The 54,656-nt window shown below is 58.1% G+C and carries 62 protein-coding genes, 1 tRNA gene and 2 pseudogenes (1 of these 65 running past the window's edge); 28 read left to right on the forward strand and 37 right to left on the reverse strand.

The annotated features are described in order from the left end of the window. Window positions 1-32: 32 nt before the first annotated feature. Together PH605_RS09835 and PH605_RS09840 are read left to right on the forward strand one after the other, a co-directional pair. Window positions 33-109, forward strand: a tRNA-Met gene (locus PH605_RS09835). Between the two features lie 282 nt (window positions 110-391). Beyond that, window positions 392-592 (forward strand): hypothetical protein, encoded by a 201-nt coding sequence (locus PH605_RS09840; protein ID WP_174039661.1) that lies wholly within the window; start codon window positions 392-394, stop codon window positions 590-592. 42 nt (window positions 593-634) lie between these two features. Here the strand turns inward: PH605_RS09840 and PH605_RS09845 are convergent, their stop codons facing one another. Further along, window positions 635-2,050: an MATE family efflux transporter gene (locus tag PH605_RS09845; protein WP_142845000.1), complete on the reverse strand. Its 1,416-nt coding sequence runs from the start codon at window positions 2,048-2,050 to the stop codon at window positions 635-637. A gap of 165 nt (window positions 2,051-2,215) precedes the next feature. Here PH605_RS09845 and PH605_RS09850 point away from each other — a divergent pair, with 165 nt between their 5' ends. Then, window positions 2,216-2,692, forward strand: a complete 477-nt coding sequence (locus PH605_RS09850) for a MarR family winged helix-turn-helix transcriptional regulator (protein WP_142844999.1) — start codon at window positions 2,216-2,218, stop codon at window positions 2,690-2,692. A 46-nt stretch (window positions 2,693-2,738) separates the two neighbouring features. Here the strand turns inward: PH605_RS09850 and PH605_RS09855 are convergent, their stop codons facing one another. From PH605_RS09855 to PH605_RS09870, 4 genes are all read right to left on the reverse strand, one after another. Beyond that, window positions 2,739-2,927, reverse strand: coding sequence for a hypothetical protein (locus PH605_RS09855; protein WP_078053745.1), 189 nt, complete (start codon window positions 2,925-2,927; stop codon window positions 2,739-2,741). A 65-nt stretch (window positions 2,928-2,992) separates the two neighbouring features. Beyond that, on the reverse strand, window positions 2,993-4,000 hold the full coding sequence (ftsZ, locus tag PH605_RS09860; protein WP_080857601.1) for a cell division protein FtsZ: 1,008 nt from the start codon (window positions 3,998-4,000) through the stop codon (window positions 2,993-2,995). A gap of 59 nt (window positions 4,001-4,059) precedes the next feature. Further along, entirely contained in the window at window positions 4,060-5,340 is a 1,281-nt protein-coding gene (fabF, locus tag PH605_RS09865) for a beta-ketoacyl-ACP synthase II (RefSeq protein ID WP_078053743.1), read from the reverse strand. 166 nt (window positions 5,341-5,506) lie between these two features. Continuing rightward, complete coding sequence (locus tag PH605_RS09870; protein ID WP_044460126.1) at window positions 5,507-6,094, reverse strand: TetR/AcrR family transcriptional regulator; 588 nt, start codon at window positions 6,092-6,094, stop codon at window positions 5,507-5,509. A gap of 98 nt (window positions 6,095-6,192) precedes the next feature. Between PH605_RS09870 and PH605_RS09875 the strand changes: the two genes are divergently transcribed. The 4 genes from PH605_RS09875 to PH605_RS09890 all read left to right on the forward strand — a co-directional run bounded on the left by PH605_RS09875 (window position 6,193) and on the right by PH605_RS09890 (window position 12,188). Then, the gene (locus PH605_RS09875) at window positions 6,193-7,302 is read left to right on the forward strand and encodes an efflux RND transporter periplasmic adaptor subunit (protein WP_135398151.1); all 1,110 of its coding nucleotides are present in this window, start codon (window positions 6,193-6,195) and stop codon (window positions 7,300-7,302) included. Then, window positions 7,302-10,415 (forward strand): efflux RND transporter permease subunit, encoded by a 3,114-nt coding sequence (locus tag PH605_RS09880; protein WP_142844998.1) that lies wholly within the window; start codon window positions 7,302-7,304, stop codon window positions 10,413-10,415. The genes PH605_RS09875 and PH605_RS09880 overlap by 1 nt, the downstream gene beginning before the upstream one ends. A gap of 141 nt (window positions 10,416-10,556) precedes the next feature. Continuing rightward, window positions 10,557-11,144 (forward strand): glutathione S-transferase family protein, encoded by a 588-nt coding sequence (locus PH605_RS09885; protein ID WP_142844997.1) that lies wholly within the window; start codon window positions 10,557-10,559, stop codon window positions 11,142-11,144. 231 nt (window positions 11,145-11,375) lie between these two features. Further along, on the forward strand, window positions 11,376-12,188 hold the full coding sequence (locus PH605_RS09890) for an oxidoreductase (protein ID WP_142844996.1): 813 nt from the start codon (window positions 11,376-11,378) through the stop codon (window positions 12,186-12,188). Window positions 12,189-12,364: 176 nt separating this feature from the next. Here the strand turns inward: PH605_RS09890 and PH605_RS09895 are convergent. Next, window positions 12,365-12,516 (reverse strand): annotated as a pseudogene (locus PH605_RS09895) (isoprenylcysteine carboxylmethyltransferase family protein); the annotation flags it as partial. A gap of 374 nt (window positions 12,517-12,890) precedes the next feature. Between PH605_RS09895 and PH605_RS09900 the strand changes: the two are divergent. The 9 genes from PH605_RS09900 to PH605_RS09940 all read left to right on the forward strand — a co-directional run bounded on the left by PH605_RS09900 (window position 12,891) and on the right by PH605_RS09940 (window position 19,683). Beyond that, entirely contained in the window at window positions 12,891-13,298 is a 408-nt protein-coding gene (locus tag PH605_RS09900; RefSeq protein ID WP_078051580.1) for a low affinity iron permease family protein, read from the forward strand. 104 nt (window positions 13,299-13,402) lie between these two features. Next, entirely contained in the window at window positions 13,403-14,020 is a 618-nt protein-coding gene (locus PH605_RS09905; protein WP_142844995.1) for a flavodoxin family protein, read from the forward strand. A gap of 267 nt (window positions 14,021-14,287) precedes the next feature. Next, window positions 14,288-14,605, forward strand: coding sequence for a PepSY domain-containing protein (locus PH605_RS09910; RefSeq protein WP_078051582.1), 318 nt, complete (start codon window positions 14,288-14,290; stop codon window positions 14,603-14,605). Between the two features lie 27 nt (window positions 14,606-14,632). Then, complete coding sequence (locus PH605_RS09915) at window positions 14,633-15,241, forward strand: general stress protein (protein ID WP_065656238.1); 609 nt, start codon at window positions 14,633-14,635, stop codon at window positions 15,239-15,241. Window positions 15,242-15,309: 68 nt separating this feature from the next. Beyond that, window positions 15,310-17,454, forward strand: coding sequence for a catalase C (gene catE / locus PH605_RS09920; protein WP_142844994.1), 2,145 nt, complete (start codon window positions 15,310-15,312; stop codon window positions 17,452-17,454). 42 nt (window positions 17,455-17,496) lie between these two features. Next, window positions 17,497-17,997: a YciE/YciF ferroxidase family protein gene (locus PH605_RS09925; RefSeq protein WP_003520646.1), complete on the forward strand. Its 501-nt coding sequence runs from the start codon at window positions 17,497-17,499 to the stop codon at window positions 17,995-17,997. 76 nt (window positions 17,998-18,073) lie between these two features. Next, the gene (locus tag PH605_RS09930; RefSeq protein ID WP_161987864.1) at window positions 18,074-18,733 is read left to right on the forward strand and encodes a DUF6766 family protein; all 660 of its coding nucleotides are present in this window, start codon (window positions 18,074-18,076) and stop codon (window positions 18,731-18,733) included. Between the two features lie 10 nt (window positions 18,734-18,743). Further along, a complete protein-coding gene (locus PH605_RS09935; RefSeq protein WP_161987863.1) occupies window positions 18,744-19,367 on the forward strand; it encodes a cysteine hydrolase family protein in 624 nt (207 codons plus the stop codon). A gap of 118 nt (window positions 19,368-19,485) precedes the next feature. After that, complete coding sequence (locus PH605_RS09940) at window positions 19,486-19,683, forward strand: hypothetical protein (RefSeq protein WP_078051584.1); 198 nt, start codon at window positions 19,486-19,488, stop codon at window positions 19,681-19,683. A 21-nt stretch (window positions 19,684-19,704) separates the two neighbouring features. Here the strand turns inward: PH605_RS09940 and PH605_RS09945 are convergent, their stop codons facing one another. Next, the gene (locus tag PH605_RS09945; RefSeq protein WP_142844993.1) at window positions 19,705-19,935 is read right to left on the reverse strand and encodes a hypothetical protein; all 231 of its coding nucleotides are present in this window, start codon (window positions 19,933-19,935) and stop codon (window positions 19,705-19,707) included. Window positions 19,936-20,415: 480 nt separating this feature from the next. On the opposite strand from PH605_RS09945, the gene PH605_RS09950 reads away from it, so the two are divergent. Continuing rightward, on the forward strand, window positions 20,416-20,940 hold the full coding sequence (locus PH605_RS09950; RefSeq protein ID WP_078051586.1) for a sigma-70 family RNA polymerase sigma factor: 525 nt from the start codon (window positions 20,416-20,418) through the stop codon (window positions 20,938-20,940). 475 nt (window positions 20,941-21,415) lie between these two features. Here PH605_RS09950 and PH605_RS09955 read toward each other — a convergent pair whose 3' ends face one another. From PH605_RS09955 to PH605_RS09965, 3 genes are all read right to left on the reverse strand, one after another. Next, the gene (locus PH605_RS09955) at window positions 21,416-21,643 is read right to left on the reverse strand and encodes a hypothetical protein (RefSeq protein WP_065656246.1); all 228 of its coding nucleotides are present in this window, start codon (window positions 21,641-21,643) and stop codon (window positions 21,416-21,418) included. 124 nt (window positions 21,644-21,767) lie between these two features. Further along, window positions 21,768-22,550, reverse strand: coding sequence for a Crp/Fnr family transcriptional regulator (locus tag PH605_RS09960; protein ID WP_142844991.1), 783 nt, complete (start codon window positions 22,548-22,550; stop codon window positions 21,768-21,770). A 15-nt stretch (window positions 22,551-22,565) separates the two neighbouring features. Beyond that, a complete protein-coding gene (locus PH605_RS09965) occupies window positions 22,566-22,925 on the reverse strand; it encodes a hypothetical protein (protein ID WP_003520657.1) in 360 nt (119 codons plus the stop codon). Between the two features lie 298 nt (window positions 22,926-23,223). Between PH605_RS09965 and PH605_RS09970 the strand changes: the two genes are divergently transcribed. Together PH605_RS09970 and PH605_RS09975 are read left to right on the forward strand one after the other, a co-directional pair. Beyond that, window positions 23,224-23,526, forward strand: a complete 303-nt coding sequence (locus tag PH605_RS09970) for a DUF982 domain-containing protein (RefSeq protein ID WP_161987862.1) — start codon at window positions 23,224-23,226, stop codon at window positions 23,524-23,526. Between the two features lie 33 nt (window positions 23,527-23,559). Then, window positions 23,560-23,787 carry a hypothetical protein gene (locus PH605_RS09975; protein ID WP_223215548.1) on the forward strand — a complete coding sequence of 76 codons (228 nt, stop codon included), beginning with the start codon at window positions 23,560-23,562 and terminating at the stop codon, window positions 23,785-23,787. 24 nt (window positions 23,788-23,811) lie between these two features. On the opposite strand, the gene PH605_RS09980 is transcribed toward PH605_RS09975, so the two are convergent. Together PH605_RS09980 and PH605_RS09985 are read right to left on the reverse strand one after the other, a co-directional pair. Continuing rightward, entirely contained in the window at window positions 23,812-24,147 is a 336-nt protein-coding gene (locus tag PH605_RS09980; RefSeq protein ID WP_065656251.1) for a hypothetical protein, read from the reverse strand. An 89-nt stretch (window positions 24,148-24,236) separates the two neighbouring features. Further along, window positions 24,237-24,893, reverse strand: coding sequence for a UdgX family uracil-DNA binding protein (locus PH605_RS09985; RefSeq protein WP_142844988.1), 657 nt, complete (start codon window positions 24,891-24,893; stop codon window positions 24,237-24,239). Window positions 24,894-25,155: 262 nt separating this feature from the next. On the opposite strand from PH605_RS09985, the gene PH605_RS09990 reads away from it, so the two are divergent. Continuing rightward, the gene (locus tag PH605_RS09990; RefSeq protein ID WP_142844987.1) at window positions 25,156-25,929 is read left to right on the forward strand and encodes a Crp/Fnr family transcriptional regulator; all 774 of its coding nucleotides are present in this window, start codon (window positions 25,156-25,158) and stop codon (window positions 25,927-25,929) included. Here the strand turns inward: PH605_RS09990 and PH605_RS09995 are convergent. After that, the gene (locus tag PH605_RS09995) at window positions 25,882-26,121 is read right to left on the reverse strand and encodes a DUF6894 family protein (protein WP_078051592.1); all 240 of its coding nucleotides are present in this window, start codon (window positions 26,119-26,121) and stop codon (window positions 25,882-25,884) included. The two genes, PH605_RS09990 and PH605_RS09995, sit on opposite strands and share 48 nt — an antisense overlap. Window positions 26,122-26,175: 54 nt before the next feature. After that, complete coding sequence (locus PH605_RS10000; RefSeq protein WP_223215547.1) at window positions 26,176-26,520, reverse strand: hypothetical protein; 345 nt, start codon at window positions 26,518-26,520, stop codon at window positions 26,176-26,178. Between PH605_RS10000 and PH605_RS10005 the strand changes: the two genes are divergently transcribed. The 3 genes from PH605_RS10005 to PH605_RS10015 are packed head-to-tail and all read left to right on the forward strand — an operon-like array spanning window position 26,513 to window position 27,258. Continuing rightward, window positions 26,513-26,716, forward strand: coding sequence for a hypothetical protein (locus tag PH605_RS10005; protein WP_035237037.1), 204 nt, complete (start codon window positions 26,513-26,515; stop codon window positions 26,714-26,716). The genes PH605_RS10000 and PH605_RS10005 overlap by 8 nt on opposite strands. Window positions 26,717-26,758: 42 nt before the next feature. Beyond that, window positions 26,759-26,947, forward strand: coding sequence for a hypothetical protein (locus PH605_RS10010; protein ID WP_078051594.1), 189 nt, complete (start codon window positions 26,759-26,761; stop codon window positions 26,945-26,947). A gap of 20 nt (window positions 26,948-26,967) precedes the next feature. Further along, window positions 26,968-27,258 (forward strand): DUF3175 domain-containing protein, encoded by a 291-nt coding sequence (locus PH605_RS10015; RefSeq protein WP_174044809.1) that lies wholly within the window; start codon window positions 26,968-26,970, stop codon window positions 27,256-27,258. Window positions 27,259-27,440: 182 nt separating this feature from the next. On the opposite strand, the gene PH605_RS10020 is transcribed toward PH605_RS10015, so the two are convergent. The 4 genes from PH605_RS10020 to PH605_RS10035 form a co-directional block, all read right to left on the reverse strand. After that, window positions 27,441-27,956, reverse strand: coding sequence for a DUF305 domain-containing protein (locus PH605_RS10020; RefSeq protein ID WP_080857094.1), 516 nt, complete (start codon window positions 27,954-27,956; stop codon window positions 27,441-27,443). 107 nt (window positions 27,957-28,063) lie between these two features. Continuing rightward, window positions 28,064-28,510 carry a CBS domain-containing protein gene (locus PH605_RS10025; RefSeq protein ID WP_142844986.1) on the reverse strand — a complete coding sequence of 149 codons (447 nt, stop codon included), beginning with the start codon at window positions 28,508-28,510 and terminating at the stop codon, window positions 28,064-28,066. 43 nt (window positions 28,511-28,553) lie between these two features. Continuing rightward, the gene (locus PH605_RS10030; protein WP_104679587.1) at window positions 28,554-28,868 is read right to left on the reverse strand and encodes a plasmid stabilization protein; all 315 of its coding nucleotides are present in this window, start codon (window positions 28,866-28,868) and stop codon (window positions 28,554-28,556) included. A gap of 159 nt (window positions 28,869-29,027) precedes the next feature. Further along, window positions 29,028-29,957 (reverse strand): LysR family transcriptional regulator, encoded by a 930-nt coding sequence (locus PH605_RS10035; protein WP_080856778.1) that lies wholly within the window; start codon window positions 29,955-29,957, stop codon window positions 29,028-29,030. A gap of 160 nt (window positions 29,958-30,117) precedes the next feature. On the opposite strand from PH605_RS10035, the gene PH605_RS10040 reads away from it, so the two are divergent. Continuing rightward, complete coding sequence (locus tag PH605_RS10040; RefSeq protein ID WP_142844985.1) at window positions 30,118-31,806, forward strand: GMC family oxidoreductase; 1,689 nt, start codon at window positions 30,118-30,120, stop codon at window positions 31,804-31,806. 25 nt (window positions 31,807-31,831) lie between these two features. After that, on the forward strand, window positions 31,832-34,345 hold the full coding sequence (locus tag PH605_RS10045; protein WP_142844984.1) for a CoA transferase: 2,514 nt from the start codon (window positions 31,832-31,834) through the stop codon (window positions 34,343-34,345). Between the two features lie 110 nt (window positions 34,346-34,455). Here PH605_RS10045 and PH605_RS10050 read toward each other — a convergent pair whose 3' ends face one another. Next, complete coding sequence (locus PH605_RS10050) at window positions 34,456-35,697, reverse strand: Zn-dependent hydrolase (RefSeq protein ID WP_142844983.1); 1,242 nt, start codon at window positions 35,695-35,697, stop codon at window positions 34,456-34,458. A gap of 13 nt (window positions 35,698-35,710) precedes the next feature. Next, window positions 35,711-36,553, reverse strand: coding sequence for a BtpA/SgcQ family protein (locus tag PH605_RS10055; protein WP_078051602.1), 843 nt, complete (start codon window positions 36,551-36,553; stop codon window positions 35,711-35,713). Between the two features lie 24 nt (window positions 36,554-36,577). On the opposite strand from PH605_RS10055, the gene PH605_RS10060 reads away from it, so the two are divergent. Continuing rightward, the gene (locus PH605_RS10060) at window positions 36,578-37,474 is read left to right on the forward strand and encodes a ribokinase (RefSeq protein ID WP_142844982.1); all 897 of its coding nucleotides are present in this window, start codon (window positions 36,578-36,580) and stop codon (window positions 37,472-37,474) included. Between the two features lie 9 nt (window positions 37,475-37,483). Here the strand turns inward: PH605_RS10060 and PH605_RS10065 are convergent, their stop codons facing one another. The 15 genes and pseudogenes from PH605_RS10065 to PH605_RS10135 all read right to left on the reverse strand — a co-directional run bounded on the left by PH605_RS10065 (window position 37,484) and on the right by PH605_RS10135 (window position 50,644). Further along, a complete protein-coding gene (locus PH605_RS10065; protein ID WP_065656265.1) occupies window positions 37,484-38,254 on the reverse strand; it encodes a glutamine amidotransferase in 771 nt (256 codons plus the stop codon). A 24-nt stretch (window positions 38,255-38,278) separates the two neighbouring features. After that, complete coding sequence (locus PH605_RS10070) at window positions 38,279-39,346, reverse strand: phosphotriesterase family protein (RefSeq protein ID WP_142844981.1); 1,068 nt, start codon at window positions 39,344-39,346, stop codon at window positions 38,279-38,281. Window positions 39,347-39,350: 4 nt separating this feature from the next. Further along, a complete protein-coding gene (locus PH605_RS10075) occupies window positions 39,351-40,355 on the reverse strand; it encodes an ABC transporter permease (protein WP_125145414.1) in 1,005 nt (334 codons plus the stop codon). After that, on the reverse strand, window positions 40,352-41,155 hold the full coding sequence (locus tag PH605_RS10080; protein ID WP_065656268.1) for an ATP-binding cassette domain-containing protein: 804 nt from the start codon (window positions 41,153-41,155) through the stop codon (window positions 40,352-40,354). Before PH605_RS10080 ends, PH605_RS10075 begins: the two co-directional genes overlap by 4 nt. Then, the gene (locus tag PH605_RS10085) at window positions 41,152-42,105 is read right to left on the reverse strand and encodes an ABC transporter substrate-binding protein (RefSeq protein ID WP_065656269.1); all 954 of its coding nucleotides are present in this window, start codon (window positions 42,103-42,105) and stop codon (window positions 41,152-41,154) included. The genes PH605_RS10080 and PH605_RS10085 overlap by 4 nt, the downstream gene beginning before the upstream one ends. 35 nt (window positions 42,106-42,140) lie before the next feature. Beyond that, window positions 42,141-43,166, reverse strand: a complete 1,026-nt coding sequence (locus PH605_RS10090) for a LacI family DNA-binding transcriptional regulator (RefSeq protein WP_078051606.1) — start codon at window positions 43,164-43,166, stop codon at window positions 42,141-42,143. Between the two features lie 192 nt (window positions 43,167-43,358). Then, window positions 43,359-44,513: an iron-containing alcohol dehydrogenase gene (locus PH605_RS10095; protein WP_142844980.1), complete on the reverse strand. Its 1,155-nt coding sequence runs from the start codon at window positions 44,511-44,513 to the stop codon at window positions 43,359-43,361. Window positions 44,514-44,525: 12 nt separating this feature from the next. Further along, window positions 44,526-44,833, reverse strand: a pseudogene (locus PH605_RS10100) (hypothetical protein); the annotation flags it as partial. Between the two features lie 114 nt (window positions 44,834-44,947). Further along, complete coding sequence (locus tag PH605_RS10105) at window positions 44,948-45,658, reverse strand: anti-sigma factor (protein WP_065656273.1); 711 nt, start codon at window positions 45,656-45,658, stop codon at window positions 44,948-44,950. Then, entirely contained in the window at window positions 45,655-46,197 is a 543-nt protein-coding gene (locus PH605_RS10110; protein WP_065656274.1) for a sigma-70 family RNA polymerase sigma factor, read from the reverse strand. The genes PH605_RS10105 and PH605_RS10110 overlap by 4 nt, the downstream gene beginning before the upstream one ends. A 140-nt stretch (window positions 46,198-46,337) precedes the next feature. Next, on the reverse strand, window positions 46,338-46,766 hold the full coding sequence (locus PH605_RS10115) for a DUF2177 family protein (RefSeq protein WP_142844979.1): 429 nt from the start codon (window positions 46,764-46,766) through the stop codon (window positions 46,338-46,340). A 68-nt stretch (window positions 46,767-46,834) separates the two neighbouring features. Further along, window positions 46,835-47,212, reverse strand: coding sequence for a DUF2147 domain-containing protein (locus PH605_RS10120; protein ID WP_125145416.1), 378 nt, complete (start codon window positions 47,210-47,212; stop codon window positions 46,835-46,837). Between the two features lie 27 nt (window positions 47,213-47,239). Next, entirely contained in the window at window positions 47,240-48,472 is a 1,233-nt protein-coding gene (locus PH605_RS10125) for an SAM-dependent methyltransferase (RefSeq protein WP_142844978.1), read from the reverse strand. After that, window positions 48,459-49,277 carry a DUF1365 domain-containing protein gene (locus tag PH605_RS10130; protein ID WP_142844977.1) on the reverse strand — a complete coding sequence of 273 codons (819 nt, stop codon included), beginning with the start codon at window positions 49,275-49,277 and terminating at the stop codon, window positions 48,459-48,461. The genes PH605_RS10125 and PH605_RS10130 overlap by 14 nt, the downstream gene beginning before the upstream one ends. Continuing rightward, window positions 49,274-50,644, reverse strand: a complete 1,371-nt coding sequence (locus PH605_RS10135) for an NAD(P)/FAD-dependent oxidoreductase (RefSeq protein WP_142844976.1) — start codon at window positions 50,642-50,644, stop codon at window positions 49,274-49,276. The genes PH605_RS10130 and PH605_RS10135 overlap by 4 nt, the downstream gene beginning before the upstream one ends. A 192-nt stretch (window positions 50,645-50,836) precedes the next feature. On the opposite strand from PH605_RS10135, the gene PH605_RS10140 reads away from it, so the two are divergent. Beyond that, window positions 50,837-51,625: a DUF1295 domain-containing protein gene (locus PH605_RS10140; protein WP_142844975.1), complete on the forward strand. Its 789-nt coding sequence runs from the start codon at window positions 50,837-50,839 to the stop codon at window positions 51,623-51,625. Beyond that, window positions 51,622-52,647, forward strand: coding sequence for an SAM-dependent methyltransferase (locus tag PH605_RS10145; protein WP_142844974.1), 1,026 nt, complete (start codon window positions 51,622-51,624; stop codon window positions 52,645-52,647). The genes PH605_RS10140 and PH605_RS10145 overlap by 4 nt, the downstream gene beginning before the upstream one ends. 208 nt (window positions 52,648-52,855) lie before the next feature. Here the strand turns inward: PH605_RS10145 and PH605_RS10150 are convergent, their stop codons facing one another. Beyond that, window positions 52,856-53,464, reverse strand: coding sequence for a DsbA family protein (locus PH605_RS10150; protein ID WP_142844973.1), 609 nt, complete (start codon window positions 53,462-53,464; stop codon window positions 52,856-52,858). Window positions 53,465-53,527: 63 nt separating this feature from the next. Continuing rightward, on the reverse strand, window positions 53,528-54,656 hold the 3' portion of the coding sequence (dsbD, locus tag PH605_RS10155) for a protein-disulfide reductase DsbD (RefSeq protein ID WP_142844972.1). Its footprint extends 692 nt past the window's final position; only the last 1,129 of its 1,821 coding nucleotides appear in the window; its start codon lies beyond the right edge, outside the window; it ends in the stop codon at window positions 53,528-53,530.

Consider the following 54,656-nt stretch of genomic DNA (forward strand, 5'->3'; position numbering starts at 1 on the left):
TGCGGCCTTTATGCTATAATAAAACAAGTCAACGCGGGGTGGAGCAGCCCGGTAGCTCGTCAGGCTCATAACCTGAAGGCCGCAGGTTCAAATCCTGCCCCCGCAACCAAAAATTACAAAGAAATTCAACATGAAAGCCCTCCCATTGTGGAGGGCTTTCGTGCGTTTTGGGGCTAGCACAACTCAAGCACAAATCCGGCCTCTCATTTGACTATTCCCCTATGCCGGTGATTCCATCCTCTTGAAACAACTGAAAAGGGAACGGAGGCAGGCGTGGCAAGTCATGAAATCCTCGGTGGGAAGGTCAACGTCTACCGGCGAGGGGGCCTCACCTGGCATTGCTCCGCCTCTCTCAAAGGCCAGCAGTATCGCACCAGCACCAAGGAAACGGGTGCTCGAGCAGGCCAAGTCCCTTGCCGAGGACTGGTATCTCGGTTTGCGCGGCAAGCTGGCGGGTTTGATCAAGACCGAGGCGACCTTTGCCATAGCAGCCAAGAAGTTTGAACGGGAATACGCCATCATCACCGAAGGCGAGCGCAGGCCACACATCTTAGGCAGCGTCCCAAACCCGATTGACGATATTGGCAGCTAAGGCTGCCCTGATGCGATGGCGATCTTCTGGCACTCGACGTCTCTACTCGGCAGTTTGAGCGTTCTCTTGCCTGCCAAGATGGAACATCCGGCGCGGAAGCACGGCGAGGGCCGTCAGTCCCCCGTATGCGATCGCCGCGGCCGCCACGATCTGGAAAAGGGAATTGAGACTTGCCTGAAACCAGATCACCGAAGCCCACCCGACGAAAGCTGCCAGGATCATCCTGACTGTTCCGGCAAGAACCGGGAGTAAAACACGCTTCAGTCCCTGGCTTGCAAAATAAAGCGCCAGTCCCAATCCAACTGCACCATAAGCCGGTGCGACAATTTGCAGATACTGGGAGCCTAGCTGCTGCACATCCGGGTCCGCCGTGAATAATCTCATCCAGGTCATGGGGAACAGAGTGGCCAGAATGCCGATTGTCTGCGTGAGGCCGAATGCGATACCTGCGCCAACCCAGGCGACCCGGCGGGCGCGTTCGATCTGACCCGCTCCGATATTAATCCCAACCATGGTGACGATAGCGGTTCCAAGACCGAAGATGATGGGGATTTGCAGATAATCTAACCGCGATGCGATGCCGAACCCCGCAATTGCGTCTGCGCCGAAGTGGCCGACGGCTGCCGTTACGAACGTAACCGTCAGATTGACCTGGATCGTGCCGACTGCGGAAGGCAGGCCGACACCCAGAATGTCCTTGAACAGTCGACCTTGCAGCGGAACGATTTTGAACTTTAGCGGGCTGCTTGAGGAGCGCAGGTATAGGGCAAGCACCAGTGCCGCGGTGAGATAATAAATGAAGACCGCAGCGCCTCCGCCTGCCACGCCGAGCTGCGGGAAGGGGCCCCAGCCGAAAATCAACGGCGGCGACAAGACGAGGAGAAGGAACGCGCCGGAGATGATGACGAGGGCAGGCACGTTCACGTTACCAGCGCCCCGCAGGGTTGCCGAAAGCAAAGCCGTGATCCAGATGGGAATAGAGCCTGCGAACACAATTCCTGAATAGAGGAGGGCGGCATTAAGGGTTTCTCCAGTCCCTCCCATTGAGCGGTAGAGCACAGGTCCAAGAAAGATTGCAGCGACTGAGAAAATAGCTCCGAATACTGTGGCCAGAACAATCGAATGCCAGACAAGCCCATCGGCATCAGCGTAGCGGTTGGCACCCAGCGCTCGGGCCACAGCCGAGGAAACTCCCCCTCCAATCCCGCCATTCGACATCATTTGCATCAGCATGAGGACCGGAAAGACGAGGGTCACGCCCGCTAAAGCCTCGGTCCCAAGGAAACTGACGAAGTATGTTTCCGCGACCCCAACAAAGGTCTGGACCACGAGAACGACGACCGTGGGCAATGCCAGCCGGAACAGTGTGGGCGTGATTGGTCCATGAAGAATTCCACGTGGTGTCTTCTGCGAAATTGTTGAGACATGAGAATTTGTGCTGTCAGGCATATCGGCCATGGCTGATCCTAAAAAGTTCTCCGAGGCTCTGCTCCGCTCCCAAGGCCATGGGCTCGCAACCGGTTCTCAGAATTTGAAAATAGATTGTTTTTGAAATCTAAATTATATAGAGTGCATTCGCAATCTAAAATAGCGCTTCCGAGCGTGAAACCGGAGCCCGTGCAGGTGTTCAAAACCCATGTTTCAGATCAAGGATCGATAAAAGCTGAAATGGTGGAAAACCCGCTTGTCGGGAATCTATGCTTTGCCGTGCAGCGGACAAACCGCATCATTTCCCGCCAGATCAACGATGCATTGCGCTCGACAGGACTAACGGCAGAGCAGATATTTCTTCTTGCAGCGATTGGTGAAGCAGGTTCCCCTCGAATATCGGAGGTTTCGCTACTTCTTGGCCTTGACCACTCAACCGTCGTTTCAAATCTAAAACCCTTGGTGAGGAAGAATTGGGTGACGATGTCCGTGGATGTCGATGATCGCAGGGCACGAAGGCTTCTGCTCACCGACAACGGGAGCGCTCGGCTTGCAATGGCATTTGAGCGTCTTCAGGAACTTGGAGACGCGCTGATGAAAAAGGTTGGCGGCACGCAGAATACTCTTGGCCTGTGCCGGATGCTTAGCGAGCTATCAACAGCGTGCGCTTGACATAGGCCGCGCGGGCGACCGGCAGATGAGTGCAAGGATACGGCCATCACCCCTTATTTTCCGCGCCGTCTTCCTGCACTACCTCCTCGTGGGGCTGTGCCTTTAATCCAGCCACTTCGGTCTCCAGGCGGGCCAGCCGTTTTTCCAGCGCGATGAGGTAGTCTCCCTGCGGATCGTCGATACCCAGGACGGCATCTTCCCACGATCGCCATTTTTCTCGAAAACGCTTCAACATTTCAAATCTCCATGGCCATCAATTTTACAAATCGGCGCTTGCAGGCCCCAAAGTATGAGCGAGCATCACGCCATTCGCTCCGAAAGGCGGATCACCTCCGCCGGTTGCCTCAAACCTGTGGCGACGACTGAAACTCTCAGCCGCCCTTCAAGCGCGTCATTGAATGTCGCGCCGACCACGATATTGGCGTCGTCATCGACTTCCTCGCGAACACGTGTTGCCGCTTCGTCGACATCAAAAAGGGTCATGTCCGGTCCGCCGGAGATCGAGACGAGAAGGCCTTTCGCTCCCCTGACAGACGCTTCATCGAACAGCGGATTGGCAATCGCTGCCTCGGCGGCATGTCGGGCGCGGGCGTCTCCCGTTGCCTCGCCCGTGCCCATGACCGCTCGGCCCATGTCACGCATGACGGACCTTACATCGGCGAAATCGAGATTGATCAATCCTTCCTTGACGATCAGATCGATGACAGAACTGACCCCGGCATGCAGCACATGATCTGCCATTTCGAATGCATCTGCGAAGGTCGTCTTCGCATCGGCAATCCGGAACAGGTTCTGATTGGGGATGATGATCACCGTGTCTGCACATTCACTGAGACGCTCGATTCCCTGCCGCGCTGTTCGCATTCGCTGCGTACCTTCGAATGTGAAGGGCATGGTGACGACGCCGACGGTCAGTATGCCTGCCTTGCGCGCAGCATGGGCGATAACGGGTGCGGCACCTGTTCCCGTTCCGCCCCCCATGCCCGCCGTCACGAAACACATATGGGTTCCGTGGAGGTGATCCATAATCTCGTCAATTGACTCTTCGGCGGCCGCCTGTCCAATATCGGCCAATGATCCGGCGCCAAGTCCCTCCGTGACGGTCGGGCCAAGCTGGATAAGCCGTGGCGCTTTTGACATGGACAAAGCCTGTGCATCGGTGTTCGCAACGATAAACTCCGCGCCCTTGAGATCGTGAATGATCATGTTGTTGACAGCATTGCCGCCGCCACCGCCGACGCCGATGACGGCAATCCTTGGCTTGAGGAGCGTTATGCCGGGCGGTGAAACGATAGTCGTTGGTTGCATGGTGGGAGCGTCCTGGTGGAGACTTTGTTCAAAGGGGATCACGCGCGGGGGTTAATCAGCTAACGATTGCCTCTCCTCGGCCAGCGTCGAAACACTGCGCTGGCATTGACGCCACCGAAGCCGAAGCCATTGGATATCGCATATTCAACATCGAGGGGTCGGGCATCGTTTGCGACAAAGTCGATGCCATTGGCTTCAAGGTCCGGTGAACTGAGATTCAAGGTAGGGGGCGCGATCTGGTGCTGGAGCGCCAGGATCGTAAAAATAGCCTCAAGGCCGCCGGCTGCCCCCAGCAGGTGCCCCGTCGCCGACTTCGTGCCGCTGACAGCGATCGACTTCCTTTGGCCGAACAGGCTCTTGATTGCTCTGAGCTCTCCGAGATCTCCAACCGGGGTCGAAGTCGCATGCGCGTTCAGATGGCCGATTTCGTGCGGCGCGATACCAGCCTGAGCGATGGCGATTTGCATTGCCCTGCGGGCGCCGCTTCCATCTTCCGGCCCGGAGGTAATATGATGGGCGTCGGCGGTCGTTCCATATCCAACGAGTTCTGCTATCGGCGTCGCACCACGAGCAAGGGCGTGGCTTAGGGCTTCAATGACGAGGATGCCTGCGCCTTCACCCATCACGAAGCCGTCGCGCGCGGTGTCGAAAGGACGTGACGCCTTGGCCGGGGTCTCGTTAAAGCCTGTCGATAGTGATCTTGCTGCTGCGAAACCACCAAGGCTGACAATGTTCATACAGGCCTCGGTGCCACCGCAAACCGCAATGTCGGCTTCATTGGATCTGATCAGCCGTGCTGCATCGCCAATCGCCTGAACGCCGGCGGCACATGCCGTCACCGGGGCTCCCAGCGGGCCTCTAAAGCCATGCCGGATAGAGACTTGTCCGGCAGCGAGATTCACGAGAAAGGATGGAATGGTGAAGGGCGAGAGGCGGCGCACGCCGCGTTGGTCGACGGTACGCACCGCCTCCGTTATCGCGGGAAAGCCGCCGATGCCCGATGCGATGATTGTCGCCGTTCTCAGTTTTTCTTCTTCGGAAGCTGGCTTCCAGTTCGCCTGCGCGAGAGCCTCTTCCGCCGCTGCCAGCGCAAAGATGATGAAACGGTCGACCTTGCGTTGATCCTTCGAGGACAGGGTCCTGTCAGGATCAAATCCTCCTTCAGGATCGTCTGCCAGAGAAGGGACCACGCCTCCGATTTTTGACGGCAAATCCCCGACGATGTCATCACCCAGCCGACGGATCCCGCTTTTGCCAGCAAGGAGCCGGGACCAGGAGATATCGACATTCGCACCAAGGGGGCTGACGGCTCCCATTCCCGTGACAACGACACGACGCATTTGCATTCCACCTGTCTATGATCAAAAATTTGGCATGCCTTCGGCGTCCGACCGAATGACCGGTCGTGAACTTGGGACATGCGGTTTGCGCTATACTCGCCTGATACGCGTGCGGATTCGGCTGAGCCGTGACAGCTATCGGCGACGAATATCCAAAAACGGTCTGTTAGTCGCTGCGATCGCGGCCAGCAATGCGCCGGACCTCGCTCGCTGCCGCGTCGAGTACGCTCGTCGACAGCAGTTCATCCTCGATGATCCGCGACAGCGTCACCGCACCGACCATCATGGACAATATTGCCATGGCTTTTCCGCTTCGAGCTCTATCGTCGCCCTCTCCGATGAGTTCTTCGAGCACCTCGAAATGCGCCCGGATACCATCTTCAAACGGGCGCCGAACTTCGGCGGTTTGACGCGCCGCGTCGGAGCCGAGAGCAACAAGCGGGCATCCTTCTGCCTTCTCGCCGCTATGGTCTTTGGAGAGGTAGAAGCTGATGATCGATTCCAGGGGATCTGACGTGTCTGCTGCGGCATCAGACCACCTTCTCGTGGCGCTCTCGAGAGCACGCCGTGATGCGAGCGCCGCAAGATCGTCTTTCGATGCGAACTGTTTGTAGAATCCACCCTGGGTGAGACCTGCACCCTTCATCAGGTCTTTCAGGCCGATCCCGTCGAAACCATGCTCTCGAAACAACCGGCTGGCGACGTTTATCACCCTCTCGCGGTTTTCCTCTGCCTGTACGCGGCTCACTCTCATGTGGACCTCCAATTAGATTTCATTTGACATCTATATGTCTTTTAGAGTTAGAGTGCAATCTAATATTTTTGAACGGGCCGTCAAGAAGGGACGATGAAATGAAACGGAAACTTGTTGTCACTGCAGCAGCAGTGCTGGCGCTGGCCGCAGGCGGAGCCGCAGCACTGCTGCTTCCGGCGCAGGCACCAGAGGCAAAGGCTGCCGATCCCCGGACCTTGGCACCACTGGTCAACCTCGCGACGGCCAGGCTCCCTGGCAATTCGAGCAGCAGCTTTACCGGAACCGTTGGCGCCCGGGTCCAGAGCAATCTCGGCTTTCGCGTTCCCGGAAAGATCGTTGAACGTTTCGTCGACGTCGGGGAGCAGGTGAGCGCTGGCCAGCCATTGATGAGGCTTGACGAGACCGATCTTCGCCTTGCTCTGACCGCCAAGCGAAACGCTGTCATCGCAGCACAGGCGACGTTTGTTCAAGCGAAAGCCGATGAGAAACGCTTTGCCGTGCTGGTGAAGACTTCTGCTGCCTCGACGCAGCAATATGAACGATCGAAGGCCCTGCTGGATACGGCGACGGCACAGTTGGCCGCCGCTCAGGCTGAGGCGAATGTTGCTGAAAACGAGGCCCAATATACGGTTCTTGTTGCCGATGCAGATGGAACCATTGTCGAGACGCTCGGTGAACCGGGCCAGGTGGTAACCGCCGGGCAGCCGGTTGTCCGGCTCGCGAAGTCAGGTCCGCGCGAAGCCATTGTCTGGCTTCCCGAAACCATGCGCCCTGAAATCGGGGTTCAGGCTTCTGCCTCGGTGTACGGCAGAAACAATGTGGAGAAGGCCAAGCTGCGCCAGATCTCCGATTCTGCCGATCAGCAGACCCGCACTTATGAAACGCGCTGGGTGCTTGAAGGGGGGGCTGCAAATGCGCCCCTGGGAGCGACCGTCACCATCGAAATCGAGAACAGGGATGTGCAGAATCATGCCGAACTGCCGATAGGCGCTCTGTTGGATGACGGGACACGGACGGGCGTCTGGGTGATCGATCAGCAATCGTCCGTCGTGAAGTTTCGTGATGTGAACGTGGAGCGGGTGAGCGAAGAGAATGTGGTCGTCACTAATGTCAAGCCGGGAGAGGCGGTCGTTGCGCTTGGCGCACATCTTCTGAAGGATGGAGCGCAAGTTCGCACCAGCGTTGGTACAAAAGAGGCGGCAAACTGATGAACCTCAATCTGTCCGCCCTTGCGGTTCGCGAACGCGCCGTGACGCTGTTCTTCATCGTCCTTCTGTCGCTTGCCGGCGTCTATGCCTTCGTCAAGCTGGGACGCGCTGAAGACCCCTCCTTTACCATCAAGACGTTGACGGTCACGACTGTCTGGCCGGGCGCAACCGCGCGGGAGATGCAGGATCTCGTTGCCGAGCCGCTGGAGAAGCGCATTCAGGAATTGGCCTGGTACGACCGGGTCGAGACAACGACGCGCCCCGGCTTCGCCTATCTTACCGTCACGCTCAAGGACAATACGCCGCCAAGCGCCGTCGCCGAAGAATTTTATCAGGCGCGCAAGAAGCTCGGCGATGAAGCCAGAAACCTGCCGCAGGGTGTTCTGGGACCGTTCGTGAACGACGAATATTCCGACGTCAGCTTCGGCCTTTACGCTCTCAAGGCGCAGGGCATGCCGATGCGCGATCTCGTCCGGGAGGCCGAAAAGATCAGGCAGGACATGCTTCATGTTCCCGGCGTCAAGAAAATCAATATTCTCGGCGAACAGCCGGAGCAGATTTTCGTAGAGTTCTCCTATGAGAAGCTCGCCACGCTCGGCATATCTTCTCAGGACATTGCCGCAGCCCTTCAACGGCGCAATACCGTTACGCCCGCTGGCTCAATAGATACGCAGGGTCCGCAGGTCTTCATTCGTCTCGATGGTGCCTATGACAGTGTTCAGTCTATCGCTGATACGCCCATCGTCGCTTCCGGCCGCGCGTTGAAGCTTTCCGACATTGCTGAGGTACGCCGGGGTTATCAGGAGCCGGCAAGCTATGTCATCCGTCATGACGGCGAGCCGGCCATCATGCTCGGTGTTGTCATGCAACAGGGCTGGAATGGTCTGGAGCTTGGCAAGGCTCTCGAGGAGCGCTCCAGCCGGATCGCACAGTCGTTACCCCTTGGCATAACGCTGACGAAGGTCAGCGATCAGGCTGTCAACATTGATGCGGCGGTGGGTGAATTCATGGTGAAGTTCGCCATGGCCCTCGGCGTGGTGCTCTTCGTCAGTCTCATTGCGCTCGGCTGGCGGGTGGGCATCGTTGTGGCTCTGGCCGTTCCGCTGACGCTGGCTGTCGTCTTCATCATCATGCTCGAGACGGGGCGCTTCTTCGACCGCATCACGCTCGGTGCATTGATCCTGGCACTTGGCCTGCTTGTCGATGACGCCATCATCGCCATCGAGGTGATGGTCGTGAAGATGGAAGAGGGCATGGACCGCATCAAGGCGGCTGCCTATGCCTGGAGCCACACTGCCGCACCGATGCTGTCGGGCACGCTTGTGACCGTTATCGGCCTGATGCCGGTCGGTTTTGCCGCCTCTGCAGCCGGTGAATATGCGGGCAATATCTTCTGGATCGTCGGTTTCGCGCTGATCGTTTCCTGGTTCGTGGCGGTGATCTTTACGCCCTATCTCGGCGTAAAGCTGTTGCCCGATATCAAGCCGGTAGCAGGTGGCCATCATGCGATTTACGATACGCCGAATTACAGACGCCTGCGCGGCGCGATCGAATTCACCGTCAAGCACAAGTTCCTGACCTGCGCCATTGTCGGCGTCGTCATGGCGCTCTCGGTCGTGGGGATGGGTGCAGTGAAGCAGCAGTTCTTCCCCACATCGGACCGCCCTGAGGTTCTCGTCGAAGTCCGCATGCCAGAAGGCACGAGCATCGAAACGACGACCGCCACGGTCAAGAAGCTCGAGGCCTGGTTGAAGCAGCAGCCCGAAGCGAAGATCGCGACCAGTTACATCGGCCAGGGTGCGCCCCGCTTCTTCTTCGCCATGGCGCCCGAACTGCCCGATCCTGCCTTCGCGAAGATCGTTGTGCTGACATCCGACGCCCATGAGCGTGAGGTGCTGAAACTTCGTCTGCGGGAAGCCGTTGCGCAAGGGCTGGCGCCCGAGGCATTCGTGCGCGTCACGCAACTTGTCTTTGGCCCCTACACGCCATTCCCCGTCGAGTTTCGGATCAAAGGACCGGACTCGGAAGAGCTGTACAAAATCTCCGAGCAGGCACTTGCTCTCATGAGCTCTGTACCTGACGTCAGAAATGCCAACCGCGATTGGGGTAACCGCACACCCGTCGTCCGTTTCGTTCCTGATCAGGATCGCCTGAACCTCATCGGCATGTCGTCCGCCGAGGCTGCCCAGCAGATACAGCTCCTGCTGAGTGGTGTTCCCGTGACGCAAGTTCGTGAGAACATCCGAAACGTTCCTGTCGTGGCGAGAAGTGCCGGTGAAATCCGCCTCGATCCTGCAAGGCTAGCCGACTTCTCGCTCGTGACAAGAGACGGCCGTGCGATCCCGCTCGATCAGATCGGCCACACGGAGGTGCGCTTCGAAGAGCCGATCCTCAAGCGTCGTGACAGAACGCCTGTGGTGACGGTCCGATCCGACATTAACGAGGCGACCCAACCGCCGGAGGTTTCGCAACAGGTGATGACCGCTCTTCAGCCGCTCATTGCATCTATGCCTGCTGGCTACACAATCGAGATGGGTGGCAATATCGAGGAATCACTCAAGGCGAATACGGCTCTGGTGAAGGTGTTCCCACTGATGATCGCAGCGACCCTGATCGTCATCATCCTTCAGGTCCGCAGCCTGTCGACGATGACGATGGTGATGCTGACAGCACCGCTCGGTCTTGCAGGCGTCGTGCCGACCCTGATCCTGTTCAACCAGCCTTTCGGGTTTAACGCGATCCTGGGTCTTATCGGCCTGGCGGGCATCCTCATGCGCAACACGTTGATCCTCACCGAGCAGATCAAGGAGAACAAGGCTGCGGGTCTGGACGACTATCATGCCGTGATTGAGGCTACGGTGCAGCGAACGAGGCCCGTCATCCTGACAGCGCTTGCCGCGGTCCTCGCCTTCATTCCTCTGACGCATTCCGTTTTCTGGGGTTCGATGGCCTACACGCTTATCGGCGGCACGGCGGTGGGCACGCTCATCATCCTGCTCTTCCTGCCGGCACTCTATGCTGCATGGTTCCGCATCAAGCCGCCCAAGGCAGAAGTGCATCCAACGGAGCACGGGAATACGGAAACAGCTCAACATTCGCTTGCTGCGGAATAGCCAACCCGCACCTCCGCAGCAGAGGATGCTGCGGAGGGGTCATGCCGCTTTGGCGAGAGTGGCCTGGTTTGTGTGCCCACAGGGCCGTTTCGGAAGCCATGTCTTCGTCCCGCTTCAATCCTGCCAATGAGGAGTCTTTACATGAACCCCGTCGTATCCATTTTCAAATATCCTCCGGATGGGGGTAGAGGATATCACCGGGATATGCGCGTCAGGTGGGCTCTCGAGGAAGTCGGCCAGCCTTACACTCTACGGCACCTGACTTTTTCCGAGATGCGCCGCCCCGAATATCTGGAAATGCAGCCATTCGGCCAGATGCCGATCTACCAGGAGGGCGATCTCGTTCTTTTCGAATCCGGTGCGATCGTGCTTCACATAGCACAGCGTTTCGCCGGCCTCCTTCCCGATGAAGCGAATGCGCGCTCGCGTTCCATCATGTGGATGTTTGCAGCGGTTAATACGATCGAACCCTGTATCGCCTCCGGCAGCGTTGGTCATCTCAGTCAGCGGCTCCAGCAACTGGGCGATACGCTTGGAGGGAAAGAGTGGCTTGAGGGGGCTCAGTTCAGCGCCGGTGATCTCATGATGGTGAGCGTACTGCGGCCGCTCAAGCACTCTGATATTCTGCTGGATAGTCCGGGCTTGCAGGACTACGTCGAAAGAGGCGAGCAACGATCCGCGTTCCAGCGTGCGCTGGGCAATCCACCAGCGGACAGGCGAACGGCGTGACTTGATGGCATAAGCATCCGTCACACCTGTCACTCCTCAGGCAAGAACCGCCGCATTAATTCGACCGATGTTTCCTGCGTCGAGACGACTCACCCCAAGTGTCGTGTTGGCTGACTATCTGCCTCCTCAGTTTCTGCAAATACGTTTTATTTCGCTTGCAATCTAACGTAATTATAGATTACAAGCAAAATCTAAATTGATTTCTGAACCACCCACAATTGGAGAGCTTTAATGTCGTCAGGCAAGATTGTAGTAGTAACCGGTGCATCCTCCGGGATAGGGCAGGCGACCGTAAGGCTGCTATCGCAGAATGGGTTCAAGGTGTTTGCAGGATCGCGCAATCCGGACAAAAGTGGACCGGTTCCTGGTGTCGAGTACGGACGTCTCGATGTGGACAATGGCGAGTCGGTGAAGCAATTCGTCGATTGGGTTCTGTCCCGTTCAGGTCGGATTGATGTCGTGGTGAACAATGCAGGCGTCTCTCTTGTCGGGCCGGTCGAAGGCACGTCGGACGATGAGGCGAAGGCCCTTTTTGAAACCAATCTCTTTGGCCCACTGCGCATGATACGAGCGGTATTGCCTGCGATGCGTCAGCAGAATTCCGGCCTGATTGTCAATGTCAGCTCGGTCCTCGGCTTCCTCCCCGCACCTTATATGGGCCTTTATGCCAGCAGCAAGCATGCCCTGGAGGGACTATCTGAAACGCTTGACCACGAAGTTCGGCAATTCAACATTCGCTCCGTCTTGGTCGAGCCAACGTTCACGAGGACAAGTCTCGATGTCAATGCGAAGCAGACGGAGACGCGCATTGACGACTACGCTCATCAATTAGCCAAATCCAATGAGGCCGTTCTTTCCGCCATTAAGACGTCAAGCAGTCCGCAGACTGTTGCTGCCGAAATCATGGCGGCAATCACAGGTCCTCACAAAATGCGCAGGCCGGTTGGAAAACAGGCTACGCTTCTCAGTCGCCTGAAGCGGTTTGTTCCAGCCAAGGCATTGGATAGCGGCATCAGGAAGACGTTTGGGCTCTCCAGGCTGTAAGCATTCGCGGAATTCGCGCACCACAAGCAGAAAGTAGGGCGTACGGAATTCAGAAACTTCATGTCATCTATCGTCATGACTGACGGGTGCCACAGTCGCGCCGACCGCCACGTCCACTGCAGCGGTCGGTCGCACTGGCGAGAATATGTTAGCGCGCGCTCGGACCGACATGGGTTTAAAGCAGCGTTCACAACTACCAGCCGCCAGTCGATGTCGAACGAGCGCAGCGTGCGACGAAATGCTCTGCCGCCAACCCCAACAGCGGCGCTCCTAGATAGATGAAGGGCGGAGGGAAGTGCACACCCACACTGTCTGGTTCGACGGCCATGCTCATCTCCAATCTTTCCTCAAACCAGCATCCCGCGAGATCGTAAAGCTAAACCTGGCGGATAAGTCTTTGATCAATTGGATGTTTGCCAGTTTCAAAACAAAACCCCGTGCGCCCGCGACGGGGTTTTTTGTGTTTCGGGACTTATGAAATAACGACAAGCGTTAAGCTAACTTCGTCCCGCTTTGTCCTAATGCATAAGCGAAGTTGGAGGCTGCTCACTTCCGTCTGGCCTCTAACCTCGGAACCATCTGCTTTTTCCTTTGTTAGTGCCAACCTAAATGCAGCGCACGTTGTCGAGCCGACGCTCTTAGACAATATGACAGGTGCGTTTTTGCTTCGGAATCGGCGTCAGCGGTAAGGTGCAGCACGCTATGAACAAGTTCTTCACCCTTTTTGCCAGCCGTACCGCGTCCTTTTCAGGCTCGCCCACTGCGTTTGTCGTCGCGCTTGGCACGATCATCGTCTGGGGAGTAAGCGGGCCGCTGTTTGGCTTTTCGGAGGTCTGGCAACTTGTCATCAACACGGGCACCACCATTGTCACCTTCCTCATGATTTTCCTCGTGCAGAATTCGCAGAACCGGGATTCTGCAGCGATGGAAGCAAAGCTGGACGAACTCCTGAGAGCCGTGGAGCAGGCACGCGCAGATTTTATCGGGATCGAGCATCTCACGGAAGAAGAAATCGAGGAGATTCGCGCCCGGCTGGAAAAGGAAAACGGACCTGAAGGCGAAAAGCCACCTCCGCATCACGCCATGGCGCGACTGCTTTCCCGGCGTTAGGTCAGACGGTTTGCCAGCTGGCGGCGGCCGTGGCCGTCTCCTGTCGCCGGGACATAGTCACTTACACCGACATGCGGCAAAGCCCGCTGACAGAAGGAGCTATTATGTCTCTCAAGGTCTTAGCATTGAATGCGACACTCAAGTCTTCCACCTCGGCAGAGCCGTCGTCCACCGAAAAACTGCTGACATTGATCCTTCGGGAGCTCGGCAATCATGATGTGCAAACCGAGACGATCAGGCTCGCCGATCATGACATCAAGGCCGGCGTTACATCCGATGAAGGCGAGGGGGACGCTTGGCCGGCCATCCGTGAAAAGATCGTTGCAGCCGATATTCTTCTGTTTGGAACGCCGATATGGCTCGGACAGCCCTCGAGCGTGTGCAAAAGAGCCCTGGAGCGCATGGATGCATTTCTGGACGAGACCGACGAGCAGGGGCGTATGGTTTCCTATGGGAAAGTCGCCGCGGTGGCGGTCGTCGGAAATGAAGACGGTGCTCACCATGTTTCGGCGGAACTTTTCCAGGCCCTGAATGATGTCGGCTTCACTATTCCCGCAAATGCTGTTGCCTACTGGGTGGGAGAAGCAATGGGTTCGAAGAATTTCGTCGATCTCGATGAAACGCCGGACGCCGTTAAAACCATGGTCAGCATGCTTGTGCGCAACACGGTGCACCTGGCTCTCCTCCTTAAGAACAGTCAATATCCGGGCGACAAGGACTGACGTTATCAGGGCGGCACTGCCGGCTTTTCCGCCAAGGACGTCGTATAAAACGGCTGCAATTCCTCACCATACCCCGTCCGGCGTTGTGGGTAAGGCGATCATCATGTGAGGCGGCATTCTCCCCTGCCGATAATTATTTTCGGAACTCTCTGCATGTCGGTTTGTTCGAGAGGCGTTCATGCCGGCCCGAGATGGGTTTCCCGTCTGTCGGAGGAAACTCCGAAAGGGAGGCTCGCAATCCATGATCCTAGCGGAGGAAAAATCCACATGAAGAAAACTGTTTTCGTTGTGTTGCTCTTAGGCGGCGGTGCGCTGTCGGCTTTCGCCCAGCAGACCCCAACCGCCAATCCGGGTGGCGATACGCCGGCTGTCGCGACACCGGGCGCCAATAATCCGACGGCTCCGGTGGAGGGCGCCAATAGCTTCACTGAAGCGCAGGCCAAACAGAGGATGGAAGAGGCCGGTTACACGCAGGTCAAGGACCTGACGAAGGACGACAAGGGTGTGTGGATGGCATCGGGCATGAAAGGCGGCAAGACCGTGGCCATAGCGCTCGATTATCAGGGCAACGTCGTCGCCAAGTGAGGCGCGCAGGATTTTGGGAGAAGTGACATGAGAACCGTAACCGGACTTTTCGACGACTATGATGATGCAAGTGCCGCCGTTTCCGAACTGGAAAGAGCGGGCGTGCCGTCAAGCGATATCAGCATCGTCGGCAGCAACGCCGACAGGCGGCATGGAGAGGATTCCGATTCCAACGCAGCAGAGGGCGCAGGCACAGGTGCTGGCATCGGCGCACTTGTCGGTGGCGCGGGCGGTCTGCTGACGGGGCTTGGATTGATGGCGATCCCGGGTGTGGGGCCGGTGGTTGCAGCGGGCTGGCTTGCCGCAACAGCGGTCGGTGCAGCGGGCGGCGCCGTTGCCGGTGGCGCGGCCGGCGGGCTTATCGGAGCCATGACCCGCTCGGGCGTTTCCGAAGAGGATGCCAATCTTTACGCCGAAGGGGTGCGCAGGGGCGGTACGCTGGTAACCGCCCGAGTCGAAGATAATCTGGTGCCGGAGGCCGAGGCCGTGCTCAAGCGGCAGGGCTGGGTGGACCCTGCGGAACGCCGCGCGGCCTATCGCGAACAGGGCTGGACGGGCTTCGATGAGGCGTCAAGACCCTTTGCGCCGGAAGATGTTGAGCAGGAGCGTAACCGGTACCGCCGCTCCGCAATTTGACGAACTCACCCGTCAGCCGGGGGCATGGTTTTGCCATCGCCTCCGGTCAACGTTTTGCAGGAACTGACATGGCCAAAAAACCAGATTCCACCTCATCATCCGCCACCGCCACCATTCACGACCAGAAGCTTGTTCCGGGGGATGGTGGCGAATTGCACCAGACTGCGGCCGGCGACGAGCCCGTGCTAACGACCGCGCAGGGCGGGCCGGTTGCAGACGACCAGAATTCCCTTCGGGTCGGTTCTCGCGGGCCGCTTGTCGTGGATGATTTCCATTTTCGCGAGAAGATCTTCCATTTCGATCATGAGAGAATTCCCGAGCGCGTGGTTCACGCCCGCGGTTACGGCGCACACGGCTATTTCGAGACTTACGACTCCCTTGCCGCCCATACCAAGGCCGATCTGTTTCAGCGGGCGGGTGAAAAGACCCCGGCCTTCGTGCGGTTCTCGACCGTCGCCGGCAACAAGGGGTCGGCCGACCTTGCGCGGGATGTGCGCGGTTTTGCCGTGAAGCTCTACACCAGGGAGGGAAACTGGGACCTTGTCGGCAACAACATTCCCGTCTTCTTCATTCAGGATGCGATCAAGTTTCCGGATCTCATCCATGCCGCCAAGCAGGAGCCTGATCGCGCCTTTCCGCAAGCACAAACCGCGCATGACACCTTCTGGGATTTCATCAGTCTCACGCCTGAAAGCATGAACATGGTCATGTGGATCATGTCGGATCGGACCATTCCGCGTTCCTTCCGGTTCATGGAAGGTTTCGGGGTCCACACCTTCCGCTTCATCAACGCGAAGGAGCAATCGACCTTCGTGAAGTTTCACTGGAAGCCGAAGCTCGGATTGCAGTCGGTGGCGTGGAACGAGGCGGTCAAGATCAACGGCGCCGATCCCGATTTTCACCGGCGCGATCTTTGGACGGCGATCCAGTCCGGCAATTTTCCGGAATGGGAGTTGCAGGTTCAGCTTTTTGATCAGGATTTCGCCGACAGCTTCGATTTCGACGTTCTCGACCCCACCAAGATCATTCCCGAGGAGATATTGGCGCCGAAACCGGTCGGCCGGCTTGTCCTAGACCGGATGCCGGACAATTTCTTTGCCGAGACCGAACAGGTGGCGTTCATGACGCAGAACGTGCCGCCGGGCATCGATTTCAGCAATGATCCGCTGCTGCAGGGCAGGAATTTTTCCTATCTCGATACGCAGCTCAAGCGTCTCGGCGGGCCGAACTTCACGCATTTGCCCATCAATGCGCCCAAGTGTCCTTTCGCGCATTTCCAGCAGGATGGCCATATGGCGATGCGCAATCCGACCGGACGGGCGAATTATCAGCCCAATTCCTTCGGGGAAGGGCCAAGGGAATCGCCGTCGCGTGGATTCCAGCATTTCCCTGCCGAGGAGCAGGGCGCCAAGGCAAGGTTGCGGCCGGAAAGTTTCGCCGATCACTATAGTCAGGCGCGCCAGTTCTACATCAGCCAGACGCCACCTGAACAACGTCATATCGCATCGGCGCTCACCTTCGAACTCAGCAAGGTGGAAACTCCCGTCATCCGTGAGCGGATGGTCGCGCATCTTCTCAATATCGACGAAACGCTTGCCGCGACGGTGGCGCAGAAGCTCGGCCTGCAAGCCATGCCGAAACCGGCGGATGCCGCCATGCCAACCCGTCAGGATCTGGAGCCGTCGCCGGCGCTCAGTATCGTTCAGCGGGGTCCCAAACGGTTCGAGGGTCGCAAGCTCGGCATTCTCATTACCGACGGCGTAGACGCCAAGCTGCTGAAGGGACTGACCAAAGCGGTCGAGGCGGAAAAAGCTGTCTTCGAGCTTATCGCGCCCAAGGTCGGCGGGGTAACGGCGTCGGACGGCACCGTCGTCGAGGCACATCACATGATTGATGGCGGGCCTTCGGTGCTTTTCGATGCGGTGGCGCTGCTGACATCGGCGGCGGCCATCGATGAGCTGATCAAGGAGGCAACTGCGCGGGATTTCGTCGCCGATGCGTTCCAGCACTGCAAATTCATTGGCTACGACCAGTCGGCGCTGCCGTTACTGGAAAAAGCGGGAATTGCCGATGTCATGGATGAAGGCATGCTGCCATTGCCGGGTGAAGGAGGACTGGCTGCCTTCGTATCAGAGCTCGGCAAACTTCGAGTCTGGGCGCGCGAACCGTCGCTCAAACTCGGCAAGGCCTCCGTGCCGGTCGATAAGCAATGAAACACCCACTCTCACTCACCACCAAGCAACAGGAGACTAAAAATGGCTGAGAAGACATTGGAAGACCTTTTCCTCGATACGGTGAAGGATATTTATTTCGCGGAACGCCAGATTCTCAAGGCGCTTCCGAAAATGGCGCGGGCTGCGCAGTCAGCGGATTTAAAGGCGGCATTCGAAAAGCACAGGGACGAGACCGAGGTCCACGTGGAGCGATTGCAGAATGTCTTCGAGTTGCTCGGCAAGCCGGCACGCGGCAAGACCTGCGAAGCGATCCAGGGCATTATCTCGGAAGGCGAGGAAATCATGGAGGAGTTCAAGGGCTCTCCCGCGCTCGATGCCGGGCTGATTTCTTCGGCGCAGGCCGTGGAGCACTACGAGATCACCCGTTATGGCACCTTGAAGACATGGGCGGTCGAACTCGGCATGAAGGAAGCGGCCAAACTGTTCGAGCAGACGCTGGGCGAGGAAAGCGCAACGGATACGGCTCTCTCTTCGCTTGCCCAGGCACGCGCCAACGTGAAGGCTAAATCCAAGGCGGCATGAGCCGTCACGCGGACGTGCCGCCGATACCGGCGGCGCGTCCAATTCTACAGTTGTCTCTTTCATGCGAGGCTGAACCATGAGGCTGTTTCGCGACAATGGATTGACGATTGTCCTTGTCCTGACTTCCCTTTTGACGATCGGTGGCATGCTTGCGACCGGCTGGGTCGTTTACAACGAGGAGCTTGCGCAGCATCAGGCGACGCCCCTGACGCTTCTTTCCTACGCAAAGAGCGGCCATTTTCTTTCCGCCCTGTTCGAAAACTGGGAGAGCGAATTTCTCCAGATGTCGGCGTATGTCATGCTGACCGCGTTTCTTTTTCAGAGAGGCTCGTCGGAATCCAAAGACCCCGATAAAGCTGCATCGCAGGACGAAGATCCCGCACAAAAAGCAGATGATCCCGAGGCGCCCTGGCCGGTGAAAGCAGGGGGATTTATCCGCACCCTCTATTCCTATTCTCTGGGATTGGCGCTGTTCTTCCTTTTCATCGTCAGTTTTGTTCTCCATCTGAACTACAGCGCTGACGCAGGGGCAGTGGAAGCCGCCCTGCACGGTGAGCCCGAGACAACGCTATTTGCGCATCTGGGAAGTGTGGAATTCTGGTTTGAATCCTTTCAGAACTGGCAATCGGAGTTTCTTTCGACCGCGGTTCTGGTCATTCTCTCCATCTTCCTGCGCTTCCGCGGGTCGCCGGAATCGAAACCCGTTGCCGCTCCTCACAGCGAGACCGGCGGATAGGGAGGAGGAATTGATCGAGTTTTCTGCCGAGGGAGACTGGCGGCACCTGTGCGTCGACATGCAACGCGTTTTCGCCGAGGATACGCCATGGCATGTCGAATGGATGGACCGCATCAGCGAGGAGGTGGAGGCTGTGGTTCAAGGCGATCCCGCCCGATGCATCTTCACCTGTTTTGTGCCGCCGAAATCTGTCGAGCAGGCCGCCGGTGCATGGCGGGCCTATTATGAAAAATGGCCGATGATGACGCAGCAGTCGCTGGCCCCGGAACTGATCGGTGTTATACCAGCGCTGTCGCGCTACATACCGCCCGCCCGTATCTTTCGTAAAAGCGTGTACTCACCCTGGCTGCATGGAGGCCTTGGCGACATCCTGCGGGAGGAACGGGTTTCAACACTGGTGATTACCGGCGGCGAAACAGATGTCTGCGTTCTCGCCACCGTTCTGGGAGCGATAGACCAGGGTTTTTACGTCATTCTGGTCGAAGACGCGCTTTGTAGCGGAAGGGATGCGACACACGATGCGGCGTTGAAGCTGCTGTCTGGCCGTTTTTCGACGCAGTTGCAGGTGTGCGATACAGCGACCCTCCTTGCGGCGCTTCCCAGGCAATCCGCTCCGCGGTTCATGAGACCCTAATATCAGAATTGCTTCGGGCGATTAGCGGAAGCAGCCAGCGGTCTTCACCGAAGACAAGGAACAAGGCTCCCCTAGCGAAGTTAGGCCGCCTATCTTCACACGAACCGGAGGCTCCACCGTGGCCCAGACCGTTGATCACGAAACCAGCAACAGCCTCAATATCGAGGCGGCCACTCCCAAGGTGATTAAGATCATCGTGGGAGAGCGGACGGTGCTTGAGGGCGTGCTGAACACCGGCAGCGTCTTGAGAGTGCAGACAAAGGAGGGCGCCGAGCCACAATCCATCGAACTTGCGATCGAGGACCTGGCTCGGTGAAGGTTGTGGTGTGCGACCGGATTAACCCTGGAAATTGCCCTCGCTGGTATCTCGTTCGTCATAGTTCAAATCCCAGTCCTTCTCGGGTTTCTTGACGCCGGGCGGCAGTTTGTTGGCGGTTGCGTCGTCCGAACCGGTGATAACCCTTGGCTTCGCGCTCGCCACGTCGTTGTTTTTCGAGGTTTTCTTACCGCGCGCAAATTGCGGTTCGCTGTCCTTGTGAATTTGCTTCAGCTTGTCGTTCTTGTTCATGACATCCTCCTTGATCCCTCCCTAACAGTTTTACAGCACCGCTGTTCCCTCAATGCCTCAGCAAGATCGGAACCTCTCCGTGACGCTGCGGTTAGAAGACCTGCCGGATAGCGGATCCGCCATTCCTGTAACCATAAGCGGAGATGAAGCGATGAGCCCACCCGACAAGGACACCCAGCCGGAGCCCGGTACGGACGATGCCCGCTCCGTCGATACTGAAGAAAGCCGCCGGGATAGGGAACAGGCGAGAAAGAACGCGGAACGCGTGATCGAACAGAGGTGGCGGAGGCAACCGCCCAAGGGTGTAGATGAGGCCTGAAACCAACTGTCCTATCTCCAACTGTCCTATCTAAAGCATCGCGCGCGCCTCCGCTTTTCCAATCGACGTCGTCGAAATCCTCATTGATGTCGCCATTGTACGTTGGCGTACAGCAACCAAGCGTCCGCCGAGACATTTCCCCATAGTGAAAGGATGGGAAAATGGCCAAGCACGCTGTGAGTGGAGTTTCCGGAAACACATTGAGTGAAGCGCAGCTGGAGGAGTTGCGCATCGGTATTGCGGAGCTGGCGCCGGCCCTGACGGCTTTTGCGCGCCGCTTCGTCAGAAATGAGGAGGATGTTGACGATCTCGTTCAGGAGACGATGTTGCGAGGGCTTCGGGCTCTGCATGGTTTCACCCCCGGCACGGCGTTGAAATCATGGCTCTTCACGATTTTGCGCAACACGTTCTGCACTCGCTACAAGGTGTCGAGGCGTGAATGCGTCGGCTTGCCGGTCGGTATCGAGCAATCCATGTCTACCCCTGCCAGCCAGGAATGGCGTGTGCAGCATCAGGAGGTCATGCGGGCTATCCGCCATCTCGACAAGGACCAGAAAAAAGCTCTGCTGCTCGTGGCGGCAGGGACGAGTTATTCCGATGCCGCCGCCATCTGCGGCTGCCGGGTGGGCACCATCAAAAGCCGCGTCAACAGGGCGAGGGAGTCGCTACGTCGAAATCTGGACTGAGTGCTGGTGACAGCCGGCCGCACGCCGCAGACAGGTGGGCGCTACCTGTCCTGCTGGTGACCTTGATGTGTCGTGTTTATCTTTATGTTTGCCTGCCTCCCGGTCTGGGTTGAAACCTTCTGTTCCTTGACGGCGGAGGTTTCTTCCGTGTTCAGACGGTCGTTGTCGCCGGGCCCTTGCTGGCTTCTGTTCTCTTCGGGAATGGGGAGTGTTTTCCTGGTCATGTTACACCTCGTCCGGCATGAGTTCGTGGAGCGACCCGAACCATGCTTGCGCAGGTTTGTTCCCTCGTCCGTCGACGCCTTTCATATTGCAGGCGAGTGACGCCACGGATGGATGAATGGGAAACCGGAACGCATCATTCCGTTCCTGGGCATGACGAGGTACGCGATTATCCGAAACCGTAGAGGAACGTCCTTTAAGACCTCATTGAACCTGAGACCAAGCCGAACCGACAACGCGTAAGGCTGGAAAATCAGCCGACAAGCAATTTGGTTCGAAAATAGAGAGTTGCGAGCCGCTGAAGTTTCAGGGGATCGACAACGCCGCGATCATACATTTTCAGGACGTAGCGGGCGACGTCTGCCCGGCACAAAGCCGGATCGCGTTCTGCGGACAGAACATTCTCGTAGGCTGCCTTAACGATGTTGATGTCTTCGTTCAGAAAAATTCCGGAACTCTGGTACTCGTGATTGGCGTGCATTTCACCTCCTTGAAACGCATCCTGCATTTCACAGCGTGAGGGAAGATGAACCCATACTATAGGGAAATGGCCAAACGTAAATGTTCGGAAGCGTACCGAACGACGATTGAGAAGCCCGTGCGGACTACCGAACCCCGCTGCTTTCGACAATGACGAGGTCGTCAAGCGGGATTTCAGACTGGTATTCGCGCAGAAAGCGGGCGAATACACGATTGCTTTCCTCTTCAGGCATGCCGTAGAGATCGCGCGCATAGTTCTCGAGCATCTCGCGGTTCCTGATCGTAATTCTTCCCCTTTCGGAACGAATGAACCCATGGCTTTCGAGAACGTGGAGGGCGTCCGTTACACTTGCGCGCCTCACGGCCAGCATGGTGGACAAAAAGTCGTGGGTCAGTGGCAGATGATTGCCTTCTATGCGGTCGTGGCACATCAGGAGCCAGCGGGCGAGCCGCTCCGTTACGGACTGGGTGGCATTGGAAGACGCCGTGTATTCCACCTGCGTTCTTGAGATGTGCAGGGCACAGACAAGAATCTCGAAAAAGACCCGATGTTTTTCAAGAAGCGCTTCAAACGACCGCATGTCCATGACAAGGGCTTCGCCGGGAGCCTGTATCACGATTTCGGTCAGGTTTGTTTCCGCGCCAGCGACCGCCCCTGTCGGCACAAATCCCTCTCTCCCGACAAGCCCCGCTTCTGTTTTGCGCTCCGATTTGGTGACGACCACGACGGAGGCAATGCCGGATGACAGGAAGAAAACACGCTCGACGGGCGCGCCGGCGGAAATCAATACATCGCCCAATGCGAGCTTGATGGGCTTACAGACGCCGGTTACGTCACGCCTGATGTCATCTGGCAGAAGAGAAAGCAGAAAATTCTTTTCGCCATCGCCCTCGGCTTGTTTCAACATAACACGTGCCTCGCTTTAATGTCTGATGCCCCCTCCTTGAGCCATCAAAGCGGAAACAATGTTTTCGATGTCTTCCGAACGTCCGGAGAGGACAAAAGGTCCCGGCTCGCTGTCAATAACCGTCTCTGGCACGAAAAAAAGATAAGGAATTGCCTCTTCGTCCAGTTGTTCAGTGAGACGCAGCATGACGTCCGCCTCGTAACGAACGTCAATAATCGCCGCGGCAAATTTGAGAGCGTCTTCACTTTCAATGAAGCTGGCGGAGTAGGGTCCTTCCAGGCCAATCTGGGCATGAAACCACGCCATTCGGATTTCCGATGTAACAGTATCTGTCATGCCGATGATTGCGATGGTGAGGCGTTTAACGGTCTGCATGCTTTACTCCTCGCACACCATCGGCATGCGTGTGCCTGTTCCCCACCATAACGCCTGAGCAAGACGATTTCAGCCGCCCGGTCACTGAATTTATCAAATAAGCGCGAGGGGAGTGCTGCAATGTCAGAAATTGATCCCGAAAAACAGCGGCCAATACTCGAATTCGAGAGGTAATGATCTGATGTTCTAGCGTCTTGCGGCGGAACAATTGCGCATGAGCGGGGTTGGGGCGTCTTCCGGATTGGAAGGATTTCCTTCCTCGAGATGCGAGCCGGTGTTAGCGAGGGAAGATAAGACAATGACCACCATTCCGCTGATCGGTGCCGGTGCGCTTGAGATTTCGCTGGTCAGCCGGCAGTTTCTGATCGCCGACATGAAAGAGGCAATCTCTCTGCTGGAAGAACACTGGCCGGTAAAAACCGGTGTCCACTATCGTCTTGCCCTCAGGAGTTGCCGCCTCGCTCTGTTGCGAAATGGCTCCTCAACCGTTGCGCGGGAACACCTGATTGCCGCGTGCCTGGAGGCGGGCGTGAGCCATAAAGCCGTTTCCACCGATCAAATCCCTTTAGGTCAGTCCATGCGAACTTGTATTCATCCATAGGGGAGGTATCCGATGGCGGGGAAAAATAATGACATGGCTGATGAGCCGCGGGAAAGCATCAGGCCCGAACAGGATATGAACCGACCGGTAAGTGAAAGGCTCGACTCGAAATTCTCGCCCATCGGCATAGATGATGGCGATTTTCGCGGGCGCAAACGGACGTGGAAAACCATGATGGTCTATACGCTGGTCATATTCGCCCTCGCTGTTGCGATTGCACTCTATTTTCTGACAGGAACACATCCCGGCCGCGCGGTGTGAGGCGAGGCCGGGACCGGTTCCGGTCTATACTTTGCCAGCTACCAGATCGAAGCTGCCGATCGATGGAAAGCAGACTTCTTCGCTTCTTCGCCGCAAGGGAATATCCACCTGATAGGGCACAGCCACCATCAGTTGCAGGGAGGTGCGCAACCGGTTCGGTGCCGTCGTGTCGGTCAGGGTCAGATGGGCGGTCGCAGCAAGGCGTTCCGCCTCCTGCGTCGGGACCACATTGCTCTCCAGCAGCTTCGCAGCCGCCAAAGCCAGGTGGCGGCTGGGATAAACTGCCCTCATGACCTCAGAGACGACAACGGCCCACCCGTTCTCATGCGCGATGATTTGATATTCGATGCTCTTTTCCATGGTGTTCAAGCCTCCCTGTTCGGTCGCACCTAACCACGATGGGAAAAGCTTGTTCCTCACGTTGGGGCGATTGCGGCAGGCCGGTTTGGCTAAGTCGTCGCGCCAATGATTTCGCCTATTTTGTGCAGGTCGGAGACGAAGGCGCGGCGCTGTCGATCCGCCTCCTGCCGGTCGCGAAGGCGCAGCAGATAAGAGGGATGGATGGTGACGAGAAGGCGTGCGCCGGCCGGCGTCAAAAGAACATGCCCGCGTTCCTTTGTCACGCCGCTTGCGCGTCCCGTCAGCGCGTAAAAGGCCGTGGCGCCCATTGCGACGATAAGGTCTGGCTCGACGAGCCGCAGTTCTGCACCCAGCCACCAGGCGCAGCGCTGCACCTCCCCGCCGTTCGGGCGGGCATGCAGACGTCGTTTCCCACGCTGCTCGAATTTGAAATGTTTTACGGCGTTGGTCACATAACATTGCGAACGATCCACGCCCGCTTCTTTGAGGCATTCGTCGAGCAGGCGGCCGGCCGGACCAACGAAAGGCCGTCCTTTCAGGTCTTCTTCATTGCCCGGCTGTTCGCCGACGAGGACTACGCGCGCCCGGGTGTCGCCGTCGCCGAAAACAAGCTGGGTGGCGTTCCTGTAGAGATCGCATCTTTCACAGCTTTCCGCTTCCTTGCGCAAAGCGCCAAGTGAGGGCGCGCTGGCGCTTTCGGGCTGGAAGGCGGGTGGCAGACGGTTTTTGCGCGTGCTTCTTGCCAAGGTGCTGGCTCCCCCCAGATACGGCCATTTCTCCCCTGCCGTGACGGTGGGGGTCCACATACCCAATGACCTGGTTTCGATATATGATGCTGCCTGAAAAATGGGCCAAAATTTGAACCTGCGTCCATCTGCGGTGCAGGAACGATCCGTTCTACCAATTCGTACGGAAACGTACTCACTGTTTTCATGGGATTTTCCGCTGCTAATATGACCGCCGCAGGTTGATGGTTTTTCGAGCAAAGGGGCGACCGGGCGAACCGCTATGCTTGGATCAGATTTTCTTGTTTATAACCGATTGTTGAAGACCCTCGGCTCAGAACGCCTGTCGCAGCTTGCGTCGCGGCTGGAGCCCGTGGATCTGCCGACGGGACATCGGCTCGTTGCCGCTGGCAAGCCCATTTCTCATCTCTGTTTTATCGAAACCGGTCTTGCATCGACGGTCGTTCATGATGACGGCGGCAAAAGCATTGAAGCCGTGCTTGTTGGGCGAGAGGGCATCACCGGCTGGCCCGTTCTGCTAGGCGCGGAAACCACGCCGGACGAAACCGTCATGGGCGTGGGCGGTCGTGGCTTCCTGATTCCGGCCGCTGAAATACGCCGGGAAATGGAGGAAGACGCGCGCCTGCGTGAGCTTTTGCTGGGCTATATCAACATCTGCCTGCTTCAGGCCAGCCAGCTTGTGCTTGCAAATGGGCAATATGGTCTGCGGGAAAGGCTCGCACGCTGGCTGCTGATGTGTCATGACCGCCTCGATACGGATGATCTGCCGATTACCCATGAGTTTCTCTCCACCGTTCTTGGGGTGCGGCGGCCTGGCATTACCAACGAGCTGCATGTTCTCGAAGGCATTCATGCCATTCGCGCCAGCCGCGGAAATGTCCGCATTGTCAATCGCGGTATACTGGAAGACGTCGCCGACATGACCTATGGCGTCCCCGAAAGAGAATATGAAACACTGATGGCCCGTATGCGGACGGATGATGCCCTTTCAGTCCTTTCGGTCCAGCGCATCGCTGAAACGGACGACTTTCAGTAAGTCATGCTGCTTGTTACGGATAATGATGCATCCTTCGGAGATGTCACGCCCTTGCAGGATCGCCTCGCTCATCAAGGCGCGGGCGTCCTTGCGCGCCTCCTCGATCGCTTGGTCGAGGGAAGGGAGCTCGCTTCCTTCCGGGTCATCAAGGACGTTTTTACCGCTGATTACATTGAAGAAAAATCTTGGCATTGCGGGTCTTCCCAAGAAACGATGGTCGCCGCTGACGCATGGAGTGGCCTATCCCTAGCCAAACTGCCGCAAATATTGCGCCTGTTTTTCAAGCCGTGCGGCAAGTTCGGAAATGCTCATATTCGTCGCGCATAGATGGATGGCGCATTCCAGGAAGTGCAGGGATGAGCGTCGGAGAAAGTCCTGCTGCTGCTCATGCGCCATTCTGGAGATGCGATCGGTTTTTCCGGATTTATCCGTCATCTTCTGTTCCCTCGGTTTGAATTCCGGGTCGCCTAACCAGTGGAGCGTGCAATTGTTTCGAAAAAAATTCCGCTGTTGCCTCCCCGTCTTCGCGGAACATTGCCCCAGCAAAGTGGTTGGGGAGCGTTGAACCCAACCGGAGGCAATGATGACCAATAATTCTCCACGAGACGGTGCTCCCGGCACCACCGACCAATCGCCGCGATGGGAAGGGCCGAAGGAAAGCCGACCCAGAGGCTACATGAAACCCACGGACGACCCCGAGCACGATCGGGATGCTGTCGGCGAAAATCTCAAGGACCCGCGTAAGAAGCGTGTTTCCGATGCAATGAAAACCCGCGACGACCAATAGGCCAGCGGCTTGTCCGCTGCCACCCGACGACAGGAGGAATAAATGTCCACCTCGACGAAAACACCGGCAAGTATCCGGCAGGGCGGGCCGGGCTCTTCCCATGAAAACGCAAAGGCCCCCCTGGAGATCAAGAAACCTGCGGCAGACAATGACAAACGTTCAAAGAGCAGGGTTTCCGGGGGAGGGGGTGAGCGTGACAGTCACCACACCCATGACCCCGAACGAAAATAATGATCCGCCGGGAGAGAACGATGAAAAAGGCAAAAAAGAAAAAGAAGTGGTCTCAGAAGGTGACCAGGGAAAGCGATGCGCTCGATCTTGAGAAGGAGGTGTTCACCAAAGACGATCCCTCACAGATCGCGCGGTCGCTGAAAGCCTCGGCGGAACAATCCTCCAGGCGCAAGACCAGCCCTTTCCGGTCTGCAATGTCGATGCTGGTGTTTTACATCAACCGTGCTGGCCGGACGTTGCCCGGAAAACGCAAGGAAGTGCTGGAAGATGCGAAGGATGAGCTTCGCAAGGAATTCGGGAAATCGCGATAGACGCACGGGCACTCGCTTTTGGCACCTATAACGCGACGCGCGAAGGAGGGCTGGGGGCCGTGCAGCAGAAAATTGCTCCTCATGTAATATTAAGTCCCGGAACTCCTGTGACGCGCCATGCCCCCGGGAAACGCAGGATGACGACGCGGCGACATCAACAGGCGCGGCAGGGACGCCGTCGATCATCTCGCAGGGCCGCCGATCTCTGTGTGGAGGCGCTCATCGATTGCGTTCATTTGCTCGATTTCGGCGCGCTGGCCGCGGGAAATCTCCGCACAGAGTGCCATAAGTTCCGGATCGGTGATCTTCGCATTTCTGCACATGAGAATGGCGCCGGAATGATGGGGGACCATCGAAGCAATGAATTGTCGGTCGCCGATCAGGGTCTGGTTGCGCGTACCGGTTAAAGCCGCCACGAAGAGGAGGGCAAGACCGGCATGGAGAAAGAGGTTCAGCCGCTTGTTCGGATACATCCCACCCATCGTCGCGAGCATGAGGATGCCCATTGGCGCAACCATGGTTAGGGCCATGTAGACCATGTTGAGATTGTTCCGGAAGTCGCCCCAGCCGTCGATCATGGAGAACATGACGAGGTACATAACCACAAGGCTGAGGATCATGTTAACGGCGAAAGCCGCATAGGGATGGCCGGCGGCGTGGGCTTTCCCCTCATGATGGGCGCCGTGATTGTCGTACACCTGGTCCTCCCGTTGCCGCACAGCGGCTTGCCCCGGAGAGGAGTGCGGCCCTCCCCGGTGATGGTCTAATGGGTAGAGCCAGTCAAAACAGGCTCGGGGCCATAGGGCTAATGTGGCTGCACGCCTGACTGGCTGTGGGTCCCGCCGGGACGGGAGATCGCCGCCAATGCCTCGCCCACGCCGTTGCCGTCGGTTTCCACGGCGACATCGCAGAGGGACAGGATCCCCACCAGCTGCTTGTTGCGGTCGAGGACGGGAATACGGCGGATCTGCTGGTCGCCGAGATTGCCGCAGACATCTTCCACATCCTCGTCATCGAAGCAGTATTTCACTTCCCTGGACATGATGTCGCTCGCTTTGGTGTCCGGACCTTTGCCTTCGGCAACTGCGCGAATTGCGATATCCCGGTCGGTGAGCATTCCCACCAACTTTCCTTCCTTGCCGACCGGCAGGACACCGGCATCGATTTCCGCCATGATGCGGGCTGCTTCCTGAATGGTTTCTTCCGCATTCACGACACGCACATCATGCGTCATGACCTCCTGGACTTTCATCGCGGTAACTCCTTCTGACGGTAAATCCTTGCTGCGCACCCGCTTAGTGCTGGGCGTGCTGCTCATTGCGCTTGCGGGTGGCGGCGGCCTTTTTGGCGGAACTGGATCGCTCTGCCTTCGGTCTTGCAGCAGCGGCCTCGCCGCCTTTGCGGCCACCCTTTTCGGAAGAGGCGTGGTTCTCGGCATGACCGCGACCGGAGCCGGATTTCTTGCCGCCGCCGCTTTCCTTGTTCACGGTGGCCCAGGCACGCCGCTCGGCCTCTTTCTCGCCGACGCCGCGATCCTCATATCCTTCCTCGATATGCTCGGCCTTGCGCTTCTGTTTGTCCGTATAGGAAGACTTGTCGCCACGGGGCATCGTGCTTCTCCTCTTGGTTGAAGCGCCCCTAACTCCAGTGATCAAACGATGTTCCCGAGATAACCCAGTCTCCGGCGTTCTCGCTTCTTACCGTTGACAGGCCGACGGAGATCACGTGTTTCTGAAACAGGCCTCGGGCACCATTGACCGGCAACCGGCCTATTGGACCCAAACGCGTCTAATTGCGTCGAATGCCGCGATGATAGAAGGATCGCCCATACGCGCTTCCAGGCAGAGGAAACTCAAGGTCGTCGAGAGCTTCACATTGTCCGCGATGACCAGTCCATGAGACTGCTGTTCATGCAGGGCAATCGATTCCCGGCAAAGGCTTAGTCCGACCCCCGTGCGCGTCATGGCGATCATGGACGCTTCCTGGTCCACTTGGGCCACGATGTGTTGGCGAACGCCAAGTTTGGTGAACAGCCGGGCCAGCATCCGATTATGGACCGATGCGGGTGGCGTGCCGATCCATGGGAGGGAGGCAAGCTGTAACCAATCGGCCCCTCGCACAAAGCTTGCGAGCGATGGCGGAGCGACAACGCAATAGGTCAATTGGGCAAGTGAGCGAGCGTAGAAAAGCGATGCGGTATTCTCTCCAGTGACGTCGGGCGACGGGTCATAGTCCCGTGGGTCACCGAGATAGAAACCGGCGTCGAGCTCGTTGCGCTTGAGCCTCTCCGGCACATCACCGCTCATTCCGTGACGCAACGTTGTTTCTATACCCGGTCCGCTTTCAAGAAGCGCTTTCAGAAAGGCGCCCAGCCGTGTGAATTCAGGATCGATGATCGTGCCGATCCGCAATTTGCCTCGGACCCTCGTCGATAAATTACCGGCCGTCTGACCGAAGTCCGTCAGCGCCGCCAGCACTTGCTCGGCTTTTGCAGCCAACAGCGCACCTTCCTGTGTCAACTCCAAACCCGTCGAGGTTCGCCGGAACAGGGTCAGCCCGGTGTCGGTGGCCAAGCGTTTCAACTGAAGCGTCACCGCCGGCTGCGTGACGTGCAGTTGCTCGGCGGCTCGGGTGACGTTTCCTTCCCGCCCCACGGTAACAAACGCCCGTAATGTTCTCAGATCGATACCTTCCAGCATATTAATTTCACTTATAATGCTCGGTTGAATTTGTCATTGGATTTTACGAGCGAATGTTGGCTATGCATCTAATTAAAGCAGGGAGGGAGCATGGCATGCCACGGCAAAGTGTCCAATCTTATAATTATGTGGCGTTCCATCGCGATGGGGGTGCAACCCGATGAGGACTGGTGGTTCCGGAACTTTCCGCGACGTTTTTGACTACGTTATTGTTGGCGGTGGCTCCGCAGGCTGCCTCCTCGCCAATCGCCTCAGCCGTGACCCGTCAAAACGTGTTCTTTTGCTGGAAGCCGGCCGAAAGGACGATTATCCATGGATACATATCCCGGTCGGCTACCTCTATTGCATCGGCAATCCGCGCACAGACTGGCTTTATAAAACCGAGCCAGATGCCGGCCTGAACGGCCGTTCGCTGCGCTATCCCCGCGGCAAGACGCTTGGCGGCTGCTCATCGATCAACGGCATGATCTATATGCGTGGTCAGGCGCGCGATTTTGACGGGTGGGCAGCGGCAACCGGCGATGATGCCTGGTCCTGGCAAAATTGCCTGCCCGATTTCAAGGCGCATGAGGATCATTACCGGCTGGACGATGGCGCGGATCCGAAGACCGGCGACAACAGCCGGTTCTCCGACATGCATGGCCATGGCGGCGAATGGCGGATCGAGAAGCAGCGTCTGAAATGGGACATTCTCGAATCCTTCGCGGAGGCCGCCGTGGAAGCGGGCATTCAGCGTTCGGACGATTTCAACAGCGGCGACAATGAAGGTGTGGGCTATTTCGAGGTCAATCAGCGCTCCGGCTGGCGCTGGAACACGTCAAAGGCTTTCCTGCGCCCGGCGCGGAACCGTCCCAACCTGGCGATCTGGACGCAATCTCATGTCGAGCGGTTGATCCTTGTAAAAGAGGCGTCCGGTTGCAAACGGTGCATCGGTGTCATGGTTGAGCGCCACGGGCAGCGCGTGGAGGTTGGCGCGCGCGGAGAGGTTATTCTCTCTGCAGGTGCAATCGGATCACCGCAAATCCTGCAATTATCGGGCATCGGGCCCGCCGCACTGCTGAAGCGTCACGGCGTTGAGGTCGAACACGACCTGCCAGGTGTCGGTGAAAATCTTCAGGACCATCTGCAAATTCGTGCGGTCTTCAAGGTCGGTAATGCGAAAACGCTTAATACGCTCGCCAACAGCGTTTTGGGTAAAGCAATGATCGGGCTCGAATATGCGTTGAAACGCAGTGGTCCGATGAGCATGTCGCCCTCGCAACTCGGCGCCTTCACGCGTTCCGATGAAAGCCAGGCCCATGCCAATCTGGAGTATCACGTCCAGCCCCTCAGCCTCGACGCGTTCGGTGAGCCGCTGCACACTATTCCCGCCTTCACTGCCAGTGTTTGCAATCTGAACCCGACCAGCGTTGGAAGCGTGCGGATTCGCTCCGGCAAAGTGTCGGACGCGCCGGCAATTGCGCCGAACTATCTCAGCACCGAAGAAGACCGCGGGATAGCTGCCCAAAGCCTCCGCCAGGTGCGCAAAATCGTGTCGCAGCCAGCGCTGGCAAAATACCGGCCTGAGGAATGGAAGCCAGGTCCGCAGTTCCAGAGTGATGAGGAACTGGCGCGGCTTGCGGGCGATATCGCCAATACCATTTTCCATCCGGTGGGCACGACGAAAATGGGCCGCGATGACGATCCGACGGCAGTTGTCGACAGTCGCCTCAGGGTACGCGGATTTGCAGGCCTGCGCGTCGTGGACGCGGGCATCATGCCGAAGATCACAAGCGGCAACACCAACGCACCGACGCTTATGATTGCCGAAAAGGCGGCCGGCTGGATCATTGCCGACGCACACGCATAGAAAATTCTTGGGGAGGTTCAAAGAGATGACATCGACCGCACGGTCCACGCTTCCGCTTTCCGGCGTTCGGGTGGTTGATTTCGGGCAATATATTGCCGGCCCGGCGGTGGCCATGATCCTCGGCGATCTGGGTGCGACCGTCGTGCATATCGATCCCCCTGGCGGTCCGCTTTGGCAGAGCCCAGCCAATGCAACGCTCAATCGCAACAAAGCCATCGTCAACATCGATCTGAAGGTGCCTGAGGGCCGCAATCAGGCGTTGGCGCTCATCGCGGAAGCAGACATTGTCATCGAAAATTTTCGCCCGGGCAAACTTGCGGCGCTCGGAATAAATTTTTCAACGCTCCGGCAGGAACGGCCGGAGTTGATCACGCTTTCCATCCCCGGCTTTGCTTCGAACGACGAGGAAAGGCGTGAGCTGCGCGCCTATGAAAGCGTCATCGCGGCAAGCTCCGGCGTTTTTACGGATATGGGCCTCAATCGGGTGCTCATGGGCGTCAACCCGTCCTTCTCCCCGCTGCCGCTGGCCTCGGCCTATGGCGCCATGCTGGCGTCGTCTGCAACAGTCCTCGCCTTGCAGGCGCGTGAGCGCACTGGGCTTGGCGATCACATCGAGGTGCCGCTTGCCAGCGCCGTCATGGAAGGACTGTGCTACAACTCGATCAAGATCGAAGGGCTCCCGGATCGGTATATCACGCAGCGCGAGCAGGAAATCGCCCGCCGCCGGGCCGAAGGCCTGCCGATGAACCTGAGTTACGAGGATCTGCAGGAACTTCTGGATCCCTTTTACAGAAGCTACCTCTGCAAGGACGGGCGGATGTTTTACGTCGTCTGCCCCAGCCACAAGAACCACGCGAAGCGCTGCCTGCAAGCGCTCGGCATCTACGATGAACTCGTGGCCGACGGGCTGACGGAGGAGGAAGATACATATCTTCCGACTTCTGAATGGAAATCCGATGTATCGCTCGGCGTCTACCCTTTGCCCAAGTTCTGGGCCGACAAGATCGCGGCAAGAATGAAGGAGGTGTTCATCACGCGGACCGCAAAGGAGTGGGAGCGCATATTCGGGCGTGGCGGCTTTCCCGGCGCTCCGCAGCGCTGGCTGCAGGAATGGATCAACGACGACCACGCTGAGACGGCGGGTCTTATGATCGATGTCAAGGACCCGGAATATGGGACCATGATCCAGCCTGGGCCGGTCGTCTGGCTCGAGGAAAGCGGCGCTGAAGCGCTCTCTCCAATGCCCCGGCGGTGGGTCGAGTTTTCGACCGCGTTATCCCTGCTGAAGAATGAGAAGACCGAACTTCCACGCATAACCAATCCCGATGATCGCAGCGGTTGGCTACAGGGCGTTCGTGTGCTCGACCTTTGCAATGTGATCGCCGGTCCGCATTGTGTTTATTATCTGGCACGTTTCGGTGCCGAAGTGATCAAGCTTGATCCTGCCTCGCCTCTCTACGATTGCTGGAATACCGTGATTTTCGGTATGTCGCACATGCGCGGAAAACAATCGGCGCTCATCGACATAAAAGCGCCCGAGGGTAAAAAGGCGCTCGAGGCCCTGATAAAGTCGGTCGATGTCATCGTCTGGAATGCGCCCGACAATCAGATCTTCAACATGGGGCTTGATGCCGAGACGCTGAAAACAATCAACCCGGATGCCATTTTCTGTAAACTCGACTGCTTTAGCGGCGTGAGCCGTGGCCCGAGGACCGATTATGTCGGTTATGACGACCTGGTCCAGGCAGCGACCGGCATCATGCTCCGTTTCGGTGGCTCGATGCACGAACCGGAAGAACATGCGCATGTCGGTACGATCGACGTTATGTGCGGATTCGGCGGTGCACTGGGGGTCGCGGCGGCCCTTTACCAGAAACTGAAGACCGGTCGGGTTGGTCGCGGACGGACGTCTCTTTCTGCAAACAGCGGGCTCCTCCAGATTCCATTCTCCTATGACTATCGCGGTAGAAGTCTCTTCAACGAACCTGCCGGTCGGTACGTGGCGGGATATGATGCCCTGACCCGCTTTTATTATACCGCTTCCGGCGACTATCTGCTGTTCAGCTCAAATGAGCAGGATGTGCCAAAGCTTGACTGCCTGGACGACTTCAAAGGAATAGCCAGTCTGCCGAAAGACGAACGCGACGCATTTCTTTCCAGTATTTTTGCCGGCGATACCTCTCAATCGTGGTTGGAGAAGCTCCAACGGGAAGGTTTCGGAGCGGTGATTTGCGACAATATCGACGCGTTGCGATCCCGCTATTCACGGCAAGCCGACGGGACGAACGGTGTAGACAGAGGAAGTTATTCTTTCTCCATTTATGCAGACCATCCAAGCGGCCACGTTGTGACGCAGCTCGATCCCTGTGCCATTCGCCCCAGCCGCAGCTCGATCGTCTCTCCGCCGCCGGCGGAAAAATACGGTGCCTCAACCGTAAAGGTCCTCGAAGAGGTCGGCTATACGGAAAAAGAGATCGAGAAGCTGCTTGAGGACGGTGTTGCGAGCCAGAGCTGGAGCACGGAGTATCTGCCGAGCTGAAACCTCGAAGCTCGGTCGGAAACCGATAACGTTGTGGAAAATGGCAGGATTGCCCAGCGAGCTGATCAGGCCATGCGCAAGCATCCTGTCCCACGGTCGTCGAAGGTGACCTATGACAGGATTTGAAGAACCGAAGCGAAAAGCATGTTGCATCCCGCTATGCTATGTTCAGGTTCAACATGCTCTGCCTCGTTATGACTGAGACCGTCGCGGCACGGCACAAAAATCATGGCCGATGGTGCGACCCTGTTCATGAAAAGTGCATCGTGAAATGCGCCTGACAACATGCGTTCGGTCGAAAAACCGCGCTCCCGCGCGGCGCGGCCCAATGCCGAGACGATGCCATCCTGGAAATTCGCCGGCGGCATGTCGAATATCTGTCCAATCGTCGCTTCGCATTTTTGGTCCATCGCAGCGTCGTGCACGATCGCGCGGATTTTGCTCTCCATTTCGTCGAGTGTTTCTGATGAGGGATGTCTGATATCGACGGTGAAAGTCACGGATTGTGGAATGGCGTTCACGGCACCGGGCTGCAACGCCATTCGGCCAACGGTGAACCGGGCCGCAGGATCCAGCGGCATCATGGCGGGGAAAAGCGACCCCAGCGCATTGACCGCGGCATGAAAAGGATCGCGTCTATATGCTAGGGCTGTTGTGCCGGCATGAGCAGTCTGGCCGGTGATTGACACCTCCAGCCAGCGTGTACCCTGTATGCCCGTCACAATCCCGATGGGCACGCCCTGTTTTTCAAGGGATGGACCCTGCTCTATATGTACCTCGACAAAAGCAAAGACCGGAAAACCAAGATCGCGCATGGTCGCTTCCGGCAGGCTTTTTAGGGTGGCGTCAAGCTCACCGGCAAAACCGGCGCCGTCATCCGTTGCCGCAAGATGAAGCCAGTTTTCGGGGATATTACCGGAAGCAAAAGCCATGGAGCCCATGCAGCCGGGAGCGAAGCGGCAGCCTTCCTCATTGGTGAAGGCGACCACCTCAATGGGGCGCTCCGTATCTATTCCGAAATCTTCGAGCGTTTCGAGAACCTCGAATGCCGAAAGCGTTCCCAGTGCTCCATCAAACCGGCCGCCTGACGGCTGGCTATCCAGATGGCTGCCGATCAGAAGCGGTGCAAGGCTCTCGTCGCGGCCACTCCTCCGAATGAAAAGATTGGCAAGGGGATCCTGAAACACGGAAAACCCCCGATCAATGGCGAGTTTCGCCAGCAGTCGTCTCGCCTCACGATCCAGTGCGGTCAGCGCCTGCCGGTTGACGCCGCCCTTTTCAGTCGCGCCGATCGCCGCAAATCGATCGAGATTTGCCAGCAGTCTTTCGCCGTTGATCGAAAGTTTTGCCATTGCTGTCTCCTTTTCAGCCGTCGAGGCCGGGCTGAGCCGCTGCAACGAAAGAACGTACCCGGGACAGTTCGACCGGGTTCCACCAGACGCCGCCTTCCTTCAGCGATGACGCCACGATTACGCCATTGGTGCGTTTGAGGATTTCGATAATATTGCCTTCGTTGACCCCTGAGCCGACCAGAAGCGGCAGATGCGTGGCCGCGCCGATCTCCTCGATCTCTTCAAGAGACGCGCTGTTTCCGGTCCGCTGGCCTGTCGCTATGACGGCATCGGCGTCGAAGAAGGCGAGATCGCGCGTCAGTTCATCAATGCTGCGATCCGCGGTGATGGCGTGGGCGCCGTGCTTCACATGGCTGTCGGCAAAAACCTTGATGTGCTCCGCCCTTAGCAATGAACGGTAGCGCATCGCCTCGGCTGCACGTCCCTCCATGAAACCCTCATTGGCCACATAGGCGTTTGCCCATTGATTGACGCGGATAAATTTCGCCCCGCCCGCCATGGCGATTGCAAGGGCAGGGATGGGAGCATTGGCCAGCACATTGATACCAACGGGCACGCCGACGGCGCGAACGATGCGGTCCGTCACCACGCTCATGAAGGCTGAGGTTTCCGGTCCGATATCATCTGGTTTGGAGAAGGGAACGTCACCGTGGTTTTCGACGATCAGACCGTGCATGCCGCCTTCAACAAGGCGTTCGGCGTCGCGCATGCACGCATCGTAGATCGCATCCATGCTTGCGTTCCGATAACGCGGCGCTCCGGGAAAGGCCGGGCAATGTATCATGCCGATCAGCGCCTTGTTGCGACCGAAAATTTCCTTGATAGCATTGGCCGCGTTGTCGGATATGGTCTGCATTTCAGTCCCTTTCGAAAGTTTTCCATGCGTGCCTTTGTTGTCGGCAATATCGCACTTGATGAAACCTATTCCATTGCCGCACTGCCGGATGCGGGCGCTTCAATCTTTGGCGAGCAGGCCTCGCGCAGTCTCGGTGGCAAAGGCTGCAACCAGGCCATTGTTCTTTCGAGATGCGGTGTCGAAACCACGCTCGTCGCCGCCGTCGGCAGCGATGAGCGTGCGATTGCGATCGAAAAGGCACTCACCCGCGAGCGCCTGACACCAAAGCTCATTTCCGTCGATAGCCCCACCAGCGATATCTCCATCATCCTGACCACCCCCGACGGTGAAAACTCGATCATCACTACCCGTTCGGCAGCGGCAGCGCTCGATCAGAAAGCTGCCTTGGACGCCCTTGCCGTCGCCGTCTCCGGTGACCTCCTCGTTTTGCAGGGCAATCTTTCGGAAGAAACGACCCTTGCCATTCTCAATGCGGCGAGATCGAAGGGACTAAAGACGGCTTTCAATCCGTCGCCGCTTCAGCCCTGGTTTGCAAGCGTCCTGCCGTTCATCGATATCGCCGTCCTCAACCGCCTCGAGGCCGAGGCGCTGACGGGTGAGAGAGGGTCCGATGCCGGAGCGTGCCTGCTGCGCGCCGGTGTCGGCCTCGTCATCGTCACGCTCGGCGGACAAGGCTGTGCGCTCGTGTCCGCCGAAGGCGCTATCGAGGTGCCGGCTGCGCCCGCCACAATCGTCGACACCACGGGCGCCGGCGATTGCTTCACGGGTGTTGCGCTCGCCTCCGCCATGCTTCGCGGCGTCGCCGTGGACGCGCGTGCCCTTGAGGATGCCTCAAGGGCCGCAGCCATCACGGTTGGCCGTCGGGGCACGCAGGATGCCTTTCCCAGTCGTCAAGAACTGATGACCATTTTGCAGGCGTAGCCGCTCTGGTCACGGCTTTTCCGTCAGCCAGCCGAGAATGTTCTTCCACAGCCGCCCATAGCCATCCCATTCGCAGAAGGCTGGAGAAAGCCAGTGCGGACCAATGTCGGATGTCCATGCGGCCGTGCGGCCCTTGCCGAACCGACCGGTGACGAGCAGCGGATGGGAACCCTGATCTTCCGGCAGACGTGCAACCACCTCGACATCGGCGCGGTCACGCACCTCAACCTCGTTCACCCCCAGCAGAAGTGGCCATTCGCCGGAAAGGCCTGCCACGGTTGGATGGTCGGGTTTCAAAATATCGGCCGTCGAGCCCTCAGGAATTTCCACGCGATCGTCCCATGGAAGGCAGGTGACGGGCAACGTATCTTCCACCGGCGTGCGGCGCCAGCGGGCCTTACCATCAATACCCTGAAAGGAAAAATAGCCGCCGACCATCAGCAGGCCGCCGCCCTTTTCCACCCATGCCTTGATGAGCTTCAACCGGTTCGGCACGGTTTTGGACTGCAGCCAGACGGCCGGCGGCAGCAGAAGCGAATTTGCACCGATATCCGAGAGAATGATGACGTCATAGGTATCTAACCCCGCCATCTCGAAGGGAAATTTTTCCACCGCATCATGGGCGGTCATGTAAGTCAGCTCATATTCGCTGCCCTCTAGCGCTTTCACCAGCGGTTCGGCACCGAGGTGAAACGTCACGCTGCCAAATTGATCGAAGCCCTTGTAGTGGGTGGCGGAGCTGACCCAGCTTTCACCGACGAGGAGCACTTTTTTTGTCATGATCTTTCCATTTCCATAGGTTCGTCAGGTCTTTGCCTGGAAGACCGAGCGCGGATTATCCCGCATGAGGGTTTGAAGAGTGGCGTCGCTGAGGCCATGCCGCTTCAGCCGCGGCAGGAAATGCCTGAGGATATAGGCGTAGCCATTGCCGCCATACCGCGTCAGCATCATTTTCAGGAAGACGTCGTGAGACAGCAGAATGCGGTCGAGGTAACCGCCCTCCGCCAGCGTGACAATCGAACGGGCGGCATCCTCGTCGCTGGGGCATTGCACCTGCTGGTCGGCGTAGAAAAAATCCATACCGATCATGTCATATTCGATGAAGGCGCGGCGATCTGCGAGTTCGCTCTGGTAGGTGATATCCGCGTGGGACGGGTTCATGTGACAAAGAACCGTATGGTTTAGATCGGCGCCTTCATCCGCGACGATGTCGAGAACCCTGTGTCCCAGCCGAAGCCATCCCGGCAAATGAACCATCAGGGGAAGGCCGGTGCGGACCTGCGCCTGCGCCGCTCCCCGCAGGGACTTTTCCTCCGCTGCCGTGAAATCCGCGGAAACACCGATTTCGCCGATCAGGCCGATGCGAACATCGGTCCCATCGACACCGTGGAGCGCCTCGTGCACGATTTCGTCGGCTATGGCTTCGACGGTCAGCCCCGCCACCTTTTCGGGGTGGGAGGATGCAAGGTAATAACCAGCGCCCATGACGATGTTGAGCCCCGTCGCCTGTGAAATCCGTCGCAGCGCCAGCGGATTTCTGCCGATACCCTGACAGGTCGGCTCCACGACAGTCTGTCCCCCCGCCCTGGCGAAATCCTTCAGTTCCGCAATCGCCAGCGGCTCGTCATCGAGCGTGATATTGTGCTTGTTGACGAAGGGATCCTGACGCAGCTCGCTCAGGATTTCCATGCAGACGAAGCCTTCGGCGAGATATTGCCGCTCCGGCGTCCTGGGGGCGTGCCACCAGCATCGGCAATCGTTGAGGATGTGCTCGTGCATCAGGGTGACGCCAAGCTGGTCCGCAGCGATTACGCCTTGCACGGTCATGATCTTTCCCGACCGGATATGCCCTTCTGACAGTTCCGTGGTCATCGCATCATCTCTTTCTCTTCGCGCCGAGGCGGAAGTTGGCGGTGAAGATGCGTGTGTTGAGCCAGATTGCTGCGAGAATGATGGCGCCCGTCACGATCTGGGTGAAGAAGGGAGAGATGTGCATGAGGATGAGACCGTTGCCTATCACGGCGATTGTCATGGTGCCCAGAACCGTGCCGAGAATGGTGCCTCGGCCGCCCATCAGTGAAGTTCCGCCCAGCACCACAGCCGCAACCACCTGAAGCTCGAAACCGACGGCCGCATTCGACGATCCGGACCCCAGCCGTGCTGCAATCATGAGGCCGGCGATGGCCGAGGCCACGCCCGCAGCCAGATAGACCGACGCTAGAATCCATTTTGCGGGCATTCCCACACGGCGCGCCGCTTCCGGATTGGAGCCGACAGCCACCACGCGACGACCATATCGGGTGCTGGAAAGCACGATATAGGCTATCACGGTAACGACGACGCCGATCAGGGCAGGAACGGGCATGCCGAGGAAATCACCCCTGCCGAGGTAAAAGAAACCGGGCGCTTCCGGTATCGGCACGGAATAGCCCTGCGTGATATAGAGGGCAACGCCGCGCAGGATGGAGAGGCCTGCAAGCGTCACGATGAAGGCTGGAATACCCTGATAGGCAATGAACCAGCCCTGCACGAGGCCGAGCCCGCCGCCGAGCACGAGCATGGCGACGACAACCAGCGGCCAGGGGTAACCGGCTGCAAGCAGGATCGCCCCGACGGCATTGATCAGGGCGACCATGGAGCCGACGGACAGATCGATACCGCCGGTGATGATGACGAATGTCATTGCGACTGAGACGATCAGGATGGGCGCGGCCTGACGGACCACGTTCAGAAGATTGCCGGCCGTCAGAAACGTATCCGTGGTTGCGGAGAAGAACACCATGCAGAGGGCAAAAAAGGCGGCGATGGAAAGCACTTGCGCATTTTCGGCGAAAAAGTCCGAAAGCGGCGAGCCTTTGGCGCGTTCAGTATAGACGGTCAATGACGTTGCCCTCCCACGATCAGCCGCACGAGGTCTTCGAGGCTGGTATCGTTGATCTGGCGTTCCGCCACCTTGGTGCCCTCATACATGACGGCGATACGGTCGCAGACCCGGAAGAGATCCTGAAGCCGGTGGGTGATGAGAATAACCGACACGCCCTTTGCCTTGACGCGATTGATGAGCGAAAGCACGGCTTCCACCTCCGCAACGGCAAGCGCCGATGTCGGCTCGTCCATGATCAGGACTTTCGGATTGAAGGAGGCCGCCCGCGCAATGGCGATTGCCTGTCGCTGGCCGCCGGACAGTTTCTCCACCTTGGAGGTGAGGCGTGGAATGCGGATTTCCAGTGCATCCAGCATCTTGCGAGCTTCTGAAAGCATGGTCGGCCGGTCGAGAAACGGACCTTTGGTAATTTCGCGCCCGAGGAAGAGATTGCCCACGACATCGATATGGTCACACAGGCTCAGATCCTGAAAGACCATTTCGATGTTACGGTTGCGGGCATCGGCAGGGCCGGAGAAGCGAATGGCTTCCCCTTCCATTGTGATCGTGCCTTCATCAGGGATATAGGTGCCGGAAATCACCTTGGTGAGGGTGGATTTACCGGCCGCATTGTCGCCGACGAGGCCGAGGCATTCGCCGGGAAAGATATCCAGATCGACGCCGCGAAGCGCCTGATGCGAGCCAAAGGTCTTTCGGATATTGCGCAGGGAGATACGCGCTTCACGATCGGGCTGCCGGGAGAGAAGATCTCCCCCGGCGCCGTCGACAGCGCCTGTGTGCTGTCCGGCCGCAATCATTTGAAGACCGCACGGTAGGGTTCGACATTGGCCTTGGTGACGATGGTAACCGGCACGGCAATGGTCTTTTCCACGGTGCCGCCATCGGAGACGGTCTTGAGGGCCTTGACCGCCGCTGCACCCATGGCGGAAGGATCCTGCTGGATGACGCCTGCGACATAACCGGCGTCAATGCCAGCGATGGCCTGTTTGGTCAGGTCCCAACCGAAAACCTTGATGTCTTTCTGTTTACTCTGGCTTTCAACCGCAGCGACTGCGCCGAGAAGAGCCGGTTCACCGGTGGCGTAGATGGCGGTCATGTCCGGATTGCCGGTGATGAGGTTTTCCGCGGCCGAAAGTGCGGTATCCTGAACGTTCTGGCCATCGACAACGCCGGCGGCGGTGATGCCGGACTTGTCCTTGATGGTGTCTTCAAAGCCCTTCTGGCGGATGTTCTGGATGAAAGAGTTTAGCGCACCGACGACGCCGATCTTGGCTTTGCCGCCCATGTCGGACTTCACGTAGTCAAGGAAGAATTTTCCCATGTCGGCGCCCGCTTTGCCGTTATCAACGCCGATCTGCGCCTTCTGCGGACCTTCCGGCAAGATGGCGTCAATGGCGACAACGGGAATATTGGCGGCGGCCGCCTGCTTTACGGCCGGCATGATGCCGTTGACGTCGATGGCGACCACGGCAATGCCGTCCACCTTCTGCTGGATATAGGTTTCAATCGCGCTGTTCTGAGCGGCGGGGTCATTGTTGGCGTTAAAGATCACCAGCTTGACGCCGGCTTCCTTGGCGGCTTTCTCCGCGCCTTCATTCATCTGGTTAAAAAACAGCGCCTGCTGGTTGATCTGAACCAGGGCGATCGTCTTTTCGGCGGCGTTGGCAAGACCAGCAGACAAAGTCGCGCCGGCAAGGACGGTCGCAGCCAGAGCTGCGGAAAAATATCGACGTTTGAAATTCAGCATTATCGTTCTTCCTCTGTTGGTTTCGTTGCTTTTTATTAGATCGCGGGCGGCGCAACGGATTCACGCACGACGATTTCGACGGGCAAGAGCTCCTCTGACAGCAAAGGAGGTTCTTGGTCCCAATTGGTTTCGAGCAAAAGCGACAGGGCGCGTTGGCCAATGGCGCTGACAGGCTGGCGAATGGCGGTGAGCGGCGGCGCAAAAAGATGCAGCGGCCCGACGTCGTCGAAACCTATCATCGACACGTCCTGCGGGATGCGCACGCCTTCGGAACGCAGAACCTCGACAAATCCGATGGCGATTTCGTCCGAACTGGCGAAAACCGCCGTTGCCGGTCGCCCCTCATCCAGAAAGCGGCGCGCGGCAGCCCGGCCAAATTCCACGGTATAGGCGCCGCAATATCTGGAAATCGAAAGCTCTGCCTCCGCCACACGCTCGGTGAGAGCAGATTTGAGGCCGCGAAAACGACGCTCCGTACTGATCATGTCCTCTGGTCCCCCGACATAAAGGACACGTTTATGCCCATGCATAGCCAGATGCGCGCCCGCCAGGCGACCACCCTGCTCATTGTCGCAGAAGAGTTTCGGCACGGTGGCGCCGGGCACGTCTTCATCGACCACCACCACCTTGCCGGTGGTATTGATCAGCTCCGCCAGTTCGTCGGTATTGGGGTGGTTCGTGATGAAAACGAGCCCATCCACATGATTGCGGGCAAGCAGACGAAGATACGACAATTCCCGACCCGTACGGTTCAGCGTGGCGAAAAGCGAGAGGGCAAGTCCTCGCCTGTCGGCTTCTTCTTCGACGGCCGCAACGAGCATGCCGAAAAACGGGTTTCCAATATCAGGAACGACAAGGCCGATCGTGTCCGAGCGCCCTCGGCTCAACCGTCTGGCATGGGGATTGGGCACGTAATTGAGTTCACGGATAGCGGCCTCGATGCGCGCTTTCGTTTCTGGCGGCAGCTCCAGCGTGCCGTTCAGAAGCCGCGATACGGTCGCAACTGAAACGCCTGCCGCCAAGGCGACATCTTTGAGGCTGGTCGCATGGTTCCGCGCCATCACACTCCCGCTTTCTGTTCCACTCTATCGGGTCTTTTCGACCTCTATCCGGTTTGTAAAGCGATTTACTAAACCGGTTTACAAAGAAGTCTAAAAGCTCGGCCGAGTCAACACGGTTTTATAACCTCTTTAAAATTTGTCTGTTTCACCGGAGCCGGATCGAAGTGGAGATAAGGCGGCGCTTACCTTTGCCTACCAAGCATCTTCGTAGATTCTGGCGGCATCGGACAGCAGCACCGTCCGTGGATTGTTAACCAGCAGGCGGGTCTGTTCCATCGCACTTTCCGCCAGCAAGGCAAGCCCGTCTTTTGGTATCCCAACATCTCTCAGTCTCACCGGCAGGTTCAGGCGCCCGGGGAGCAAGGCCAGCCCTTCCAGGAAGCCGGCAAGTCGGCCGGACCTGTCGGCAGACTCCAGCTGAGGAAAAAGACATGGCGCCAATTCCGCATAGGCATCCCCGCACACCGTTGCGTTGAAACGCAACACATGTGGCAGGACCAGGCTGTTGGAGAGCCCGTGCGGAACATGATAGAGGCCGCCAATCGGGTAGGCGAGAGCATGAACGGCCGCAACCGGCGAATTGGCAAAGGCCTGACCGGCCAGCATCGCACCCAGCAGCATGGCCTGTCTGGCAACCATCTCGGCCCCGTTATTCACGGCGATCTCGATATTCGCTCCAAGAAGCCGGAGCGCCTCTTTGGCAAGGGTGCGGGAAACAGGATTGTTGTTCGCACTGGCGGAGGTGAACGCCTCGATGGCGTGGACCATGGCGTCAATTCCCGTCGCCGCCGTCACCGCTGGAGGAAGGCCGACGGTCAGGCTTGCGTCGAGGATCGCCGCATCCGGCAGCAGGGTTGGCGACACCACGCCCTTTTTCTGATGTGCATCCGTGGTAACGATGGAAATCGGCGTGACTTCCGATCCGGTACCTGCCGTCGTCGGCACCAGCACGAGGGGCAGGCGTTCCCCGGTCACCTTGCCGACGCCGTAAATATCGCCGAGTGCTTCACCGCTCCTGGCCAGCAGGGCCACGAGTTTCGCGACATCGAGCGATGAGCCGCCACCGATGCCCAGTATGCCGGTGGCACCGAAATCGATTGCACGCGCTACAGCGTCGTGGATGACGGTTTCCGGAGGATCCGCGACAACGCCGGTGAAGATCGATGTTTCGGCTCCGCCCTCCGAAAGGCTCGCAAGGGCGGGTTGAGCAAGCCCAGCCCTGACGACGCCATCGTCTGAAATTACCAGAACACGCGACCCGAGCCCGGTCTTCAGCTCCGAAAGCCTTGCGATACTGCCGGGGCCTGCGATTATCTGCGAGACAGTCGCGAATGTGAACGTGGACATCTTGTCGGTCTCTCATTGATGCCATTTGACGAGAGGCTGATAGTGATGTGGTTGACGCATGACGACAAGATCCTTTCGCCGGACAATGTTCGTCGGATAGGGTGTATCGAGGTTGGTGGTAGAAAGCGGTTCCGCCCGGGTGTGGGGAGCCTCAAGCCCGGTCAGCGACAGTTCCGGGAAAACCAGAATGTCCGGCGCTGTCGTCGCCTTTGCTTCTGTGGCCAGTGCGGTGATGCGGGCGATGTTGTCTGCGACCACGGAGGAGGGGCGAACTGCGCAACGGCCGCGCGCGATTTGCGCCCGCGCGGGATCGGTCTGTACGGGTTCACCGAAATCAAGGGCATTGTCGGCTTCGGAGATTGACCGTTACGACCCATCCCGTATCCGTGACGCGTTCATCGGGACTCGCCTCGAAATCGGGAAGCGTTAAACCTTCATCCCCATCGCGCCGTGCCGACAGCGATAACAGGGCCGGTTGCCTGACCAGTCGGCGAGCCGCCGAAAGGTTCGACGCTGATCGCGAAGGTGGTGCCTTCGGTGATGCTGTTGCGCATGTCGGCGGGGATTATAAGATCGCCATTCGTGCCGGGCTGGAAGACGCCGAGCGAGCGGGTCTTGCCGCCATCCATCACCAGCCACAGTTCCAGCGATTTTTCGTCGGTCTTGCCGGTTGCGACAGGCACAATGTGCATCCGTCCGGATTCCGCATCGTAGGAGGCGAGGAGATTAACCTGGCTGTCGGTCGTTGCAAGTTCGGCCACCAACGGAGTGGCGCCCTGCCATTTTTCGGGGAAGGCGGCGTAAACGATGGCGGCCACGGCGGTTGCGCTGGTGGCAACCGAGATCCAGCGCCAGAAGGACGCGGAATTCCAGAGGCTGCCATTGGTATTGACGGTCCTGCCGCCGAACAGGCGTTCTTCGATACGCGCAAGAACAGCGGCGCTCGGTGCCTGCTCCTGGTAATCGGCATTGAAGTCGGAAAATTCCGCCTCCCAGCGCTGCACCAGCTGTGCGAAGGCCGCGTCGTCCTGCATGCGTCGTTCCAGTTCACGGCGCTTTTCGAGCGGCAGCACGCCCAGGACATATTCACCGGCGAGGATGTCGTCGTGCGAATGCTTGCCGCCGCTCTGTTCGCCCGTTGTCATCGCTGCATGCACTCTCTGAGTTTGAGAAGACTGCGTCGCAGCCAGGTTCTGACCGTGTTGAGCGGCACGCGCAATTCTTCTGCGAGTTCGAGATAGCTCAAGCCCTCGACATAGGCCCGACGCACCGCCTGCGCGTGTACGGTCTCAAGCTCGCGCATGCAGGCTTCGATCCTGCGGCCTTCATCGGCGAGAACGATCTGCTGCTCAGGATCGCGGGCGCTCTCGTCGGCAAGATCGTAGGCTTCTTCGATGTCGTCGGTTATGGGCTTGCGGGCGCGGATCGTGTCTATTGCATGATTGCGGGCAATGGCGGCAAGCCATGTGGCGGGTTTGCCGGCGCTGGCGGCAAATGTCCGGGCCCGCTGCCAGACCTTGATATAGATTTCCTGCAGCGCCTCCTCGGCTTCCGTTCTGTCACGCAGGATTTTCAGGCAGATCGCGAAAAGCTTCGGACTGGTTGCCTGATAAAGCGAGACGAATGCTGAACGATCACCCATGCCGACGCGGTTAATAAGGCTTGCGATCTCTGTGCCCTGCATTCGAACCTTCCTTGCTGCGCCTCCTTTATAGGATCGTATTTCGCAGGAAGACAAGAGATGCATGCTCATGCTGCGAACCTGGCAACGACTGGGCCGCAGGGTTATCGCACTTAAGCGGCCGGTAAGAGGGGATGTCGTCATCACAGGCCCGTCGGATTTTCCAGCGGGCCGACCAGCCGCACCGTGAGGAAATAGCCGATTGTAGCCGCTGCCGCGGAGACGAAGGTTCCCCATAGAAGATCGGCGACGGTCAGGGTCGTGGACCAGCTTTTGAGCGTCGCCTGATTGGTCAGGTCGTAAGTGGCATAGGCCATGAAGCCGACCACTGCGCCATAGAGCAGCGCGGTCGTCCATTCTCCTGTCTGAAAGGCCGGGCGAACCGCAAGAAAGGTCAGGCCGGCGGCATAGATGAGGTAAAAGACGACCGCCGGAGCAAGCCGAAAGTTTTCTGCCAGAAGATCGCCGATGGCCGGGCGGTAAAGGCGCGACGCCATCGTGCTCAACCAGATGAAATCAACCACCAGAAAGGCGACGAGGGTAAAAAGGTAGGCTGCGACATAGGTTTTCATTGGTGTTTTCCTTTGCAGGGCATCGATAAGGGAGCGACGATGGCGGGCGAAGCAACGTGTAGATGTGGCTAGTTGATCCTTGTCCAATTTATGCCTTTGCACAGCAGACCGGCGACGATACAGCCTTTCGTGGTCATGCCGTTGCCGTTTATTGTCACTGTTATCCTGTAGGATTTATCCCGCTGGGGGTCGAAAGCGGTGCCGGAATAGCTGCCTGCCTCTGTCTGCTTTATGTCCATGATCAGCCGGTCCCCGGCCTTTTCCTTCGGGGTGCCCGGCTTGATCCAGGTGTTTGTGGCACAGATATTTTCACCGCAGGGCGCAATCAGTACTTTCGCCTTGCCGTCTCCGCGTGCCCAGTTGCCGTCGATATCGGCCGCCGTCGCGCTGGACGCGGCCAGCAGTGGCCATAGGACGGAAGCAACCGTTAATCTGTTGATCATCATTGTCTCTCTCCGCAGTTTGGTCCCGCCTTATCTGTGTTCGATCGTGTAGAAGCCCACATTTATGCTCCCTTCGGCAAAGCCCGCCTCGCAATAGCAAAGGTAATAATCCCAAAGCCGTCGAAAGCGGTCATCGAAGCCGAGCAGGGAAATCGCCTGCCACCGCGCATGAAAACGCTGGCGCCACTCGGCGAGCGTGAGCGCGTAGGACTGGCCGAAAAGTTCCTTATCGGTGAGCTTAAGGCCGGTTTTGTCGACCGCTTTTTCGAGCGCGGCATCTGAGGGCAGAAAGCCGCCGGGAAAGACGTATTTCTGAATGAAATCCGCTTTGCGCCGATATGTATCGAAGCGGCTTTCTTCAATCGAAATGATTTGCAGCACCGCACTGCCGCCCGGTTTCAGGCATCTTTTCAGCGTTTCGAAATAGCTCGGCCAATAGGCCTCGCCGACTGCTTCGAACATCTCGACGGAGACAATCCTGTCGAATTGGCCGTTCAGGTCGCGGTAATCCTGCAGCCTCAGATCGATGCGGTCTGTGCTGCCGGCTTTTTCCACCGCATTTTTTGCCCATTTTAACTGGGAGGGGGAGAGAGTGATGCCGGTGACGTTGGCTTTGGCCTGCGTGGCAAGGTGAATGGCGAGTGCGCCCCAGCCGCAGCCGATCTCCAATATGTTCTCGCCGCCGCTCAATTGCAGTTTATCGACGATACGTTCCAGTTTTTTCAGTTGTGCGGCTTCGAGCGTAGACGTCGTGTCATCGAAAATCGCCGAAGAATACAGCATGGAGGGATCAAGCCACTGCCGGTAAAACTCGTTGCCGAGATCATAATGCGCTTCGATATTGCGGCGGCTGCCGCGTCTGGTATTGGCATTCAACCCGTGCGCAGTGCGGTTGAGAAGGCGCATCGGCAGGCTGCCGCGCATTGACCTTGCGAACGCCTCGCGATTTTGGGCCGCAAAGCGGATCAGCGCCGTCAGATCTGGTGTGGTCCAGTCGCCTTCGATGAAACCCTCGGCAAAGCCGATGTCGCCGTTCAGCAGCATTCGCCGGATCGCGCGCCAGCTATGCAGGACAAGGATCGCCTCGCTGCCATTCGTTGCGCCGGATCTTTCAATGATGCCGCCGCCGGGAAGAATGACATGTAATCTTCCCCTGTCGATATTGCTCAACAGCCGGTTGATGAGCCACATGCCTGGGCTGATGCGGTCGTTCAGGCGCGTATTCTTCGCCGATAATTCCGTGAGATTGTCAAACGGGGTCATGAATTTTGGCCTCGATTTGCGACGATGAAGGATGATGGAAGGAGACTGGACCGGCAGGCGGCAGCGGCCGTTTTCTGAACTGCACGCCTTTCAGCCAAATTTTCAGGGCCTCCCAATGAATGCCCAGAATGACCTTGAGCGTCAGGAGGGGAATGGCGAAGAAAGCTTTCAGAAGCGCACCGTCCGTCAATTCGACACGCCGGGCCAGATGCCGGGCGGTCAGGATCAGGCCGTCCTTGTCGAAAGTATCGATGACGATTTTCAGCCTGTCGCCCGGCGGGGCGACGCGGAAAACATAGTGGAGATCCATGTCCATGAATGGAGAGACATAAAAGGCCTTGTCGCATTGCTGGACGATCTCGGTCGATTTGCCGGCTTCCACCGGGATCAGGTATGAGTGTCTCTCGCCAAACGTGTTGTCCACCTCCCAGAGGATAGCTTTGAGCGACAAGTCGCGCCCGTAGCAGAAGAAGACACTGAGTGGGTTGAAGGCCCACCCAAGCAGGCGCGGCATGGTGAGCAGACGTATCGGGCCTCCGTCCACTGCCATGCCTGCCGCCGTCATGGCTGCCTCGATCTGCTGGCGCAGCCCGATGGCGCTGCGGTTGCCGCGGTCCCTGCTGTGAAACGAGAACAGGTTGAACCGGTCTACGGAGAAAAATCGCAATTTCCGGTCGAGCACGTTCAACTCATCGAGGTCGAGGAGCAGCGAATAAATCCGGTAGGCGAGCTTATGGGTTTTCGGCTTCAAGCGCGCATGCGTTACATGGCCGGGAAAAAGCGCCGAGGTGAGGGGAGGCGTCATGCCATCGCCTCCATGATTTCCGTGTCTGTCGCAATCGTCGCCAAATCCAGGCGGATGATCCGGCCGTTGTCGTCAGCAACCTTCCATGGACGGGATACGCCGCCAAGATCTTCGGCGACGGCAAGGCCGGCCTGAAGACCATCTTCATGAAAACCGGATCCGAAATAAGCGCCGCAGAACCAGGTGTTTCGCAGACCCTGCAGGGCCCATAGCTCCTGACGCGCCTGTTCGGTGCCAGCATCAAAAACCGGATGGTGATAGGTTTCCTCGGCGATGATTTTTCCTTGATCCGGTTCTCGCTCCGGGTTCAGCGTTACGAAAATGTCCGGGGTTTCACCCAGCGGCTGAAGTCTGTTCATCCAGTAGGTAATGCTCGGCAGGCTCGTTTTAATGCGCGTGTCGGCCACATAGTTCCAGCTTGACCAGGCAGCGCGGCGGCGCGGCATGAAACGGCTGTCGGTGTGAAGCACGGCGCGGTTTTGGGTGTAGGCAAAAGCGCCAAGAATGCGCCGTTCGGTGCGTGTTGCATCGGCGAGCATGTCGAGCGCCTGATCCGCATGGGTTGCTATCACCACATCATCGAAGCGCACGGCTTTGCCGTCCGCAGTGGTGATTTCGACGCCGTCCGGCAGGCGGTGGATGCGCTTCACCGGCGTCGAGAGGAGAATTCGATCTGCAAACGGCGCCGTAATGCGTTTCACATATTCGCGCGAGCCACCGACGACTGTGCGCCAGACCGGCCGATTGCGCAGCAACAGCAGGCCGTGATTGCGGCAGAATTTGATGAAATGCGCCGCCGGATAACGGCCGACCTCCATGGCCGGCGTGGACCAGATGGCCGCAGCCATGGGGTAAAGATGATCGTCGCGGAACGCTGAACCGTACCGGTTGCGGGTGAGATATTCGTCGAGAGACAGATCGCCCATCAAATGCAGGTCGCGCGGGGCATTGCGGTAAAAGCGCAAAAGGTCAGCAAGCATCGCCCAGAAACGTGGCCTCAGGATGTTGGACTTCTGGGCCAGCAGGCCGGGGCCCGTTCCGCCGGAATATTCGAAACCGCCATCATTCAGAGAAACGGCGAAAGACATGTTCGAAGCTGCGGTCGCCACGCCCAGTTGCTTAAAAAGCGCCGTGAGATTGGGGTAGGTCTGCTCGTTATAGACAATGAATCCGGTATCGACATGGACTTGTCCGCGGTCTGTGCTGAACGTCACCGTATTGGTGTGGCCTCCGATGCGGTCAGCCGCTTCGAAAACAGTTACATCGTGTCGTTGCGACAAAAGCCAGGCCGCCGACAGACCGGAAATTCCCGTTCCGACGACGGCGATGCGGCGGCTTTGTTCTTTTTTCGCTTCGGTGTCGACCATTTTTCCTCGCTATCGCGCTGCCAATCCAGTCCTGGGGACCGCGACATGTACGAGGAGGCCGCCCGATCAGTTTCACCGGCGCACCGATTTTTTGAAATTTTGTCCGGCGCCTGAAACTCTTTTGCGGGTCCGCTCGTATTTGCCATCACGAAACCCGACCTCAAACCATTCAAAATGGCGAGCGAATTAGTGATGTTTTCTGTAGTCCTGGCGCTTGCCATTCTCATGTCGCTTCTGATGGCGGGTGCTTGGGCGTTGCAGAGAGCAACCGGTTCAAGCGGCTGGATCGACACGGTCTGGGCGGCAACTGTCGGGTTTGGCGGAATTTTCGCCGTTGTTTTCGCTGGTGGAGACGGCTGGCGGCGCGGTGCTGTACTTTTCCTGGTCGTTGTCTGGTCCCTGCGGCTTGCCGGCCATATCGGCATGCGCACGCGAGGAGCCGGGGAGGATCCCCGCTATGCAAAGCTTATGGAGCAATGGGGGAGCGCTGCCGCCCTGCGGCTATTCATCTTCCTGCAGATACAGGCAATCGCCGCTTTCGTGCTCGTTCTTGCGGTCTATCTTGCGGCAAGCAACACCCATGTGTTTCCGCGTATGGTTGACGTTATCGCCATGGTGGTTGCCCTTGGCGCGCTGGCAGGCGAAGCGCTCTCCGACGCCCAGCTCTCGAAATTCAGAAAGACCGCAGCGGCAAAAAACAGTGTCTGCGAAACCGGCCTGTGGCGTTATTCCCGTCACCCCAACTATTTTTTCGAATGGCTTTTCTGGTGCGGTTTTCCGCTGCTGGCCATTCAGGGGCAGCCCTTGTCATGGGTATCGCTCGCGGCACCGGCGATGATGTACTGGCTGCTTGTCCATGTCTCCGGCATTCCGCCGCTTGAAGACCATATGTTGCAATCGCGCGGGGAAAAATTCCGCGCCCTTCAAAAACGCGTCAACGCCTTTTTTCCGGGGCCGCGCAAGAACGAGGACAGGCCATGAACATGCTCGCACTCGCCATCAACGCCGCCGAGCGCGCGCCGCTCAGCGACGGCGTGACGCTGGCCGGAATAGATATGCTCTGTGCACGAACGAAGCGGCGGCTTGCCGCTATTCCAGCGGATGCGGAAGAGGTTTTCGCGGCGGATATGGTAAAGTTTCCCGTCGCCAGCCATACCGACGATGCAAACAAACAGCATTATGAAGTGCCAGCGGCATTTTTCGCGCTCGTTCTGGGAGAGCAGCGCAAATATTCCTGCTGTTATTATGACGATGCCACGACGACGCTGGATGAAGCTGAAAATGTTGCTTTGGCCCAGACCTCGGCCCATGCCGGCCTTGAGGACGGCATGGATATTCTGGAACTCGGCTGCGGATGGGGTTCGTTATCCCTTTATATGGCCGGCCGCTTCCCAAATGCGCGCATCGTGTCAGTCTCGAATTCCGTGTCGCAGCGCGAATATATAATCGGTCGTGCCCGAGAACGGGGGCTTTCAAACCTTTCTGTCGTGACGGCCGATATGAATGATTTTACGACGGGAGATCGATTCGACCGTGTCGTATCGGTGGAAATGTTCGAGCATATGTCGAATTGGCGCGTGTTGTTCGAGCGTGTTCACTCGTGGCTGAAGCCGGACGGCAGGTTTTTCCTGCATGTGTTTAACCACCGCGACCGATCCTATCGTTTTGACCACAACAATCCTGCCGACTGGATCGCCCGGCACTTCTTCACCGGCGGCATCATGCCGGCCTTCGACCTTCCCCATCGCTTCAGTCAGCTTTTCACCGTCGAGCAGGAGTGGCGCTGGTCAGGGTCGCACTATCGTCGGACAGCGCTCGATTGGCTCGAAAATTTCGACAAAAAAATTGACCGTATCCGACCCATTCTGCAGCAAACCTATGGCGCCGACGCCCGGCTGTGGGAAAGGCGATGGCGATTGTTCTTCCTGGCGACCGCCGGGCTTTTCGGGCATGAGGGCGGTGACGTGTGGGGTGTGGGACACTACTTTTTTAAGAGGGTTTAGTGTTACCCCCACACAATCGGCGGCGTCACGTTCTAAAAACCGCGCTCGAAACGTTTGCCAAAACGAACGTTTTCTCTCAGTGAGGCGTGCAGACCGGAAGCGAGGATTCTAACGGGGCATCGAGGAGGTCCTTATGACGATTTCACTGGCAACTTCCCTGACAATCGAGATGACAGGGAGGGGCGTTGTTCCGGGCGAGATTTCCGAATTATGACCGGGCCTGTTTAATCGCGGCCTTGAGGCCTTTCTCATCCAGAACACCGGGATAGATCGTCTTGCCGATGACGAAGGATGGCGTGCCGACAAAGTTGAAGGCGAGCGCCTGGCGATAGTTTCGATCGAGCAGCGCGGAGATTTTCCTGTTGTTGCTGTTCACCGCCGCGGCGATGTCTTTCATCGCCAATCCGGCGCCGGTCAGAGCCTTTTCGACATCGTTTTCGGAAATACGCGCCTTTGTTTTCATCAGCGCTTCCATGGCGATTTCATATTGACCGATCTGGGCGGCCCCCAGTACCGCTTGCGCCGCGAAGACTGATGCGCCACCAAAGATCGGCCAGTCCTTCAAAACAAGCCTGACGTCGCCGTCATTGGCGACAACCTTTTTCACCATGGCATGTGAAGTCTTGCAATAGGGGCATTGATAATCGAAATATTCGACAATCGTGACCTTGCCTTTGGGATTTCCAAGCACGGGTGCGTCCCTGTCGAAGAACACCTCCTCCGTGCTGACCTGCTGTGCGAAGCCGTCTCCTGCAGACAACAGCGCTCCGCTAAAAGCCGCCAGTCCGCCGGCAATGAAATCGCGTCGTGAAAACATCAGAATTCTCCTTGTTGGATTATTGGGATGCCGGCAATGCGGCAGGATTGATCGCAACGTCGTTCACGGACGCGAGCCCTGCGCCCTGCGAGCCGATGCTGCCAGATCTGCGGCCGAGAATTCGCCGATCAGCCGCGTTGCTTCCGGCTCGTTTCGGTTGCTGTCGAGAAAAACCATCGTGGGCGGGCCGACTACTTTCAATGTCGAAAGCAACGCCTGTTTATTCGCGTCCAGTTTTGTCAGGTCCAGGCTGACGAGGTTCACTCCCTTCAACGCTTCAACCACATCGGGTGCGGTTAAAAGTGAGCGTTCGATCGTGCGGCAGGTCACGCACCAGTCGGCTGTGACATAAAGGAGTGTCGGTTCCTGTGGCGGCGAGCTGTCGAGCCGGGCTTCCAGGCTTGCGATGGAGGAAACCTTCTCGAAGTCGCTTTTCTTTATCGATGCGAGCGATCCGGAGCCGCTGGCGGAACTCAGCGGCTTCAGGGGAGAGAGCGGATCCGTTGCACCGATGCCGAGACCGATGAAGATCAGAATTGCCCAGATGATGGATGCGAGACCCGTGGTGCGGGAAAGCACGCTCACACCGGACTTCGGATCGCCGGTCCCTGCACCGAAGGCAAAAACGCCGAAGGAAAGGGCAAGTATTGCCCATCCGAGCAATGTCAGCCGTTCCGGCATGAGCGGCGTTGCCAGCCAAAGCGCGGTGGCCAGAAACATGAAGCCGAAAATCTGGCGCACTTTTTCCATCCACAGCCCTGCTTTCGGCAGCGCCTTGCCGCTTGCGGTCGCCATGATGACGAGGGGAATTCCCTTGCCCAGTCCAAGGGCGAATAGTGCGGCGGCGCCGATGACGATATCGCCGGTGCGGGCAATGTAGAGAAGCGCACCCGCCAGGGGAGCCGTGACACAAGGTCCGATGAGCAATGCCGAGGAGAAGCCGAGCAGCATCGCGCCGGGAATCGTGCTAGCACCCTGCGGCGATTTCGCGAACCGGGCAGAGATCACGGCTGGAAGCTGAATGTGGAAAAGGCCGAAATTTGCGAGCGCGAGGACGGCGAACAGGGTGGATATCGCGGCTACGGCATAGGTCGACTGCAGTGCGACCTGCAGGTTTTGCCCTGACCATGCGGCGGCCATTCCCATCAGCCCGAAGGCGGATGCAAGCGCAAGCGCATAAGACAGGGACAAC

Source organism: Agrobacterium sp. CFBP 3001, assembly GCF_027871605.1.
GTDB lineage: Bacteria > Pseudomonadota > Alphaproteobacteria > Rhizobiales > Rhizobiaceae > Agrobacterium > Agrobacterium leguminum.

Bases quoted from the DNA above. Each gene is read 5' to 3' on its own strand.
- PH605_RS09845 (WP_142845000.1), bottom strand. From the start codon at position 2,050: ATGGCCGATATGCCTGACAGCACAAATTCTCATGTCTCAACAATTTCG.
- PH605_RS09855 (WP_078053745.1), bottom strand. From the start codon at position 2,927: ATGTTGAAGCGTTTTCGAGAAAAATGGCGATCGTGGGAAGATGCCGTC.
- ftsZ (WP_080857601.1), bottom strand. From the start codon at position 4,000: ATGCAACCAACGACTATCGTTTCACCGCCCGGCATAACGCTCCTCAAG.
- fabF (WP_078053743.1), bottom strand. From the start codon at position 5,340: ATGCGTCGTGTCGTTGTCACGGGAATGGGAGCCGTCAGCCCCCTTGGT.
- PH605_RS09870 (WP_044460126.1), bottom strand. From the start codon at position 6,094: ATGAGAGTGAGCCGCGTACAGGCAGAGGAAAACCGCGAGAGGGTGATA.
- PH605_RS09875 (WP_135398151.1), top strand. From the start codon at position 6,193: ATGAAACGGAAACTTGTTGTCACTGCAGCAGCAGTGCTGGCGCTGGCC.
- PH605_RS09880 (WP_142844998.1), top strand. From the start codon at position 7,302: ATGAACCTCAATCTGTCCGCCCTTGCGGTTCGCGAACGCGCCGTGACG.
- PH605_RS09885 (WP_142844997.1), top strand. From the start codon at position 10,557: ATGAACCCCGTCGTATCCATTTTCAAATATCCTCCGGATGGGGGTAGA.
- PH605_RS09890 (WP_142844996.1), top strand. From the start codon at position 11,376: ATGTCGTCAGGCAAGATTGTAGTAGTAACCGGTGCATCCTCCGGGATA.
- PH605_RS09900 (WP_078051580.1), top strand. From the start codon at position 12,891: ATGAACAAGTTCTTCACCCTTTTTGCCAGCCGTACCGCGTCCTTTTCA.
- PH605_RS09905 (WP_142844995.1), top strand. From the start codon at position 13,403: ATGTCTCTCAAGGTCTTAGCATTGAATGCGACACTCAAGTCTTCCACC.
- PH605_RS09910 (WP_078051582.1), top strand. From the start codon at position 14,288: ATGAAGAAAACTGTTTTCGTTGTGTTGCTCTTAGGCGGCGGTGCGCTG.
- PH605_RS09915 (WP_065656238.1), top strand. From the start codon at position 14,633: ATGAGAACCGTAACCGGACTTTTCGACGACTATGATGATGCAAGTGCC.
- catE (WP_142844994.1), top strand. From the start codon at position 15,310: ATGGCCAAAAAACCAGATTCCACCTCATCATCCGCCACCGCCACCATT.
- PH605_RS09925 (WP_003520646.1), top strand. From the start codon at position 17,497: ATGGCTGAGAAGACATTGGAAGACCTTTTCCTCGATACGGTGAAGGAT.
- PH605_RS09930 (WP_161987864.1), top strand. From the start codon at position 18,074: ATGAGGCTGTTTCGCGACAATGGATTGACGATTGTCCTTGTCCTGACT.
- PH605_RS09945 (WP_142844993.1), bottom strand. From the start codon at position 19,935: ATGAACAAGAACGACAAGCTGAAGCAAATTCACAAGGACAGCGAACCG.
- PH605_RS09950 (WP_078051586.1), top strand. From the start codon at position 20,416: ATGGCCAAGCACGCTGTGAGTGGAGTTTCCGGAAACACATTGAGTGAA.
- PH605_RS09955 (WP_065656246.1), bottom strand. From the start codon at position 21,643: ATGCACGCCAATCACGAGTACCAGAGTTCCGGAATTTTTCTGAACGAA.
- PH605_RS09960 (WP_142844991.1), bottom strand. From the start codon at position 22,550: ATGTTGAAACAAGCCGAGGGCGATGGCGAAAAGAATTTTCTGCTTTCT.
- PH605_RS09965 (WP_003520657.1), bottom strand. From the start codon at position 22,925: ATGCAGACCGTTAAACGCCTCACCATCGCAATCATCGGCATGACAGAT.
- PH605_RS09970 (WP_161987862.1), top strand. From the start codon at position 23,224: ATGACCACCATTCCGCTGATCGGTGCCGGTGCGCTTGAGATTTCGCTG.
- PH605_RS09975 (WP_223215548.1), top strand. From the start codon at position 23,560: ATGGCTGATGAGCCGCGGGAAAGCATCAGGCCCGAACAGGATATGAAC.
- PH605_RS09980 (WP_065656251.1), bottom strand. From the start codon at position 24,147: ATGGAAAAGAGCATCGAATATCAAATCATCGCGCATGAGAACGGGTGG.
- PH605_RS09990 (WP_142844987.1), top strand. From the start codon at position 25,156: ATGCTTGGATCAGATTTTCTTGTTTATAACCGATTGTTGAAGACCCTC.
- PH605_RS09995 (WP_078051592.1), bottom strand. From the start codon at position 26,121: ATGCCAAGATTTTTCTTCAATGTAATCAGCGGTAAAAACGTCCTTGAT.
- PH605_RS10005 (WP_035237037.1), top strand. From the start codon at position 26,513: ATGACCAATAATTCTCCACGAGACGGTGCTCCCGGCACCACCGACCAA.
- PH605_RS10010 (WP_078051594.1), top strand. From the start codon at position 26,759: ATGTCCACCTCGACGAAAACACCGGCAAGTATCCGGCAGGGCGGGCCG.
- PH605_RS10015 (WP_174044809.1), top strand. From the start codon at position 26,968: ATGAAAAAGGCAAAAAAGAAAAAGAAGTGGTCTCAGAAGGTGACCAGG.
- PH605_RS10025 (WP_142844986.1), bottom strand. From the start codon at position 28,510: ATGAAAGTCCAGGAGGTCATGACGCATGATGTGCGTGTCGTGAATGCG.
- PH605_RS10030 (WP_104679587.1), bottom strand. From the start codon at position 28,868: ATGCCCCGTGGCGACAAGTCTTCCTATACGGACAAACAGAAGCGCAAG.
- PH605_RS10035 (WP_080856778.1), bottom strand. From the start codon at position 29,957: ATGCTGGAAGGTATCGATCTGAGAACATTACGGGCGTTTGTTACCGTG.
- PH605_RS10040 (WP_142844985.1), top strand. From the start codon at position 30,118: ATGAGGACTGGTGGTTCCGGAACTTTCCGCGACGTTTTTGACTACGTT.
- PH605_RS10045 (WP_142844984.1), top strand. From the start codon at position 31,832: ATGACATCGACCGCACGGTCCACGCTTCCGCTTTCCGGCGTTCGGGTG.
- PH605_RS10050 (WP_142844983.1), bottom strand. From the start codon at position 35,697: ATGGCAAAACTTTCGATCAACGGCGAAAGACTGCTGGCAAATCTCGAT.
- PH605_RS10055 (WP_078051602.1), bottom strand. From the start codon at position 36,553: ATGCAGACCATATCCGACAACGCGGCCAATGCTATCAAGGAAATTTTC.
- PH605_RS10060 (WP_142844982.1), top strand. From the start codon at position 36,578: ATGCGTGCCTTTGTTGTCGGCAATATCGCACTTGATGAAACCTATTCC.
- PH605_RS10065 (WP_065656265.1), bottom strand. From the start codon at position 38,254: ATGACAAAAAAAGTGCTCCTCGTCGGTGAAAGCTGGGTCAGCTCCGCC.
- PH605_RS10070 (WP_142844981.1), bottom strand. From the start codon at position 39,346: ATGACCACGGAACTGTCAGAAGGGCATATCCGGTCGGGAAAGATCATG.
- PH605_RS10080 (WP_065656268.1), bottom strand. From the start codon at position 41,155: ATGATTGCGGCCGGACAGCACACAGGCGCTGTCGACGGCGCCGGGGGA.
- PH605_RS10085 (WP_065656269.1), bottom strand. From the start codon at position 42,105: ATGCTGAATTTCAAACGTCGATATTTTTCCGCAGCTCTGGCTGCGACC.
- PH605_RS10090 (WP_078051606.1), bottom strand. From the start codon at position 43,166: ATGGCGCGGAACCATGCGACCAGCCTCAAAGATGTCGCCTTGGCGGCA.
- PH605_RS10095 (WP_142844980.1), bottom strand. From the start codon at position 44,513: ATGTCCACGTTCACATTCGCGACTGTCTCGCAGATAATCGCAGGCCCC.
- PH605_RS10105 (WP_065656273.1), bottom strand. From the start codon at position 45,658: ATGACAACGGGCGAACAGAGCGGCGGCAAGCATTCGCACGACGACATC.
- PH605_RS10110 (WP_065656274.1), bottom strand. From the start codon at position 46,197: ATGCAGGGCACAGAGATCGCAAGCCTTATTAACCGCGTCGGCATGGGT.
- PH605_RS10115 (WP_142844979.1), bottom strand. From the start codon at position 46,766: ATGAAAACCTATGTCGCAGCCTACCTTTTTACCCTCGTCGCCTTTCTG.
- PH605_RS10120 (WP_125145416.1), bottom strand. From the start codon at position 47,212: ATGATGATCAACAGATTAACGGTTGCTTCCGTCCTATGGCCACTGCTG.
- PH605_RS10125 (WP_142844978.1), bottom strand. From the start codon at position 48,472: ATGACCCCGTTTGACAATCTCACGGAATTATCGGCGAAGAATACGCGC.
- PH605_RS10130 (WP_142844977.1), bottom strand. From the start codon at position 49,277: ATGACGCCTCCCCTCACCTCGGCGCTTTTTCCCGGCCATGTAACGCAT.
- PH605_RS10135 (WP_142844976.1), bottom strand. From the start codon at position 50,644: ATGGTCGACACCGAAGCGAAAAAAGAACAAAGCCGCCGCATCGCCGTC.
- PH605_RS10140 (WP_142844975.1), top strand. From the start codon at position 50,837: ATGTTTTCTGTAGTCCTGGCGCTTGCCATTCTCATGTCGCTTCTGATG.
- PH605_RS10145 (WP_142844974.1), top strand. From the start codon at position 51,622: ATGAACATGCTCGCACTCGCCATCAACGCCGCCGAGCGCGCGCCGCTC.
- PH605_RS10150 (WP_142844973.1), bottom strand. From the start codon at position 53,464: ATGTTTTCACGACGCGATTTCATTGCCGGCGGACTGGCGGCTTTTAGC.